Genomic DNA, 53,425 nt, shown 5'->3' with positions numbered 1-53,425 from the left:
AGCGTGGAGGCGCCGCTCGGCGCTCCCGCCGCGCCCTGCGGCGATGAACCGGATCCGCCGATGCTCCCGCCCGCTGCACTCGAACCCGCCCCGACGCCCCGCAGCGCGCCGGACGGCCCGGCCAGCATCGCCCCGCCGGCCGCGCCACCCGCCGCGGCTCCGAGCACCGCCCCGGCGCCGCCCGCTGCGGTCGCGCCGACCATCGGCGCGACGAACTTCATCAACGCCGGCAGCGCCAGGATCGCCAGGCCCATCAGCATCAGGCCGGTGATCACATTAGTTACTGCGCCTGACCCCAGCGACCCGTTTCCCGTCAGGCTGAACGCCGTCGCATACACGATCGCCGCTGCCGGCTTGTAGAGGATGGACGCGACCAGCCAGCCGCCGCTCTTGCGAAACCAGTGCCAGCCCGCCTGCGTCGAGGTGAACGCCGCCGTCGTCGGCAGCACCCCCGCCAAGATCACGAGCATCCCGCCGCGCACGACCATCAGCACCATCTGGATCAGTGACGCGACGATCATCAACAGCCCGAAGACGCACACCAGGATCACCCCGGTCAGCCCGCCGCCGGCGATCACCGTCAGCGTCGTTAGCTTCCCGACCTCCGTCCCGAAGTTCCCGCCGGTCGACGCGCTCACGATCCACGTCGAAAACCGATCCGCCGCCGTCGTCGCCAAGGCGATCACCGTCAACCCTGCGCCCGCGGTCGCGACGAACACCGCCAGGGCGCGCAGCACCTCACGGCCCGCGTCGGCGCGCTGCTCCCACGCCATCCGACCGCATCCGACCAGCACGCCGACGACCGCCGCGGCGGTCATGTACCACCACAGATGCCCCTGGATCAGCGCGACCGGCGCACTCGGCGTCTGGCCCGCCGGCCCGCTCGCCAACTGCGGCGTCGGCGTGCTCATCCAGAACGTCGCCATCGACCTCACCATCCACGCCGCCGCGCCGCCGACAGCGTGACCGATCGCGTCGAAGATCGGATTCACGATCGCCGACCCGACACCACCGACGATCCCGCCCAACACTCCGCCGAGCGTGCTGAGGAGTCCGCCGAGAGCGAGCATCACCCCGCGCTCCATGCAACGAACCCGGCCATGCTCGCAAGCGCCGTCGCAGCGAAGCCCTGACCGCCCGGCGGGACGACGAACCGCCAGTCATCCCCGACCCAGTCCATCACCAGCGGGACCGCTCCCTGTGCGCCGCTCGGCCCTTGGATCGCCAGACTGATTTCCGCCTCCTGCGGCGAGTAGCCCTGAAACGAGAACCCGACCAGCGTCGAGGGACCGCCTGCGATCTGCTCGAGATCCCGGTTGTCGCCGTCGGCTGCCTGCCGAACAGCGAGATCCCGGGCACGGCCGGGCACCGCCAGCGTCGCGATCACCATCGACTGTGGCTGCGCCGAGAACGCCGCAATCACGTTCGCCGCCGCATACAGGGCACCCAGCGGCGAATGCGCGAAACACTCCCCGAACCCATCGACCTGACGCTCGGGACCAATCGTCGCCGGAGCGGTCGGCTCCGCCATATCCCCGACCAACACCCAATGCGTCCCCGCCGGCGTCACCGTCGGAACAGCCTGGGAACCGCCCGGCAACGCGCCGCAACCGCTGGTCCGCGCAGGGCCCGCCGGCGAAACCCGGGCAGGCGCAGAACCCGGAGAGCTCGGCGCCGCACGGCGCGCCCTGACCGTCGGGGCCACCGAGCCGAGGAAATGCGCCACCGTGAGCAGAGCCCCCGCTGCGGCGATCAGCGCCACGAACGACGCGGCCGCCACGAAGCCGCGCTGCCGGCGGAACGACGACGGCTCGATGTCGACTCCGCGCAGCATCACGCCAACGCGCCAACCAGCGCCGACGCCGAGCCAGCCACCACACATGCGGCCAGCACCCAGCCAAGCCGGCTCGCGTGCTCGCCCGCCCCGGCCCCGCGGTGATGCGCCACCGCCATCTGCGCGGCCGCCATCAGAACCCCAACAACACACAGGGCGAACACCGCCCACGCCACATAGCCCACCAGCGTCGTCAGCTGCGCCGCCCCAGGCGGCACCACACCCTGCCCGGGGTTGATGATCGACGAGCCCGACGATCCGCTCGGCTTGCCGCCCGCGAACGCGAGCGCAGGCGTCACAGCCAGGATCACCGCGGTCGCCGCGACGAGCCTTGCCAGAGCCTGCGCCAGTGCGGCCCTCGGCGCGCCCGCGAGCTTCCACGCCATCGCAAGCGGCGACCACCGCCGCGTCCTCACCACGTCGTCACTGAACATCCACCCGCTCCTCTCCACGTTCGATAGCCACCAAATCCGCGAGCAACTCCCCGGCCTCCCGCGGCGCGTTCGCCTGCGACGGGACCTCACCGAGGCGCCAACGCTCAACCCACGGCAGACACCACACCCGCGGCACGCCACCGCTCACCACCGCCTGCAGATCGCGCAACGCCCGCGGCAGACGCCCCGGCGCATCCGCGATCCACACCAGACCCAGCACAGACACCGCCGGCCGCTCCTCGTCCAACTGCCGCATCGCCCGCTGGACAGCGACCAGACCCCGCGCGCTGGTGCGCGCAGCAAGCACGACCCGCGGCGCGGGCTGCCCGAAGCCCGCCACCGGCCAGCTGTGGCCGGCGGCCCGGGACCCCGCAAAGACGGTCTCGAGAGTGTCCTCGCCGGCACCGCCATGAACCCCGACCCACCAGACCGCCACCCGAGGATCGTCAGCCGCAGCGCGCCCCACCGGAAGCCCCGGCGCTCGAGGTCGGCTCGGATCAACGACCAGAAGCGACATCAGGTGGTGAGCAATAGAGAAGTAGTGCAACACATGACAACATAGGTTATCCTACATCATATGAGCGTAACTGATCACCGGGTCGCAGCCGTCGGGGTCAGACTCAGGGCGCGGAAGGCGCCCGACCGGGCGGCAGCGACGTGAGCGACGAGTTCGGCCAGGCACTGCTTCGCGAGTTCATTCGAGCCCTCCCGGCGGCGCTCGACGACGACGCGCTGGAGGAACTCGCCGCGCGACTGGCCCCACACCTGAGTAGGGAGTCGCGGCCGGAGCTCGGTCTGCTGAGTGCCGCTCAGGCCGCCGCGCGAGCCAACGTCCACGTCGAGACGATCCGCCGCGCGATCCGGGCGGGCGAGCTCGATGTGACGTTCTGGAACGGGCGCTCCGCGCGGATCGCGCCAACGGCGCTCGAGGCGTGGCTGTCAGAACCACCCCGGCGCTCGGGTGTCGGTCGACCTCTGCGCTCGCGGCGTTCAACCGCCGGGCGGGAGGTGCGGGAGTATTCGCTCGCAGCGGCATTCAAGGCCACGGCATGATCGCGAGGTGAACGATGGAGATTCAGAAGCGCAACCTCCAAGACGGCTCGGTCCGGTGGCGCGTGAGATGGCACCAGGGTGGTCGAGGCGGGCGCTACCGGGTCAGGACCTTTGACCGCAAGGGCGATGCCCAGAACTTCGCGGCCGAGCTCCGGCGACGGGCGCAGTTGGGCACGCTCGACGCAATCGACTCCGGGCGTCTGACCCTGGCTGAATACGTCGCCGAGACGTGGGCGAAGGCATACCGCGCCCACCTCTCCGAGAACACGAAGCTCCGCTACGGACACCTCTACGACAAGCACGTCCTCCCCGAGCTCGGGCCACTCCGGCTCAACGAGATCAGTCCCGAGGTGATCGGACGCTGGCAGGCGGACCGGCTCGCTGCCGGTGGCGGCCCTGTAGCGGTCAGAGACGCCTTCACGCTGCTCGGCTCGATCCTGCAACGCGCGCTGGAGAGCGGGCACATCCAGACGAACCCGGCGCGGGCGGTTCGCAAGGCGCCGCTTCCCCGCAGGAAGGAGGTTCGTCCCCTCGCTCCCGTGACCGTGGAGCGGATGAGGTCCCAAGCGTCCCCACGCGACGCGACGCTGCTCAGCGTGCTCGCCTACTCAGGGCTCCGGCCCGGTGAGGCGCTCGCGCTGGAATGGCGCGACATCCGGGATCGCACCATCCTCGTGGAGCGCGCGCTCTCGCTCGGCGAGGCGAAGGACACCAAGAACCTCGCCCACCGCACGGTCCGACTGCTTGGGCCGCTGGCCGGCGATCTCCGCGCCTGGCGCCTTCGCAGCGGCCGGCCGGCCGGCAGCGCACTTGTCTTCCCATCGCGCGGCGGCGATCCGTGGACTCTCGCGGCATATCAGTCCTGGCGCCGCAAGGCCTTTCGTCGCGCGCTGACCGGCGCCGGGATCGAGGCCGGGCGCCCCTACGACCTGCGGCATTCCTTCGCATCCCTGCTCCTCCACGAGGGACGCTCGGTGATCTACGTCGCCCGGCAGCTCGGGCATGACGCGCGCATCACGCTGAGCACGTACGGCCACGTGATTGACGAGCTCGACGGAGAGCCGCGGGTCGACGCCGAGGTTGCGATCGCGGCTGCGCGCGAAGGACTCTCGTCATCGCAGGCCTCACCGTCGGTCGCGTCATGAGGCTCCCTCGACCACGCGGCCACGCGCCACAACTCGCCGAGCACGAAGCCGCTTCTGTCCGTCGCCGGCCCTATCGTCAGTTCTCCATGACTCTGGGCCCGAACGCACGCCCGGTTCCGGGGTGCACCAGGGGTGCACCAGAATGACGCAAGTTATCGCGCGCCGTCGACACGGCGGCGCAGATTTATGCGCATTTCCAGGGCAATCGACAACTACACACAACTGCGCGCAACGTCCGGGCTTCTCTGATAAGGAAGAGGTCCCAGGTTCGAATCCTGGATCGCCCATCAGGTGTGGCGCGCGCGACTGCGGGCGTTTTGTGTCTCCGGGGCGGTGCAGTCCGGAGGAGACGACCCGCGGTATGGGAGCGAGATGGAAGCCTCGCGCGACGTCGGTTGCTGTTTGAGGTCTGTGTTCTGGTGGTGGGGTGGTCGTCCCCGGGGCAGCAGACACTCCCGGACGGGGCACGCGCTTGGATGCCCGTGTCACGGCCGGGAGGACCGCGACCCTCGCCTTCGTTGGTCCGCGACCGCCGTCGCGGGCGGTGCGCTCCAAGGTGAGCAGGGACCGGCCGGACGAGACTCTCCGGACGCTGACGGACGAGCGCGACCGTGTCAAAAGGCCGCACGCTCAAGAGCGCTGCGTCAATGCTCGTCGCCGGCGCCATGTGGGGCGGGGTTCGACCTCTTGCGGCACCGAGCTCGTCCGACACGGAAGCGAGCCGCGCTCGTCGCCGGAAGCGCGTCTCGAACCTCGGAGGCGTCGACGCTGGGTTGCATAGGCGCGTAACCGCAATGCGTTTGCGGCGTCCACGATGAGATGGAGACCGAGTTCGGAGGGCGTCAGTCGAGGCGGGCGCGAATCAGCAGTGTCCAAGGTCGCGTGGCTGCTGGGTCTAATTGCGGGAAGCGACCGATCAGTTCGACACCGGGCCGAGGCTCTCTGATCTCCTCGATGACAAAGCCCGCATCAGACAGCGCGCCCGTGTAGTAGCCAAGGGGTCTCGCTCGACCCACGAAGCGCATCGGCAGTCCGTTCTCTTGAACCCTTTCGTCCCACTCGGTCTCGGCGAAGTAGTCCTCGACGGACCTCGCCGGTCGATCCAGCGGGTGGGTGAGCAGTACGCACAGGCGGCCGCCCGGAACGAGGGCCCGGGCAATCTCACGGATCGCCCGGGCCGGATCTGGCATGTCCATCAGGCACATGAACGCAACGGCGAGATCGAACATTTCCGGCGGCCAGGGCAGCTCAGTCGCATCACCGTGGACGACCTCTTCATAACCGCCGGCTGTGCGCGCGGCGTCAGCAAGCGTCTCGGAGCTGTCAAGACCGTGAACACGGTGGCCTCTTTGAGCGAGTACGCGACCGACGCGGCCCTCGCCACAGCCGATGTCCACTGTCCCAATGCCCGGTGAGGGCATCACGTCGAGCATGGCCGGGAGGTTCATTTCCCAGAACGCGACGTCGTGGCCCGGTGTCCTCGCCCACGCCAACCAGTCCTCAGCGTTCTCTTGCCAGATGGCACTCAGGTCATGGCTCTCCACCGGCCGGAGAGTAGAGACGACGGCACGGCTTGCTGCAACCAACGCAAGCAGAAGTGCTGCTGAGGCGATCAGGGGGAGCGTCGCTTGATCCGACGGCCCGAGAATCGTGAATCATCGTCGTCCCCGTAGGCAGGACGGAGTCGCCGTCACGCAAGCAGGCCGCTTCGCGGCCCTCCGTTGTGCATACACACATCCCGCCGCGATGGAAACCATGCCGGAAGCGCCGGCTGCGTGGGAGCGACGATCGAGATGTCGCCAATCCACTCGTTGCCGCGGAACGGTGGCAACTGCAAAAGCGCTCGCGGCGGTTAGCGCGCGCTGGTGTCTCACATGGCGACGGCTCAGACGCCCGAGACGCGTAGGAGGTCCTCGATGATTGTGAAGTCTTTGAGGTTGCGCGTCAGGAGGGTCGCCTCGTGAACGTTTGCTGTTGCTGCGATCGCCAGGTCGGCTGAGCGTTTGCGCGGGTTCGCGTCGCGCGACGCGACGGCTGCTTGGAGGCGCCCCCATTCGCGAGCGACCTTGTCATCGAGCGGTAGCGGGGTGAAGCGGGACTCGATCAGTCCGAGTCGCGCGGCGCGCAACGGGCGCGTGGTCTCGTCGGCGACCAGCAGCCCGAAGTGCAGTTCGGCGATGGAGACCGCGCTGATCGCCGCCTGGGCATCCTCGGGCAGATCGACCGGGTCGATCAGCACCGAGGTGTCAAGAATCAGCCGCTCCACGGATCGGACAAGCCGGCTTTGAAGATGTCGAGGTCGGCCGCCAGGGCTGGATCCGCCGGCAGCTTGAGTAGATCCTGCAGCCGCCTCGTGGGTACCCAGGTGTCGCGCTGCAGCGGTCCGATCTGCGCAACCGGACGCCCGGCGACGGTGACAATGAACTCCTCTCCCGCCTCGGCACGACGAAGCACATCGCCAACCTCGTTACGGAGCTGCTTCTGCTGGATAGTGGTCACGCCACTAATCGTAGCAGAAGTGCTACCAGCTCGCACGACACGATTGCTTCCACGTCGACCGGTCTCCAGAAGAAGCGAGTTGTTTGGCGACCGAGCGGGTGGTGCGGATAGTTCGGCTTAGTCGGGGAGGCCTTCCTGCAGCATGGCGATTTTGAGGCGCAGTACTGGAAGTTCACGTTCGACGACGTCCCAGACCAGGGCGAGGTCAACGCCGAAGTATTCGTGGATGAGCTTGTCGCGCATCCCCGCGATCTGCCGCCAGGGGACTGAGTCATCGTATGCCCGGGTTTGTGTTGAAAGGCCCTTGACGGCCTGGCCGAGGATCTCGACGTTGCGGATGACCGCGTCTTGCGTCTTCCGATCGGCGAAGAACGCGTCGCGGCCGTCTTGGGTGTATTCGATTACGGCGTCGATCGCGTCGAGGGCATGTAGGAGGTAGGCGCGCTGGCTGTTCACAGCGCGATGGCTTCGGACAGGATCTTCTCGCGTAGGTAGGGGCTGATCCCACCCTCACTGACGAGATCAACCTTCCGACCGAGCAGGTCCTCCAGTTCCTGCCATAGCCCAACGAAGTCCAGCATGCTTCGGCCGGGCTCCATCTCGACGAGGAGGTCCACGTCGCTTGCCGGCCCGGTGTCACCGCGAGCGGCGGACCCGAACACGCGAACGTTCCGGGCGCCATGCTCTGAGGCACGGTCCAGGATCTCGCTCCGACGCCGCCGGATTGCATCAAGGTCTGCGACAGCCATCTCGATGGTCACGTTACCGGCAGCGGCGGCATGCATCGAGTGTCACTGCAGCACCGGGCCGGCGCGTGGCCTTGCAGATGCACCTGGGTCGTGCGCCAGCCCGAAGCGGTCGATCAGCGGCGAGGAACCATCAGCGGGTCTGCGGGGACCATTGGCGCGGGCCTCTCGTGAACGGCAGCGATGATCTCGGTGCTATCGATCCCGCGCAGATACCGCGAGGTGATCGCCAGATCCGCATGGCCGAGCTGTCTCTGGATCACGATCAGCGAGATGCCCTCCCGTGACATCTCAACCGCATGCGCATGCCGGAGCTGATGAGGCGCGAACCGACGCCGAACACCCGCCGTCGCAGCAACATGGTGGAGTTGCGCACGGATGCCGGCCGTTGCGCATGGCCGGCCCCGTGTCGGACCCCGCACAACGCAGAATCACCGGCCGACCGGTAAATCTTTCCTGAGTTCCAGCCACGGGTCCATGTGCGACCACGCCCAGCGATCCATTCCGACCTCGCGGCGCTTGTCGCCCTTACCGTGGCGGACGAGCAGCGAGCCGCGTACTGGATCCAAATCGGTCTCGCTGAGCGCCAGCGCCTCGCTGATCCGAAGCCCGGCACGCCACAGCACGACGATGATGCTGCGTAGCCGGACCCCCTCGGCGCTGTCGCCGGCGGCGCGCATGACCGCGACGATCTCTTCGACGGTCGGCGGGTCCGGCGGATACCGCAGGCCCTTGTTCCTGGGTGGCAGCCCCTCGTGGAAGCTGGACGTGGTCGCAGGCGACCTATGCCTACCAGCGCAATCCAACAGTGGTACAGACTCCATGAGGCCCTCCTTGGCACGACGGACGAATACCTGTTGACGGACACGCTGGATGGTGATGACGGCGCCATCGAGGACGATGATCTGGGGAACGAACGACCAAACGACCAAAGGGTCTTCCGGCGGGGCTGGGTCCCGAGGAACGACAGCATCGAGACGGTAAGGGTCATGGGCGTGTCGTTGTGCGTCGCGCGTTGAGACCGCTGCGCTCTGGCTGGTGATGCTCGCCGCGACAGCGGCCGGGGGCTCGCGAGACGTCATTGGTGGGCGGCAGCGGTCTGGCGAGCATGCGACCCACTCGCGCGTAGCGGCCGCGACCCGGTGTCCTCAGAATCCGGGCGGGTCGCGCGGGCGCCCGTGCAACAGGCCCGTCAACGCGACGGCGAGCTCCCACGGCGACGCCGTGATCTCGAGCCGCAGACGGCACGCTCGGGCGGCGCAGCCGAGCGCGTCGACGGCCTGCACGAACGGCGACCCCGCCGTGAATGGGTGATCGGCTGAGGGCTCGAGTGCACGCGTCCAGAGCCGGGCTGTCGCGGCGACTGGTTCGGCGCGACGCGCGAAGGTCCGCAGCCACCCGCGCACCGTCCCGGGTGGTCGCTGCAGCGTGGTCGCGATCGTGCGGTGCCCCTGCCCGTTGGCCCTGGCCAGCAGCGCTCGGCCGATCACCTCCGCACCGTCGCGCCGACGCGCAACCGCCCAAGCCGGCAGCAACACGTGCGTCTGCTCGCAGCGCCGGCAATACACCCGCCGTGGGCGCAGCGAGCGGGTCTCGTGAAGCAGGCGAACCGTGCGCTCGCGCGCGAACCCCCACCGCGACAGCGGCCCGTCGCAGCCCGGGCAGCACAGACGCCCGGCGGCCAGATCGGCCTCGACCACCGCCGATTCCACGGTCATCGCCATCACGCTCACATCGCACCTCGATCATCCCCTGGTCCAGGCTCGCACGACCACCGCGCGGCAGCCAGGGGCAACTCGTGTTGGGAGCAATATCAGACCCCGACCGCACCCGTGAACGGCGCCACCACGATGGTGATCGTCAGCATTCCCGGTGACGCGACAGGCAGCGATCCGCGCACGCAAATTGCGGACGAACACCGCGATTCAGGCGATCATCACTATGACGCTGACGTCCACCGACATCAGCCGGTGACCGCATCACCACGCTCAATGGCGTTCGCGTCTCAAATGGTCACCATCGAACGTGTCGCTCAACACGAATACCTCGCCATCGTCCCGCGCCAACCCCCGCGAGTGAACGGATCTCTGAACGCGGAAAGCAGTCGTCAAGACTCCTGCCGCTAGCCTTGATGGCTCGTCGCCCTTGCGATCGCGCGGTAGCTGTCAGCCGAGCAGTGAAAGGCACTCGTCGTGTGGCCCGGTCGGCGCTGGCCGGAAGCGAAGAATGCGGGCTGGTCAGGGGAGTAGGTCCCAGTACTGCCGGCGGGCCTTCATCGCGTGGATCAGCAACTCGTTGCCGCTGTCGAACTTGAGGACGACGAGTTCGAGCAGGCGGCCGTGCTGGTCAAACCCGAGCCGGAACTCGGGCATCGGGCTATCGTCGTTATGCGGCGCGGCGAAAGAACCAGTTCTCCGCTGCGCAGATCGCGTCGTTCGGATCGATGTCGTGCGCGAGCGCGGATCGGTGGATCTGCACTACGCGGCGTGAGTCCAGGCGCGCACGGCTTCGCGAATCGCTTCAGAGCGGCTCACACCGTCACGGGAGGCCCGCTCGTTGAGCGCCTCGAGTAGTTCTGCGTCCATCCTCACCGGGATGACCGGGCTCTCCCCTGACGTGCCGAGTCGCGGTCGTCCGCGACGGCGCAGGCCATCAACGTCGAGCCCGGCTGCCGCCTGCTGCTGCCATCTCGCGATCTGCTCCTCGCTGACGGGAGCCCCATCCACTGTCTCATCCATCGGCAATATTGTAATACAGCTACAAAGCGGGGGCTCTTGCACGACCGCTTTCCTTCGGGCCGCGTTGAGAACCGCACGAGCGCATTGGGCGACCGAGCAGCCGTGGCTCAGGGTGAGATGAGGTCGGCCCCCGGGATGTAGCGCGCGATGCGGGTCGGGTCTCGTGTAAGCAACGGGCGGCCGGTCACGGCTGCATGAGCTCCGATCAGGAAGTCCGGCAGAATCGCCTGGCGGCTACCGCCGGCGCGGCGGTGCTCGGCGTGAGCATGACCGGCCAGGAAGCTGGCAGCCAGTGGGATCTCTTCGATGACGCACATCGACGGCAGCGCGTCGCGCAGCTGCTCGACACGCGAGAAGCGAGGAGCGATCTCGGCCAGCACGACGGCGTTGAGCACCAGCGCCCCGCGCTCTGCGGCCTCCGTCAATCGGGCTTGTGACCAAGCAATCCAGGTCTCATCCTCGGTGAACACGTCCAGCAGAACGCTGCTGTCCACCACCGTGCCTGCGGTCGCGCTCACCTGCGAGTCAGCGCAAGGATCTCGTCAGTGCTCAGCTCGATGTCGCCGGCGCCGCGGATACGGGCGATTTCTTCTGCGGCTCGTTCACGGTCGGGAACCAGCCTGGCAGTGCCGTTGTCGAGCTCGAAGCGAACCTCGGTCCCCGGTGCGATCCCGAGCGCGCGACGAACCTCAAGCGGGATCGTGACCTGTCCCTTTTGGGTGACTCTCATGCTGGTAAGACTAGCCAGTCTTACCGACTCCCTCTCGGGGACGGCGCCCCTCCGGGCGATTATCGCCTTTGCGAATCCACACCGCTCAGCCACACGAGCGCACTGGCGACGGGGAGCCACCCTGCGGATGAGCGGTATCCGTCCGGGATACTGCTTCGGTCCTCCAGCGTCTGGCGATCAATGGCGAGCCGGTCGTTGTCAAGGTTGAGCGGATTGCTGGCTCGTTGGATCGTGAGCGAGCGGCACTTGGGTGGTTGGGAATGGCGGCTGCGGGTGTGGCACCCGTCCTGATGGCGTTCGGCAAGGCGACGCTCGATGGCGGCCTGGTCGGCTGTCTGGTCACCGAACGCTGCTCAGGTTCGCCACCGTCGACAATCGATGAATGGAGCGGGTGGGAGGTGCGCTCGCCCGGCTTGCTGAGGTCCGTCATTGCGATGGCACTCGGAGACGCGGCTATCTCCCGGCGCTGCAACATCTCGCCGCGCTCGACAGCGAAGATCGGGAAGGGCCGAAGCAGTGACCGGATGGTCACTGAGCGGGGGCCAGGCTTGCATCTGTCCCGGCGTGTTGGACTACATCACGACCGGGGCCAACCGATGAGGCCTACCCGGGAGCACTCCGAGGCGCGGCTGCTGGTGCCCGCCCTGATGTTCATCGCGCTGGTCGTAGCTGCGGTCGCGAGCCTTGGGACGCCGCTGATCACCAGTGTCGCAACTACGTTCCACCTCTCACTCGACAGCGCGCAGTGGACGCTGACCATCGCGCTGTTGAGCGGCGCCCTCGCCACGCCGGTTCTCGGCCGTCTCGAGGCTGGCTCACATCGGCGCGGCACGATTCTGGGCACGCTGGCGGTCGTCGTCGCTGACAGTGCGCTCACGGTGCTACCGCTGCCGTTCGCGTGGCTGCTCGTCGGCCGGACCGCCCAAGGCGTCGGGCTCGGTCTGACAGCGCTGATGATGGGCGTCGCCCGCGACCATCTCTCCGAGGAGCGCAGCGCGGCCACCATCGCCTTGATCCCAGTGGTCTCCATCATCGGTGTCGACGTCGGCTACCCCTCGCCGCCCTGCTCACCGATCTCGGCGGGGTCCGCGCCGCCTACGGCCTTGGCCTGTTCGTCACCACCAGCTTGATCCGCGAGCCGCGTAGAGTCGGCGAGCAACTCCGTCGTGAGCTGGCCGGGATCTGGTCAGCACGCCGCGGTACCTACCGCGTGCTCTACCGGATCCGCGAGGACCCACGCGAGGTCATCGTCCTTCGCGTCGAACATCGCAGCGACGTCTACCGACCACGCTGACCGCGGGGGTGTCGGCCCGACTCCGGCCCCCTTTCGCTCCGGCACAGGCATCGCAATGCTCCCAACGAGATGCACCCTTTGCGCGGATGAGCGGACCCCGTTGATGGAGCCACTGCTGTGAGAGCTGGGACGGGCCTCTCGCCAATCCAGAAGACCAAAAACCTCGCCGCGCGCGACAAGGAAGCTGATGCCATCCACAGCCTTCCTCACTCCGTAGACGACTGATAGGTCTCGAACCTCCAGGTTCCCGCCCGGAACGCTGGGCCCGAAAACACCCGCGCAGCACTCGCTACCTACGCGATCCGGGGATCGAGGGAGACCGCTCGACGGGCCTGGTGGCGCTGCGCGGCACGGGTACCGGACGGCTCCTCGGCGATCGTGGCTTCGGCCGCCGCGGCGATCGCTTTCAGGGCCGCCAGGTGCCCACGCAAGGCGGCCCGCCCCGGCCTGGTGAGCGTGATCTGTCGCCGGGAGCGCGCACCCGCGCGCACCCGGCGAACCTCCACGTACCCGGCCTCGGCGAGCGCGGACAGGTGCTTGCTCAACACCGAATCCGAGACTCCCAGGCTGTCGCGGATCTCGGAGAACGCCAGCCGCTGCACCGGCGAGAGCATCGCGCAGATCCGAAGACGCAACGGCGCGTGGATCAGCTCGTCGAACCGCGCTTCGCTCACCGTCACCACCCGCGATGAGCACGACGCCGGTATGAAGCCTTCGCAGCGAACAGGCAGGACGCAACGATCACAGTCACGGCCGTCGCAAGACCCCAGCTGGCCAGCGGTGCATTGTTGCGGCTGGCGAGCAGGTGCGGCCCGAGCACACCCCCGGCGAGCACCGCGCCACCGATGAGCGTCACCTCAACGACGCCCCACCTCGGCTTCGGCAACGAACGCAACGGACGCCACTGGTTACGAGCCGACAGCCGCAACAGCTCGAGGAGGAACCACACCGCCGTGACGAGGCCCACCACGTCACCCGGGCCCTTGTCGGAAGGCGCGATCGTCTGAACTCCGCAAAAGACGCTCAACGCGAGGATGAACCCCGCCGGGGGCGTCGCACGCCGAACCGATGACTCCTGCGCGTCGCGGGCGGCCCGAAGCTGCTCGCGAGCCAGGCTTGGAGGGACCGAACCCGAAGACCGACTTTCCATGTCGGCAAGTTAGCACACTACTTGCCGCTACGGAAAGTCAGACGCCTCCGCGCCTGTCGTCGCGTCCTGCTTCGATGGCCCATGCCCGGGCTGGTGTGAAAGCGAGCTTGGTGATGGCCGGATCACCAAAGCGATGGCCGGTTTGATTCCAGTTTCCCCCGATCCTGGCGGCGTTGTCTCCGGGTGCGGGTTGTGCCCCGAGCCTGATCGGCGGCGATGCTGAAACGCCAACGGCAGCTGAGGTTGCTCAGGGGCTTTCGCGTAGCTTGACGGTGAACTGTGCCGGTGTGAGGAACCGGCGCTCAGATGGCTGCAAACCCCGGGGAATTGCACCCGGTTAACATCCACGGCATGGACGACCGTGCCCCGAAGCTCGGACTCGGTGAGGAGATCGAGGTCGACGGACGGCGCTATGAGATCGTCGCCGACGCCGACGGCGGAGCGACCCTCGAGCCCGCAATCACCTTGTCCGTCGGGGCGATCCACCGCCTCGCCGGTGGACGGGAGGCGACCGGTGTCGAGGTCGAGGCGTTCTTCGGGGCGATTCTCGCCGACGGAGAGGGTTGAGCTGAGCGTGGGGACCGGCCCGGGTGCGCCGCAGGTGGAGGTCCGGATCCCTGGGCGGGTCTGGGCAGAGGAGGTGGAACGCCTAAGGTCCGGCTCCGCTGCGCGTCAGTCCGCCGAACGTGAGCGACGCCGGCTCGAGCGGGACGGCCTCTCCCTCACCCAGCTGATCGCCTGTGACCCCGCCGGCCCGGGCGGGACGAGGCTCTCCGGCCTGTTCAAGGTCTACGTCCCGATCTCAGACGAGCCGGCCTCACAGCGCCCCTTCGGGTTCATCTTCTCGCCCGGTGTCGAGAACGGTCGCCCCTACCTCGCGCTCGTCGCCTTCGGGGAGCGTCATCCCCGGCCCGGCACCCGGGCGGTCTACGAGCGCGCCCACCGTCACCTCCACGGCCGCTTCCCGAGCCAGGAGCGCACCGGCCTCCAGGGACCGGCTCATACCCCGCGGGTGCAGTCCCCGAGCCTCGGGGGCCGGCGAGCATCGGAACGGGGCGGCCACCAGCGTTGAGTCCCCCGCCGGGGGATCACCCGGTTCGACCGTGACCGTGATTTCGAGTCGAGCGTCGCGTCAGGCGGCCTCGGCGGCCTGACGGAAGCGCTCGAGCGCGGCCGCCCGCGCGTCCCGGCGGTCGACGATCGGCGCTGGGTAGTCCTCCCCGATCACACAGCCGCTGCTGCGCTGCTCCTCCGCGCTCATCGTCCACGGCTCGATCAGGCGCTCGGTGGCGACGCCGGCCAGCTCGGGGACCCAGCGGCGAACGTAGGCGCCGGAGGGGTCAAAACGCTCCTGCTGACGGGTCGGGCTGAGGATCCGCCGGCTCACCGGCTGGGGGTCAACACCGACGGAGGCGATCCACTGCCAGTTGCCGTTGTTGGAGGCGACGTCCCCGTCGAGCAGAAGCTCCATGAAGTGCCGCTCCCCCCACCGCCAGTCGATCCCCAGCTCCTTGGTGAGGAACGAGCCGACGACCAGCCGGGCCCGGTTGTGCATCCACCCCTCGGCCGCGAGTTGGCGCATCCCCGCGTCCACGAGCGGGAAGCCGGTCAGACCCGCCTGCCAGCGGGCGAAGTCCGACTCGTCCCGGCGCCAGGCCACCCGGTCGCGGTAGCGGCTCTGGTGCTCGTGGCGGCGGTTGTCCGGGAAGGCGCGGATCACCTGGGCGTAGAAGTCCCGCCAGGCGAGCTGGCGTCGGAACTCCTCGGGCCCCGTCTCCTCTCCGGCGGCGCCGTCGGATTCGAGCATCCGCGGTGACAGACAGCCGAAGTGGAGGTACGGGGAGAGCCGCGAGCTCGCGTCGGAGCCGAGGTCGTCGCGACCGCGGCCATAACCGTCCAGTCCGTGCTCCCGGAACTGGCGCCAGCGCAGCAGTCCGGCCTGCTCACCCCCGCGCGTCGGGTCGGTGAGCGGGTTGGAGAGCCCGAGCGCCGCCAGCTCCGGTAACGGCTGGGGTGCCACTGCGTCGGGCAGCGCCGGCAGATTCCCCGGGGGCTCGAGGACCTCACGGCGGTCCGCAGCCAGCCACGCTCGGTAGAACGGGGTGAAGACCTGAAAGGGGGCGCCCGCTCCCGTCCGGACCGCGTCGAGGTTGTCCACGGCGAACAGGCCGGGATGGCCCCGCAGCGTCACGCCCACCTCCGCAAGCGCCATCCCCGCCGCGCGATCCCGCCGGCGGGCGAACGGGCCGGCGTCCACGGTCGCGTGCACCGTGTCGGCGCCGACCTGTCGGGCGAGGGAGACGAGTTCGGTCGCCGGATCGCCGACCCGGACGATCAGCCCGCTCCCGCGGGCCGACAGGGAGTCGGAGAGGTCGGCGAGCGCCTCGAGCATGAACTGGGTCCGGGGGCCGGAGGCGAACCGTCCGCCCAGCAGCGCCGGGTCGATGCAGAAGAACGGGACGACCGGCTCAGCGCCGGCAACCGCCGCCATCAGCGCCGGATGGTCGCTGACCCGCAGGTCCCGGCGGTACCAGACGATCGCGGTCACGCGAAGATCTCCTCCACCGCCCGCCGGCGAGAGTCGAAGATGTTGTCGAGGTCCCGCTGCACCTGGGCAATCCGCGCAAGCTCTCCGAATGGGCCGAACCCGATGCCGTAGCGGACCGTGTCACGGATCAGCGTGCCCTCTCCGAGCGCGAGGAACTCATGCGTGTGATGCCAGAGCGCGTAGGGTCCGTGCAGCTGACGGTCGATGAAGCGCACCCCCGGTTCGAAGGTCTCGATCTCCGAGGTCCACTTCAACGGGATGCCGTGCACCCGCAGGCGGTAGTCGATCAACGTGCCCTGGGCGATCTCCGTCGGCGCCGGCTCAAGCACCTCAAAACGCAGCCATGACGGGGTGAGACGCTCGAGGTTGCGCGCCTCGGAGAAGAACGCGAACACCTTCGCGACCGGCTGGCGGAGGTACTGCTCGCGGATGAGGAGGTGCTCCTTCATAGCTGGGCCACCACGTCAGTGAGCGCGGCGTCGAGATCCGGTTGCTCGAAGCGGAAGCCGGCCGCGGTCAGCTGCGCAGGCACCGCCCGCTGCCCGGTCAGCACGATCGTCGCCATCTGCCCGTAGAGAAGCTTCACCGCCGCCCCCGGCACCGGCCAGAACGCCGGACGGTGCAACGCCCGGCCGAGGGCCTGGGAGAGCTCCCGGTTCGTCGCCGGTTCGGGTGCGGTGAGGTTCACCGGACCGTGGAGGGACTCATCGTCGAGGGCGCGCAGGAGCCCGCCGACGACGTCATCAACGTGGATCCACGGGACGTACTGCTTGCCGCTCCCAACCGGGCCGCCGATTCCGAGCCGGAACACCGGCAGCATCTTGTCGAGCGCCCCGCCGGCGGGGGCGAGGACGACCCCGGTACGCGTGCAGACGACGCGCGCGAGCGGCTCGGCGCCGTGGGCCTCCGCCTCCCAGGCGACGACGACATCGGCGAGGAAGTCCTCCCCCGCGGCCGCTGACTCGGTGAGACGCTCGGACCCGCGCGGGCCGTAGTAGCCCGTCGCCGACTGGGAGACGAGCACGCCGGGCCGCTCCTCCGGACCCAATTGCGCCAGCGTGGCGACGAGGTTCCGTGTCCCGAGGACTCGCGAATCGCGGATCGCGGTTCGCGCGCGGTCGGTCCAGCGCTGGGCAACGGGCTCTCCCAGGAGGTGGATCACCCCGTCGGCGCCGGCGAGAGCCGCCGCCGGGGCGGGCGTCCCGAGCGGGTCGGCCCATTCGACGACCTCGATGTCGGCGCCGAGGCGCTCCCGGGCACTCCGCCCGTCGCGAGAAAGCGCGACGACCGTATCGCCACGATCGCGCAGTGCCCGCGAGACCTTCGTTCCGATCAACCCCGTGGCGCCCGTGATGGCTACCCGCATCGACTCACCCACCCTGTTTGAGAACACTCTGTCGCAAAAATCGTTACGAAGTGTAACGTCTCTGCCGTGTCCGACGGCCTCTACAGCTCATCCGCGCTCGCAGAGATCACCGGGATTCCGGTCGGAACGCTGCGGGTGTGGGAGTCCCGCCACGGCTTTCCGGCCGCGGTGAGCCCTCCGGGTCAGCGCAAGCGCTACGACGAGCAGGCGGTCGCCCAAGTGCGGGCGGTGATCGCGCTGCGCGCTCGCGGTCTCTCCCTGGCGGCGGCGATCGCCGAGGCCCGCGGCGAGGCCGGCGCCCCCCCGCCGCCGTCGATCTTCGCGGCGCTGCGGCGGGCCCGCCCCGACCTGCCCGTCCGGGTCTTCCACAAGCCGGCGCTGATCGCCCTCTCCCGGGCGATCGAGGACGAGCACGCGGCGCGCGCGAGCGGTGGCGTCCTCATCGGGGCCTTCCAGCACGAGCGCCACTACCGGGGCAGTGAGCGGCGCTGGCGGGCGCTCGCCCAGACGGCGGCCTTGGCGGTCGTCCTCGCCGACTTCCCGACCGACCCGGGTGCGACGCGAGCCCCGGCCGGCGCTGGCACCGGTCCCTGGGAGGTGTCCCTTGGGCCCGGCCACCCGCTCGAGCGGGAGTGGACCGTCCTCCTTCATGCTCCGGGCGGCGGCGCTGTCCTCGCCGCCTGGGAGATCCCCGAGCTGCGCCCGGGCCCCGAGCCGGCCCGGCGCTTTGAACTCATCTGGTCCTGTGACCCGGCGGCGGTCCAGACCGCCCTCGTCGCCGCCGCGAACATCATCGGTCCCCTCGCGCCCGACCTGCGCCGACGCCTCGACCCCCATCTGCGGGCCGGCCCACCGGGGCTGTCGGGCCCCGGGTTCGGCGACGAGTTGAGCACCCGTGCCTTCGCCTACCTGACGGGAGCGCGATGATCTGTTGTTATCCCGGCGCTCGGCCGGGCCGACCGGAAGGGGCCTGAGATGCCCGTGCTCGTATTCGCCGTGGTGATCCTCGCAGTCATGGTGTCGGCCTGGGTCCTCAGCGTCGTCGCCGCGGACGTGTCGATCGTCGATCCGGTGTGGGGTCCGAGCTTCGGGATCGTCGCGCTCGTGGCCGCGCTCAGCCGTCCCAGCCCCCACCCGGGCCTGTGGGTCCTCGCCGGCCTCACGCTCGTCTGGGGGGTTCGGCTCGGCGTCCACCTCGTCCGGCGCAAGCTCGCCGAACCCGGGGAGGACCGTCGCTACGCGGCGATGCGCGCCAAAGCGCCCCGCACCTTCTGGCTCAAGAGTCTCGGGATCGTGTTCGGCCTCCAAGGGGTGCTGATCGCCCTCGTTGCACTCCCGATCGAAGGTGTCCCCGGAGGCCACCCGGCGCTGAGCTGGCTCGCCGTTCCCGGCGTCGCGATCTGGCTGCTCGGGTTCGGCTTCGAGTCCGTCGGGGACGAGCAGCTGCGCCGGTTCAAGGCCGACCCCGCCAACCGCGGGGCGGTGATGGACCGCGGCCTGTGGCGCTACACGCGCCATCCGAACTACTTCGGTGACGCGTGTGTGTGGTGGGGGCTGTGGCTCGTCGCGCTCGCCGCCGGCACGCCGCTGTGGACGGTGGCCGGCCCGCTTGTGATGACGGGGCTGCTCGCTCGCGGGTCCGGCAAGCCGGTGCTCGAACGTGACATCGCCGAGCGCCGGCCCGGTTACGTCGACTACGTCGAGCGGACCTCCGGGTTCGTTCCGTGGCCACCGCGGGGTGCCAGGCGGTAGTGGCTGACCATCCACCGGTTGCCGTCCCCGGAGGCCCAGATCTCGGCGGTTGAGATGAGAAACAGCCGCCAGCCGCCCAGTAGCGCCCGGGCGCTCGCCCGGCTGTGTCCGGCTCTGACGAGCACGTCGAGCAGTTCGCTGCGGTGGGCATCGAGCCGCTCGAGCCACGCCTCGAGCGTCCGGGCGTAGTGGGTGCCGGGGACCGCCCAGCGTTGCTCGACAAGCAGGTCCTCCGGGAAGTGGTGGATCAGCTCGTGGCTCGGCATCAGCCCGGCGGTGAAGAACCGCTCGGCCGCCCAGGTGCCCTCGAACAGGTACGGCACCTGGCGGTGGGAGAAGACGTGGACGAACAGCCGTCCGTCCGGGGCAAGCCAACCGGCGATCCGGGCGAGCAGCTTCCGCCAGTTCCGCATGTGCTCGAACATCTCGATCGACATCACCCGGTCAAAACCGACCATCGGCGGGACGAAGGTGTTCACATCCGCGGTGATCACCGTCAGGTTGGCGAGGCCGAGCGCGGCCGCCCTCGCCTCGATCGACTCCCGTTGAGGGGCCGAGTTGGAGACGGCGGTGATCTCCGCCTGCGGGTACTGCTCGGCGAGCCACAGCGACAGCGAACCCCACCCGCAGCCGAGATCGAGGATGCGCATGCCGTCGCGCACGCCCGCCCGGGAGCAGCTGAGGGCGAGCATCTCCTCCTCCGCGTCGGCGAGCGTGCCGACGCCCGGCGCCCACAGGCAGCCCGAGTACTTGCGTCGCGGGCCGAGGATGAGTTCGAAGAACCGCGGCGGCAGCTCGTAGTGCTGCTCGTTGGCCTTCTCGGGCACCTCGGCGATCGGTCCGCTGCGCATCCGTTCCAGCAGCGCGGCCAGTCGCTCCTCCTGGGCGTCGACGCCGCCGCGCAGCTCGCGTGCCTCCCGCTGGTCGGCGCCCCAGCGCGACCCGGCCCGCAGGACCGGGTCGGGGATCGCGCCGGCGCCGAGGGCGGCGTCGAGGGCGCGGTAGCGCAGCGCGCTCACCGGTGCGCTCCGACGTACGCTTGACCGGAGGCCGCAGCGGGCACGGTCTGCGTGGCGGGCCGATAGCCCGGCTTGGCGAGCAGCAACTGGAGGTCCTGGATCCGCCGCTCGGCAAAGCCCGCCTCGCAGTAGGCGAGATAGAGCTGCCAGATCCTCCGGAAGCGGACGTCATAACCGAGGCGCTCGAGCTCCGCCTCGGCGGCGTCAAGGTTGATCCGCCAGCGCCGGAGGGTTTCGACGTAATGGACGGTGATGTCGTCGATCCCGGCCACCTGGAGATCGGTGCGGCGGGCGAGAGACCGGGTGAGCACCGACACCGACGGCAGGCAGCCCCCGGGGAAGATGTAGGACTTGATGAACGACTTGGAGGCCTTCTCGACTGCGTAGGCGCGGTCATCGATCGTGATCGCCTGCAACAGCATCACCCCGTCCGGGGTGAGCAGGCTCGCGCACTTGCGCAGGTAGCGGCCGATGTTGCGCCAGCCGACCGCCTCGATCATCTCGACCGAGACGAGCTTGTCGTAGCGGCCCTGAAGGTCACGGTAGTCGCAGAAGACGACTTCCACGAGCCGGTCAAGCCCGAGTTCGGCGACGCGTTCGCGCGCGTAACGGTGCTGTTCCACAGAGATCGTCGCCGTCGTCACCCGGCACCCACGGGTCTGGGCGGCGTAGATGGCCAGCCCGCCCCAGCCAGTGCCGATCTCGAGCAGGTGATCGTCGGGGGTGAGCTGGAGGCGGTCACAGATGTGCTCGAGCTTGGCGATCTGAGCGTCCTCCAGAGTCGCCTCGGGGGTCGCAAAGATCGCACAGCTGTAGCTGAGCGTCGGGTCGAGCATCAGCGCGAACAGGTCGTTGCCGAGGTCGTAGTGGGCGGAGATCTCCCGCCGGTTGCGCTCTCGGGTCAGGGGTCGCGAATACTCGCGGACGAGCTGCATCGGGACGCGCAGAGGCGCAACCAGCCGTCGCGGCCCGTCGAGTCGCGGTCCGTTGAGGGCTGCGACGCGGATCATCTCAACGAGGTGATCGGTCTCGAAGTACCCGTCGGCGTAGGCGTCGGCCAGGCCGATGCTGCCGTGCAGCAGCGCCCGCCAGAAGCGAGGGTCGGTGACGGTGACCGTCGCGTGCGGCTCGCCGCGGCCAAAGCGGTGCTCGAGGCCCGCCTCGCGCACCGTCACCGTGCCCGACCGGGTGAGCCTGAGCATGGCGAGGCCGAGCGCGCGCGCGGCACGGTCGCCGCCGGTCGGGCCGGGTGGGGGTGGCGGCGCGGACGCGCCGGGCGGAGCGGATCGGGGGGTCACGCGACTCCTCGGCTGGGATGGGGGTGGACGGGAACGCCGCGCACCTTCAGCGCCACACCGTGGCGGTAGATGCGCCGCAGGGTTTTCAGCGGACCAAACGGGTCGCGCCGGATCAGTCCGGCCAGGCCGGCCGGGCTCAGCGCCGACCGTGTCAGGCCGAGCGTCGCCTCGAACGCGACCGCCCCGGCCCGTTCACAGCCGATGTGCACCGACAGCGTCTCGGCCGGGGCGGTGAGGCGGATGTCGTAGGTGAGATCCATCGGCAGGAACGGTGAGACGTGCAGTGCCTTGGGGACGACCGTGGCGTGGACGGGTCCGGCCGCCGCCTCCCACGGGCCGAGCGCATACGTGTGCCGTTCACGCCAGGGTGTGTTCGTCACCTCGGCGAGCACTGCCTGCAGGTCGGACCCATCCGGGGTGAAGCAGTAGTAGAGGTTGAGCGGGTTGAAGTGGACCCCGAAGCAGCGCAGCTGGGTGAGCAGGCGGACCGGGCCTTCGGGGCGGACGTCGGTGAGCGCAGCAACCCGATCACGGACGGCGACGGCGAGCGGGAGGTCGGTCGGACCGAGGTAGTCGGAGCGGTGAAAGCGCCATGGTCCCGGCCGCCGGCGCAGCAGCCGCCCACCCAACAGGGTCGGCAGTTCGTCGAGGTCGAGGTAGACGTAGGAGACCGGGTAGCGGAACGCGTTCGCCCGCACGGCCAGGCGACGATGGGCGACGGTCCCTGTGTAGATCGCGCTCGCGCTCACAGCCTGGCTCCGAACCGCTCGGTGACCCGGAGGGCGCTGAGGACGCCGTCCTCATGGAACCCCCAGCCCCAGTAGGCGCCGCAGTAGTGGGTGTGATTGACCCCGCTGATCTCGCCGACGCGCGCCTGGGCGGCGATCCCGGCGGGCGTGTAGATCGGGTGGGCGTAGGAGAACCGGGCGATGACCAGCTCCGGGTCGATCGCGTCACTGTGGTTGAGGGTCACGCAGAACTCGCGGTCGGCGGTCAGTGACTGCAGTCGGTTCATGTGGTAGGTGACCGCCGCTCGTGGGGCCGGTGGGTCGAGGAGATGGTAGTTCCAGCTGGCCCACGCCTGGCGGTGGCGTGGCAGCAGAGACGTGTCGGTGTGCAGGACCGCCTCATTGGGCTGATAGGGCACCGCTGAGAGCAACTCCTGCTCCCGGGGGGTGGGGTCGGCCAAAAGTGCGAGGGCCTGGTCCGAGTGGGTGGCGATGACGACCTCATCAAAGGGTTCGGTCTCGGTGCGCCCGGCGGTGCTCACCGTGACCCCGTCCGGCACGCGCCGGATCGCCGTCACCGGGCTGCGCAGGCGCACGCGGTCCCCGAGCCGTTCACAGATCGCCCGCACGTAGCTGCGGGACCCGCCCCGGACGGTCGACCACTGCGGCCGGTGGGTGAGCGAGAGCATCCCGTGGTTGGCGAAGAACTCAGCGAGGAAGCGGGCCGGGAAGCGATCCATGTCAGCGGGGTCAGCCGACCATACGGCGGCGGCCTGGGGGACGATCAGCCGCGTGATGAAGAAGTCTGAGAACCCCTCGTCGGCGAGGAGGGCGGTCAGCGACCGTCCGGGGTTCGCGCCGGAGGCCAGCAGGCGCCGGCAGACGCGCTGGAAGCGGGGGACCTCGAGGACCATCCGGTGAAAGCGCGGGTCCCGCCGGTTCGCCGGCGTTGCGTAGAGCCCGCGCAGCGAGGTGGAGGAGTACTCGAAGCGCCCGTCCGGGTCGGCGACGCTGAAGCTCATGTCCGAGGGTTGGCTGCCCACCCCGAGCCGCGCGAGCAACCGCTCGAAGTTCGGGTAGTTGCGGTCGTTGAAGACGATGAACCCGGTGTCGACCGCCCAGCGCCCCCGCTCGGTCTCCACCTCGACGGTGTTGGTGTGCCCGCCCGGATGGGCGGCCGCCTCAAACACGGTGACCTCATGGTCCTCGCTCAGCAGCAGGGCGGCGACCAGGCCGGACACGCCGGCTCCGACGACGGCGATGTTCATCGGGGGATCGTTCTCGCGGGACGTGGTTGGGGATCAGGTGAGGGGGACGGCGGCCGTCTCGGCGGCGACGGTCCGGGCCGTCGCCCGGGCGCTGCGACGGTCGATCACCGCGGCGATGAACACGCCGAGCTCGAAGAGAAGGTAGAGCGGGACGGTTTCGAGCAGCATCGTGACCGCGTCTCCGGGAAGGAAGGCGGCGACGGCGGCGCAGGCGGCCACGGCGAACTTGCGTCCACCGCGCAGTTGGGTCGGGGTGACCGCCCCCGACTGGGTGAGCGCGACGATCGCGACCGGAACCTCGAACACGAGGCCCATGGCGAGCAGGACCGTGGCGGCGAAGTGGTAGTACTGGCTCGCCTGCACGAGCACGTTGAACTGGGCGCTGTTGAAGTTCTGAAGAAAGTGGACGGCGGCCGGGAGGACGACGACGTAGCCGAAGACGACACCCGCGACGAACAGCAGCGGGGTCGCGACGAGGACCGGACGCATCCGTCGTCGCTGAGCGCTCTCCAACGCGGGGGTGAAGAAGCCGTACACCTGTAACAGCAGGACCGGCAAGGCGAGGATCAGGGCGAAGATGAGTGACACACCGATCGTCGTGTTGAACGGCTCACCGATACCGAGGGTGACCGGCTTGTTGCCCGACGGCGGGGCCGACAGGCGCCGCACATCACGGCCGAGGGCACGGTCGATCCCGCCAAGGGCGGTGTTGAGCTGTGCATTGTGCAGACCGCTGAGCGCACCGGTGAGGCTGCGGACCTGCACGGCGACGTCGCGCGCGCTGCGCTGCACCGTGTAGGTGGCGCCCAGCGGGCCCTGCCCGGACCGCACCTCCCGCTGGGTCTCGTGGGCGAGCGGTGCGTTGATCAGGTTGAGCAGCGCGTGGTTCTGCCAGAAGCAGAGCCCGAAGGCGACCCCGAGGACGGCGAGGGAGACGATCAGGCGGGTGCGCAGCTCGTCGAGATGGTCGACGACGCTCAGGGTTTGGTCGTGGGCGACGCTCGAGAGCGCCGTCCTGACTGTGGTCCGGACCGGCATGGTGAGGTGGTGTCAGTCCGTCAGCGAGCGGAGCGCGAAACCGCTACTCGGCGGGCTGGGAGACGATGACGGGGGCGATGGTCGCCGGTTCGGGGGTGACCATGTCAGCGGCGGTGAGGGTGTGAGCGGGGGCCTGGCCACTGACGGCTTCCTTGAAGCCGCGCAGGCCGTCGCCGAGTGAGCGACCCATCTCAGGCAGGCGCTTGGCGCCGAAGACGAGCAGCAGAACCATCAGCAAGAGGGCGAGGTGAATCGGGTTTTCAAGTCCCATGGTGTACTCCGTTCGTTGATTGACCTTCACTGTTCTGTTCGCACTCCCGGCCCGGACGGATCAGTGACCCCGACCGACCGGACACGGATTGCGTTCATCTGCGTGGCCGTGCGGGCACGGCTCGGTTGACCTCCGCACCCCGACGGGCTGCACAGCCGCGAGGGTCACCACACCGGGACCGGACACGCGGACCCGCCCGCGGCGGGTCAGCTGAGGTGGGTGATGAGGACCGGCTGGGAGGTCGGCCGGGCGGTGCCGCCCGCCGGCTCCTGGGTGACCATCACCTCAGTGACGCCACCGAGCCCGCTCGGCAGGTCGACCGCGCCGTCCCCGGAAGCCGAAACGTTGAAGAGGACGCTCGTCGGCTGCGGGCTGCCGGTGGCCCGCTTGAGCCACACCTCATAGGTCCGGCCCGGCCCGAGGGGCGCGAGATGGTGGACGACGAGTTGGTTGTCGCTGCGGCTGAGGATCACCTCACCGGACCCGACCGAGGCGGCGTACATCCGTGCGCCGATGTGCCGGGTGCCCCCGGCCGTCAGTCCGACGGTGATGACCGCGAGGACGAGCACGACGGCGACGGCCGCCCCGACCCACCCGGCGCGGAAGCCCGGGAGGCTCGGGCGCGTGAGCGGAGTGCGCGCCGTCACCGGCGGGCGTGCCGCAGCCCGGCGGGTGCGTGCGTCGGCGCGCACCTCAGCCATCACGGCGCGACGCAGCCCCCGGGGCGCCTGGTACTGGGGCACGGACATCGGGAGGACGTGGACGAGCGCCTCGAAGCTCTCGACCTCCTCACGGCAGACGCTGCAGGCGCGGAGATGGCGGGTGAAGGCCGCGAGCTCGGCGTCATCGAGCGCGCCGAGCGCGTAGGCGGGGGCGTCCCCGGGGCACGAAAATGTCTCTGACATCTCAATCGATCCCTAACACGATTATAGGCTCACGGGATCGGTGAGAGCGACCTTGAGCTTGGCGAGCCCGAGCCGCATCCGCCCCTTGACGGTGCCTGCGGGGAGGCCGAGAAGTTCGGCGATCTCGGAGTGGCTGAAGCCACCGAAGTAGGCGAGCTCGATCACCTTGCGCTGGTCTCCCGGCAGGGCGCCGAGCGCTTCGCGCACCCGGCGGGCCTCGTCGCGGCGCTCGACCTCCTCCGCGGTCCGGGTCGGCCCTTCCAGCCGCTCGGTGAGACCGTCGTCGGGCACGTTCTTGCCCTCCCGGATCGAGTCGCGCCGGAACGCGTCGATCGCCCGGTTGTGGACGGCCGAGAGAACCCAGGACCGCACGCTGCCGCGCGTCCGGTCATAGCGGGCGCCGCTGCGCCACAGGGAGGTGAACGCCTCCTGGACGATGTCCTCGGCAAGGGCCCGGCGTCCGCACATCCGGTAGGCGAGGGAGAAGGCGACGTTGCCGTGCCGGTCGAAGATCACCTCGAACGCGCGGGTGTCACCGTCGCGCACGAGGTCCATCAGTTCCTCGTCCGGCATTTGGGTGTGTCGGGGACGGCGTCCCCGCGGGCCAGCGATGAACATTGATACGCCTAAGGTGGGCTTTGTCGGCAGCGAACCGTCCACCGGCGTCGAGGAGTCTGGCACCGGCCAAGTGTGCCTGAACCCGCCGCCGGTTGATCCGAACCGTTGATCTCAGGCCCTATACGCGGGTGGGCGTCCACCGGATCAGTTCTCTGTGACGCTCATCTCACCGGCTGGCCACACCCGATTGCTAAGGTTCCTAATCAAATGGCGACCACCGCTGATGAGACGACTCTGGCTCCCGACGCCGGCCGTCCGGAGGGATTCCTGAACGACGGTCGGATCGACCGGGCGCTCCTCACCGTCGCCGGGGTCGTCGTGCTCGGCACGGTGATGTCGATCCTCGACACCACCGTCGTCAACGTCGCGATCAACACCCTCGCTCAGACGTTCCACACGACCCTTCCGACGATCCAGTGGGTGGCGACGGGCTACACCCTCGCGCTCGCCACGGTGATCCCGCTCAGCGGCTGGATCGCGGACCGCTTCGGCACCAAACGGCTGTACATGAGTTCGATTGCCCTGTTCGTGATCGGCTCGGCCCTGTCGGGACTCGCCCAGTCCTCGACCGAGATCATCGTCTTCCGGGTGCTTCAGGGTCTCGGCGGCGGGATGATCATGCCCGCCGGGATGACGATCCTCACGCGCGCGGCCGGCCCGCACCGGATCGGCCGGGTGATGGCGATCATCGGCGTCCCGATGCTGCTCGGCCCGATCCTCGGGCCCGTCATCGGCGGCTGGCTCGTCTCCGACGTCTCCTGGCGCTGGATCTTCTTCATCAACGCACCGCTCGGCGTGATCGCCCTCATCGCCGCCTTCCGCGTCCTGCCCCGTGACGTCGCCGCGCTTGAGGAGCGCCTCGACCTGATCGACCTTCTCCTCGCCTCACCCGGGCTCGCGTTGCTCATCTACGGCCTGGCCAAATCCGATCCCGGCGGGTTCGGCCAGGCCAAGGTCCTCATCCCGATCGGGGTCGGCGTCCTGCTCCTGATCGCCTTCGTCGCCCACGCGCTCCGGGCCACAAACCCGCTCATCGATCTGCGTCTGTTCCGCAACCGGGTGTTCTCGGCCTCGAGCGTCGCGCTCGCGCTGATGGTCGTCAGCGTGTTCGGCTCCTTCCTCCTGCTGCCCCTCTACCTCCAGGAGGTGCGGGGCGAGTCGGCGCTCCACAGCGGCCTGCTCCTGATCCCCCAGGGCCTCGGCTCGATGCTGATGATGCCGATCGCCGGCATCCTCTCCGACAAGACCGGATCGGGGCGGATCGTTCCCTTCGGCCTCATCCTGATCGGGGCGTCGGTCCTCTGGCTCACCGGGGTCGGTGCCCACACCGCCTACTGGAAGCTCGAGATCGACCTGTTCATCAACGGGATCGGGATGGGGCTGACGATGATGCCGATCTTCACCGGCGCGATCCAGACGATCACTGCCGCCGCCGCCGCCCGGGCCTCGGCCCTGCTCAACATCATCCAGCAGGCGGGCGCCTCGATCGGCACCGCCATCCTCACCGTCCTGCTCGCCGCCGCGATCACCCACCGGCTCGGCGGCCACGCCACCGGCGCGGGCGAGCAGCTCAGCGCCGCCGTGCGGGCACGGGTTGCTGCCCCGATGGCGGCCGCGTTCGGCTCGACGTTCTGGTGGGCGCTCGCCCTGATCGGCGCGGCCTTCATCGCAAGCCTGTTCCTGCCAAAACACCGGCCCGAGAACGCCGCCTCCGGTCCACCGGTGATGATGTAGGCTCCCGCCGCCGCGGTGACCCCACGGCGACCGAAGGGAAGATCCGAGATGTCCGATCACGCTGGAGACGCCGCCCGGGTGGCCGGGTTCATCGACTCCCTCGACGCCGAGGTGAGCGCCCCCGCGCCGGGAGAGTGGGGGATCCGGCTCGAGGCGGCCGGCTACCCGCTCCATCTCGGGGTGGCGCTCCGCGGCGCGTTGCTGCGCGCCCAGGCGGCCGTCCTGCCGGCCGGCGTCATCGATCCCCACCAGCTCCTCTACTGGAACCGCCAGGCGCCGTTCGTGTGCTTCTGTGAGAACCTCGCCGGTGAGGTGTTCGTCAGCGGCGAGCTGCCCCTCGCCCAGCTTGACGCGGAGACGCTCGACCGGTTCCTCGGTCTCCTGCTCGCGAGCGCGACCCGCGCGCGGGAGTTCGCCCTCGCCCACCCCTGAGGTGGCCGCCGCCTCGACACCGCAGGCCGTCGGCAGCGACGGCGCCGACCCGCGCGAGCTGCGCCGGCTCGTCCTCCTCGTCGGGGCGGCCGTGCTGATCGACACGACCTTCTACGCGGTCGTCGCCCCCCTCCTGCCCCAGCTCAGCCACGCGCTCCACCTCTCCAAGCTCGGCGCCGGCGTGCTCACCGCCTGTTATGCGGCGGGGATGCTGCTCGCCTCGCTGCCGGGCGGATATCTTGCCGTCGCCCTCGGTCCGCGCGTCGCCCTCAGCATCGGGCTCGGGCTGCTGTTCGCCTCGACCGTCGCCTTCGCCCTGCTGCACTCGACCCTCGGACTTGACACCGCTCGCTTCTGCGAGGGGGTCGGCGGCGCGTTCTCCTGGGACGGCGGCGTCGCCTGGCTCGTCCTCGCCGCCCCGGCCGCGCGCCGGGGTACGGTGATCGGCCAGGCCGTGTCGGCGGCGATCGCCGGCAGCGTCGCGGGCCCGGCCGTCGGCGCCCTCGCTTCGGCCACCGGCCGCGCGGCGCTGTTCATCGCCCTCGCCACCCTCGCCCTCGTCCTGGTCCTCGCGACCTGGCTCGTCCGCGCTCCCGCACGCCGGCTCGAGCCCGACCCCTCTGATCCGATCGTGTCGCCCCGCCGGGCGATCGGCTCCCTCCTGGGCCGGCCGCTCGGCCGGGGCGCCCTGTGGATGATGGCGCTCCCGGCGATGGCGGCCGGCTCCCTGACCGTCCTCGGCTCCCTGCGGCTCCATGCTCTCGGGGCCGGCGCCGGCGTGATCGGCGCGACGTTCATCGGCGCCTCGATCCTCGAGACGGCGACGTCCAGTGGCGTCGGGGTCGTCTCGGATCGCCGCGGGCGCCTCGCGCCGCTGATCGTCGCCTTCAGCGTCGCCGGGGCCGCGATCGCCTGCTTCAGCGCCGCGCCGAGCGCGGTGGCGCTGGTCGCCGTGATCGCCCTGAGCACCGCCGGCCTCGGCGGTGCCTGGACGCCGGTGATGGCCCTGCTCGCCGACCTCTCCGAGGGCGTCGGTCTCGACCAGGCCCTCGGCGCCGGGCTGATGAACGTCGCCTGGGCCACCGGGCAGATCCTCGGCTCAGGGGGCGGCGGGGCGCTCGCCCGGCTCGCCGGGGACGCGACGGTCACCCTGCTGCTCGGGGCCTGCCTGCTCCTCACCGCCGCCGTGCTGACCCGCCACCGCGGCGCGGTCCTCACCGCCTCCCCAGGCTGACGCCCTCCCCTCCGATCCCGGCCCTCCCCGCTCGCCACGGGCAGGCTGGGGTCGCGGCCCGATCAGCGGGCGAGCCCGTGCGTATACGCTCCCCCCAGGTGGAGGGCTCCCCTCAACCGCTGTGGCTGAGTGCCTCCCCGAGGGCGATCGCGAGCTGCTCGGCGCGCCGGACGAGCTTGACCCGCGGGCGTCCGTGCGGCTCGCCGAGGGCCCGCTCGTGGGCGTCGATCGCCGCCCAGCCGTGGTATTCCACGATCTTCACGCCGGTGTCGCGGAGCTGCCCGATGAGGGCGTCCGGGGTCGAGCTCGGGGCTGGCAGCGCGCCGGCGGCGGCGTCGCTGAGGACGTGGGCGACCGTCTCATTCGCGCACTTCTTGTTGGTCCCGATCACCCCGGAGGGGCCGCGCTTGACCCACCCGGCCGTGTAGACGCCGGGGAGCGGCTCGCCGCTGACGGGATCGAGCACGCGCCCGTCCCGGTTGAGGATCCGCATGTGGTCGTGATCGAAGGGGACGCCCGGCAGCGGCGTGCCGATGTAGCCGACCGAGCGCAGGACGATACCGGCCTCGATCCGTTCGTGGCTGTCGGTGCTGCGGGCGCGGACGCTCCCGTCCGGTCCGGCCTCGAGCACGTTACGGGCGAGTCTCACCGCCTCCACCCGGCCGTCGCCCTCGATCGCGACCGGGGAGGTGAGGAAGCGCAGGATCACCCGGCGGGGCTTGCCCGCCGGGGTGCGGGCGGCGTACTCGGCGATCGTCTTGACGTTCGCGCGCACCGTTTGGTCGGCGGCTTCGAGCCCGGCGGCGGACACCGGGTCGAGCTCCGCCTCCGCCGGGTCGACGATCACGTCGGCGAGCTCGAGTTCCCCGAGTTCGCGCAGCTCCGGGTTGGTGAAGGCTGCCTGGGCCGGGCCACGGCGGCCGAGGACGACGATCTCGGAGATCTCCGAGGCGGCGAGCGCGGCGATCGCATGGTCGGCGGTGTCGGTGACCGCGAGCTCGTGCGGGGAGAGCGCGAGCATCCGGGCGACGTCGAGGGCGACGTTGCCGTTGCCGATGACGATGGCGCGCTCCGCGCTGAGGTCGAAGTCAAGGTCGGCGTAGTCGGGGTGGCCGTTGTACCAGGCGACGAACTCGGTCGCGGCGACCGACCCGGGGAGATCCTCCCCGGGGATCCCGAGCCGGCGGTCCGCCGGTGTGCCGACCGCGTAGAGGACCGCGTCATAGGCGGCGGCGAGCTGGTCATGGGAGACATCGACGCCGATCTCGACGTTGCCGAGGAAGCGGAAACCGGGCTTCAGCGCGGTCTTCTCGAACACCCGCGTGACCGACTTGATCTTCGGGTGGTCGGGGGCGACCCCGAAGCGCACGAGCCCCCACGGGGTCGCGAGCCGGTCATAGACGTCGACGGTCACCTCCGGGGCGGCGCTGGCGAGCAGTTGTCCGGCCGCGTAGAAGCCGGCCGGCCCCGAGCCGACGATCGCGACCGCGAACGGGCGGCCACTGGAGGCGGACATCTTGCTCATCGTCTCGGAAGGATATTGGACCGCCGGGCCGGCACCGTCTCTCGAGGGAAGGACCGCAACGGTCCAGGCGGGGTACCCCGTCGTCTAGAGGATGTTGACCGCCCGGGAGATGACGAGCCCGATCACGACGAGGGAGACGAGCGACTGGAGGCCCATGATCAGCTTCGCGGGGACGCTGAGGGGCATCGTGTCGGTCGGTGAGAAGGCTGTCGCGTTGGTGAGCGAGACGTACAGGTAGTCGGCGAACTGGGGCCGCCACAGCGGGGCCGGGCTGTCGGAGGCCATCTGGGGGAAGAGGAAGTCGGGCGGGCCGTCGGCGCCCTCCGCGCGGACGCCCGGCCCACCGCGGTCGAGCTCCCAGTACCAGAGCGCGAAGATGAGCACGTTGGTGAGCCAGATGAGCGCCCCGGCGATGATCAGCTGGTGGCCGTTGTTGACCTGGTGGTGGAGGAGGAGCTGGGCGAGGAGGACGAGCGCGACCGCGTTGGCGGCCGAGACGAAGCCGACGAGGACGAGCGACACCCGCCGCCGCCGCACGTTGTGTCCGGTGATGCGGGACGGGGAGGCGGCGAGGAGGCCGATCAGGACGACCCCCTCGAGGGCGGGGAGCAACCACCTGGGCCCGGCGTCGAGCCGGTCGGGGAGGAGGAACTGGAGGATGATCGCAGCCGCCACCGTCACCAGCGGCGGCCACTGGGGCTCGACGCGGCCGGGCGGCGGGTAGCGCGAGGCCGGCGGCTCGGGGTCAGATCCGCTCACCGAGCCGAGACTACGGTCGGGGGCGGCGGCCGGCCGCCGCCCCACGCAGCGTCGATCGCTCAGGGGCGCCCGCGCAGGCGACGGTGGATGATCGCCGGGTCGTTGCGGTGGGGGTCCGGCTGGGCCTCGGGCGGGTCCATGTCCTCGTGGTGGAACCACGCCCCGGTCCGTCCGAGGCTCTCGGCGACCGAGAACGGCCAGGCGAGGCGGGTCATCGACACGCCGACTCCGATGACCGCGATCACGATGATGATGGGGAGGAATGCCTCAGTCATATACATACCTACACTGCCGTGACATTTGGTTGCGTCGCCTGTGAGGCGCCTCACAGTGGTCGCGGTCGTGCGGCGGGTCGCCCGGCCGTCGCGTCAGTGCCCGGTGAGCAGCCGGATGAGCAGCGGCGCGCCGTAGGTCTCCCAGGAGGCGGCGGCGACGAGGATCGGCACGGCGATCACCGTCGTCACGAGCGCGGCCGCCAGGAGCTGATCCCACTCGCCGCGGCGGCTGGCGAGCACCCACGCGGCGAGCGGAAGGAACAGCGCGAGCAGCTCCGGGGCGGCGTGGGGCAGCAGGGCGAGCAACAGCAGGGCGGGGCTCGTGTGCAGCTCGTGGGCGACCCCGGCGGCTGAGCTGCCGAGATCGACGACCTGGTTGGCGAGGGAGAACAGCGTGGCGAGGGCGACGAACCCGATGGCCAGCCGGCCCCCGTACTCGTGCACGACGCGCTCGAGACCACGGAGGCACTGCGCGGTCGCGGGGACGCTCGACCCGGCGATGAACCCGGCGACACAGGCGAAGACGTGGAGGGCGAGGACGAGCAGGTTGTGCCCGAGGATGGTGAGCACATACCCGGTTCCTCCGGTGCTCACCGGTGGGACCGACAGGTCGATCGCCCGGGTCCCCGGCGAGACCTCGGCGACGATCAGGGTTCCCACGAGCAGGAGGCCGGCGGCGAGGCTCGCCCCGGCACACCAGCGTCCGATCACCCGGCCCGGGGTGCGCGACCAGTCGCGCAGGGCGTCGCGAGTCGCGACGAGCCCGAGGGTGAAGGTGTCCGAAGCCTCTGAACGCACGGTGGTCCAAACGTATACTGGCCGAACCTAAGTCAGGAGCCACACGTGCAGGAGATGGTGATCTACGGCGTCAGTTTCGACATGGTCGGCAAGCAGCCGATCGTGCTGCTCAAGGCGGTCGATTCCAACAAGTTCCTGCCGATCTGGATCGGCCACCCGGAGGCGGCGGCAATCCTGATGAAACTGCAGGGGGCCTCGACCCCGCGCCCGATGACCCATGACCTGCTCGCAGAGGTACTCGGGGAGCTGGAGGTCGAGTGCACGCGCGTGTCGGTGACCGAGCTGCGCGAGAACACCTTCTACGCCTCCATCTCGCTGCGGACGGCCGGCCGCGACGTGGAGATCGACTCACGGCCCTCGGATGCCCTCGCGCTCGCGGTTCGCTCCGGTGCCCCGATCTTCGCCGCAGACGAGGTGATCGCCGAGTCGGCGATCGAGTTCGAACACGACGTCGAGGACACCGAGGAGGTCGTCGAGAAGTTCAAGGACTTCCTCGACAGCGTCAAGCCCGACGACTTCCTCGGGGAGTGAGTCCGGTGGCGCCGGCCCCCTCCCCCCGCCGGCCCGTCGACGCCAACCGCTCGCTGATGCCGGCCTGGCTGCCGGCCTTCAACCTCCGGGTCACCAACCGGGTGCAGGGGATCTACGCCCCCTACCTGCCGCCGCTCGCCGTCGTCGTCCACGTCGGACGCCGCAGCCGCCGCGTGTTCACCACGCCGGTGATCGCCCAGCTCTACGACGGCAAGGTCGCGATCCCGCTCCCGTACTCGGCGACTGCGCAGTGGGTCAAGAATCTGCAGGCGGCCGGGGGCGGGGAGATGATCCGGCGCGGCCGCCGGTTCGGGTTCGCCAACCCGCGGATCCTCACCGAGGCGACCGAGACCCTGCCGCCGATCGCCGTGCGGGCGCTCGCCCGGATGCCGGTGCTCGTCGCCGACCTCGCCTGAGCCGGTCACGCCGTCACCTGAGGCCCGTCCCGGCGGGTCCGGCTTCGCGTCAGGCGGGCGCCCACACCGCGGCGAGGATCGTTTCGACGAGCTCGTCAAAGCCGACCCCGGCCGCGTCCGCGGCGATCGGAAGCAGGCTCGTCTCCGTGAGGCCCGGGATCGGGTTGAGCTCGAGCACCGCCAGCTCCCCGGTTGCCTCCTCGAGCATCAGGTCGACGCGGCCGAAGCCCCCGCAGCCGAGTTCGCGGTACACCGCCAGGGCGATCTCCTGGGCCCGCTCGGCCAGCGCGTCGGGCAGCTCCGCCGGGCAGCAGAAGCGGGTACGGCCGATCTCGTACCGCGACTCGTAGTCATAGGCGGTCCCCGGCCGGTCCGGTCCGGCCTCCGGGAGCGCTTCGACGACCGGCAGCGCCTGACCGCCGTCGGCTCCGTCGATGATCCCGACGGCAAGGTCCCGCCCGGCGATGAACCGCTCGAGCAGGACGGTGCGGTCGTAGGAGAAGGCAGCGATCAGGGCGGTCGGCAGCTCGGCCGCGGAGTGCGCGAAGCGAATGCCGAGCGCGGACCCCTGGGCGGCCGGCTTGACGACGATCGGGAACCCGAGGTGGCGCTCGAGCGCGCCGAGGGCCTGACCGGCTCCGAGCGCCTGGAACGCCCCCTCGGTGAAGGCGAAGAACGCCGGCGTCGGGAGGCCGGCTCGGCGGAGCGCCCGCTTGGCCGCCACCTTGTCCCCGGCGACCGCGCACGCCGACGCGCGCGAGCCGGTGTAGGGGACGCCGAGGACGTCGAGCAGCTCCTGGACGGTCCCGTCCTCGCCGTCGCGGCCGTGCAGGACGATGAAGGCGAGATCCGGGGCGGATGCGGTCAGCTGCGTGACGAGATCGGCGCCGACGTCGATCGCGCTCACACGGTGGCCGAGGCGGCGCAGGGACTCCTCGACCCGGGCAGCGGACTTCAGCGACACCTGGCGCTCGAGTGAGCGTCCCCCCTTGAGGACGGCGACGTGGCTCACGCCCGTGTGCGCCGGAGCGAGACGACGGGGGCGAGGGCGGCCTCCGCCGGAGCACCTGGCGCTCCCGGGGAGGCGGCCGAGCCGGTCAGCCGGCCGCCGAGCGACCCCGCCGGGGCCGGAGCGCTCTGGGAGGCCGGCACCGCCGGGACGCCCGTGAGGGTGCCATACAGGGCGACCTGTTCACGGACGACCTCGCCGATCCGCCGGACCCCCTCGCGGATCTCCTCCTCGCCGACCCCGGAGAAGTTGAGTCGCAGCTCCGATCCGCCGCGGCCGTCGAGGTAGGCGGCGCGGCCGGGGACGAAGGCGACCCGCTCCTCGAGAGCACGGGCGAGCAGGTCGGTCGTGTCGATGTAGTCGGGCAGGGTCACCCAGATGAACAGGCCGCCCCGGGGGTGGGTCCACGCCGCCTCCCGGGGCAGGTGCTCGGCGAGCGCGTCGAGCATCACGTCGCGGCGCAGGCGGTAGATCCCGACGAGCGAGCGGACGTAGTCCTCCCATGGCCCGGAGTCGAAGTAGGCGGAGACGAAGTACTGGGAGATGCTCGAGGAGCACAGGTCCGAGGCCTGCTTGCCGATGTTGAGCTTCGCCATCACCGGGGCCGGGGCGACCGTCCAGCCGAGACGGACACCTGGCGAGAGGATCTTCGAGAACGTCGAGGCGTAGATGACGAAGTCGCGCTCGAGGCTGAACAGGGTCGGCAGCGCGTCTCCTTCGTAACGGAGCAGGCCGTAGGGGTTGTCCTCGAGGATGAGGATCTCCCGCTCGGCGGCGAGAGCGACGAGCGCGTGGCGGCGCTCGAGCGACAGGGTGACCCCGGCGGGATTATGGAAGTTCGGGATCGTGTAGATGAACTTCGGCCGGCGCCCGTGCGCGTCGAGGCGGTCGAGCGTCTCGGTGAGCAGATCGGTGCGCATCCCGTCCCGGTCGAGGGGGATCTGGATCACCTCGGCCTCATAGGAGCAGAACGTCGGGACCGCGCCCGGGTAGGTCGGCGCCTCGGCGATGACGATGTCCCCCGGGTCCAGCAGGGTCTTGCAGACGAGGTCGATCACCTGCTGGCCGCCGGTCGTGATGAGCACCTCGCCGGGGTCGACGATCGCCCCCTCCGCGGCCATCACCGCCGCGACGCAGCGCTTCACCGCCGCGAGCCCCTCCGTCGGCCCGTACTGGAGGGCCCGCGCACAGGACTGGGCGGCGACGGTTCCCATCAGGGAGGCGTAGGAGTCGGCCGGAAAGGTCGTCGTGTCGGGAAGGCCCCCGGCGAGGGAGATGACGTCGGCCCGTTCGGTGAGGGCCATCAGGTCGCGCATCGCCGAGGACCGCATCACCTTCGTCCGCTCGGCGAACAGGGCGCCGTAGCGCTCGAGTTCCCGGGCGGTCGAGCGGGGGCGCGACCGAAGCGGACCTCGGTTACCGTCCTCAGATATCGTCACCTCCCCGACGGTACAGGACCGTGCATCTGCTCTTCGACATCTTCTCCGGCATCGGGATCGCCGCCGCGGCGGGGATCCGCCCGTTCCTCCCCGGCCTCGTCGCCGGGCTGCTCGGTCTCGCCGACTTCGGAGTCCACTTCAACCACTCGAGCTTCGCGTTCGTCGGGAAGGCCCCGTTCCTGATCGTCGTCGCCCTCGCCGCGGTCGTCCTGATCGCGCTCGAGGCCTCGCGGCGCGGCGCCCTCCTCGACGAGGGGCGCGGGGTGTGGCTGAGCGGGCTGTTCGGGGCGGCGGTCGGCGCGATCGTGTTCGGTGGGCTGCTCGCCCACCAGCATGACGCGGTCTGGCCGGGCCTCGTCGGCGGCGTGCTGTGCGCTGGTGCCGGGGTGCTCGCCGCCCGCCCGTTCCTGCGTCGGCTGCGCGGGCGCCTCGACGCCGAGGCGGCCGCCCTCGGGGTGCCACTGATCGCCGAGGGGGCCGCGCTGCTTGCCGCGCTCCTCTCCGCCGTCGCCCCGCCGGCCGGGATCGTCGTGCTGCTCGGCCTCGCCGGGATCTGGTTCACCGGGCGGGGCCGCGAGGCCCAGAAGTACGCAGGCCTGCGCATCCTCAGATGAGCGGTTCCGGCCCTCTCGCATGAGCCGGCCCGTCGCAGGGGGCCTCAAGAAGCTCGTCCTCGTCGTCGTTGACGCGATGGTCCCGGCGATGCTCGAGGAGGCGATCGCCCAGGGGCAGGCTCCGGCGCTCGGGCGGATCCTCGCCGAGGGGACCTACATCCCCGAGTGCGTCGCTCCGTTCCCGTCGGTCACCCCCGTCTGCGCGGCGACGATCACGACCGGCGCCGGTCCGGCCGAGCACGGGATCCCGGCGATGAACTGGTTTCACCGGGGCGAGCACCGCTACGTCGAATACGGCTCCTCCTTCACCGCCTCCCGGCGCCACGGCGTCCTGCGCTCGCTCACCGACACCGTCTACCGGATGAACGCCGAGCACCTCTCCCGGGAGGTGGCGACCGTGTTCGAGCGCCTCGACGACGCGGGCGTGCGGACGGCCGGCACGACCTACCTCATCTACCGGGGCCGGCACACCCACCAGGTCTCCGATGAGGGCGCCCTCGCCAAGATCGTCGGCTCGACCGTGTTCACCAAGCCGGTGCAGGGCCCGCGCGAGCTGTTCTACGCCGACCTGTACGCGAGCCGCCGGACGGGCTGTCGCAGCCAGCTCGGGATGCCGGGAATCCGTGACCAGCACACCGGCTGTGTCGGGGCCTACCTCGCCGCCCACGACCTGTACGACTTCCTCCTCTTCAGCCTGCCCGACAACGACGCGGTCTCCCACCGGGACGGTCCCGCCGCGCAGGTGAGCTCGATCGCCGCCGCCGACCGCCAGCTCCAGCGGCTGATGGACGCCGCCGGCGGGACGGACCGGTTCCTCGCCACCAACGCGGTGATCGTCTGCTCCGATCACGCCCAGACGGAGATCACGGCGAGCATCCCGATCCTCGAGGCGTTCGCCGGGTTCTCGGTCGCCACCCCACGACGGTTGCGCGACTCGGTGCTCGACACCGTCCGCGAGCCCGGCCTGCGCTGGGAGAGCGGGCCCCTGGCCACCCCCGGCGAGCTCGCGGTCTGTCCCTCGATGCGCTCGGCCCAGGTCTACGTCCTCGACGAGCCGCGGCGCGAGGAGCTGATCGCCGCGAGCGTGGAGACGCTCGCCGGCCTTGACGGGGTCGACCTGATCATGTGGCAGGAGGGTGAGGAGGCGGTCATCGCCGGCGCCGGCGAGGGCGGCGCGGGTGGGCGGCTCGCCTTCGCGCCCGGGAGCGGTGTCGTCGACCGCCACGGCCGCGGCTGGCGGGTGAGCGGCGACCTCGCCGTGCTCGGGGCCACCATCGACGCGGGCACGCTCGTGACGCCCGACTATCCCGACGCCCTCGGACGCGTCTGGTCGGCGCTGCACTGCGCCCACGCCGGAGACGTCCTCGCCTCCGCCGGCCCGGGCCGGGAGTTCGCCGACTGGGGTGGACAGGATCACATCGGCGGGGGCAGCCACGGCTCCCTGCACCGCTGCGACTCGTTCGCGACGCTCGCCTTCTGCGGCCTCGCCGGGCAGCCGCCGGCGGCTGGACGACCGTGGAGGCTTCAGGACATCACCGCGCTCGTGTGCGATCATTTCTCCTCACAGGACCGGCTCGGCGCGGATTAGTGCTGGGTTAGTGTGTGCGCTTCCTTATTTCAGGCTGAGATCCCGCAACTAGATTCCGTCCTGTGTCCGACGAAATGACCAGCACCCTCGACTTCCCCGCCGTCAGCGCCGTGCCGGCCGTCGAGGCGGCCGCCGAGGCGACGATCTCCCGCGTCGACCTGATCGTCGATGCGCTCCGGCATCCGAACAACCACCGCCAGGCGTTCCGGTTCCTCTGCGTCGGCGGCTCCGGCTACGTCGTCAACAACATCGCCTTCGCCCTCCTCCTGCACGTGCTCGGGATCGAGCACACCGTCGCCTTCTGGATCGCCTCCCTGTTCGGCACGGCGAACAACTTCTGGTGGAACCGCAACTGGACCTTCGACGCCAAGCACCACCACATCGGCAAGCAGGGGGTCCGCTTCCTGCTCGTGTCGCTGCTCGTCGCCGGACTCGCCTACTGCATCTACCTCGGCCTCGTCGCGAGCACCGGGCTGGACAAGGTTCCGGCCAACGCGCTCGCCTACGTGATCGCGACGCCGTTCTCGTTCGTCGCCCAGAAGCTGTGGAGCTTCAAGGCCTGAACCGGCCGCTCCCCGCGCGGACCGGTCATCTCAGGCGGCCCGCGCGCCGCCCGCGCGTCCTCGCCCTCCTGCTCGGGGGCGTCCTCGTCCTCGTCCTCGCGCTCGCGCTGCCGGCCGGGGCGTCGGCGTGGGCGCCGCCGGGGGAGACCCCCCAGTCAGCCCCGCCGGGCACGCCGACACTCGTCGCCTCGATGTCCGTCCCGCCCCCGGGCTACCGGCTCACCGGGAACCAGGTGCTCGCGATCGCCCGGGCGAACCCGTACGTCCACTCGCAGCTGGCGAAGATGCCCAAGACCCTCGTCCCCTACGTCTACACCCGCGGGGGTGGGGTCTGGCAGGTGAGCTGGTTCACCTCCCCGAAGATCCGCTCCCACCCCCAGTGGGAGGAGATCCAGGTCTACGTCGTCGACGCGACGGGTCAGGTCTCCCAGGCCTGGACGGGCTACCAGGTCGCCTGGACGATGGCCCGCGGCTACCCGGGCGCGTTCGGTCGCGTCGTCAACCATCCGTGGATCTGGCTGCCGATCTGCCTGTTCTTCGTCCTTCCGTTCATCCCGTGGCGGCGGCGGCCGACCCTGTGGCACCTCGACCTCCTCGTCCTGCTCGGCTTCTCGATCTCCCTCGCCTTCTTCAACCACGCCGACCTCGGGCTGTCGGTCCCGACCGTCTACCCGTTCATGGCGTACCTGATGGTCCGCCTCGGGCTGCTCGGGTTCGGCATCGGGCGGCCCCGCGAGCCGCTCCGGGTGCTCATCCCGACCCCGTGGCTGGCGGTGCTGATCGTCTTCCTCGTCGGTTTCCGGGTCGGGCTCAACGTCACCGACTCGAACGTGATCGACGTCGGCTATGCGGGGACGATCGGCGGCTACAAGCTCCTGCACGGCCAGAAGCTCTACGGCGATCCGAGCAGCGCGACCTGTGGCGCGGTGACCGTCGCGACGAACGACTGCTGGCCCAACAGCAACGGGGCGGGCGACACCTACGGTCCGGTCAACTACCTCAGCTACGTGCCGGCGGTCGCCGCGCTCGGCTGGAGCGGCGTGTGGGACGGTCTGCCGGCCTCCCACGCGGCGGCGATCGCCTTTGACCTGTTGACGATGGTCGGCCTGTTCCTGCTCGGCCGCCGCGTTCGCGGGCCGGGCTTCGGGGTGGTGCTCGCCTACCTGTGGGCGGCCTACCCGTTCACGCTGTACGTCCTCTCCTCCAACTCCAACGACTCGCTCGTCGCGCTGGGGATCGTCGCCACCCTGCTCGTGGTCACCTCCGCGCCGGCGCGCGGGATCATGCTCGCCCTCGCCGGGCTGACGAAGTTCGCCCCGCTCGTGCTCGGGCCGCTGATGCTCCGCGGCACCGGGGAGTGGGGCAGCTGGCGGGGCCGGGCCGGTCTGCGCCGCGGCGCGCTCTACCTCGCCGGCTTTGTCATCACCCTCGCGGTGGCGATGGCCCCGGTCCTGCTCAACCACGACCTCAGCTACTTCTGGACCGACACGATCACCTACCAGACGTCCCGCCCGGCACCGTTCTCGGTGTGGGGCCTGTGGGGCGACACCTTCGGCGGGGTCACCTCGAAGCTGATCGTCGAGCAGCGGATCTGGCAGGGCCTCACCGTGCTCGCCGCCTTCCTCGTGATGGTGTTCCCGCGCGGGCGACGCAGCCTCGTGCAGGTCGCCGCCCTCGGCGGCGCGCTGATGATCGCCGTCGAGTGCAGCCTCACCTACTGGTTCTACCTGTACATCGTCTGGTTCTTCCCGCTCGTCATCGTCGCCCTCGTGCTCGTCCACCCGACGATCGAGAGCGTGATCGGCTCCGAGCGCGTCAGCGGCCGGTCACCGAGGCGGGCGCGGGCTCCAGCACCGGTGTGATCGCGGCCGCCCGGTGGGGCTCAGACCCCGTCTCGATCACCACGCCGTTGAGCCACGGATCGACCTCTGAGGTGACAAAGCGCGCGGGCATCCGCGTCTGCATCGACTGGATCGCGAGCTCCTTGACGACCCCGAGAACGCCGCCGCGCGGGCCGGTCATGCCGACGTCGGTGATGTAGGCGGTGCCGCCGGGCAGGACCCGGAAGTCGTTGGTCGGCACGTGGGTGTGGGTGCCGACGACGGCGGTGACCCGGCCGTCGAGATGCCAGCCGAGGCCGATCTTCTCCGACGTCGCCTCTCCGTGCACGTCGACGAGGATGTGGTCGGTCTTCTCCCGCATGGCATAGAGCGCCGCGTCGGCCTCCGCGAACATCGGCAGCGCGAGGTCCATGTACAGGTTCGTCGAGATGTTGAGCACCCCGAGGCGGACCCCGTCCCGCTCGACGACGGTGAACCCGTGCCCGGGCTGGCTGCGCAGGAAGTTGACCGGGCGCAGGATCCGCGGCTCCTCATCGAGGTAGGGGTAGATCTCACGCTGGTGGTAGGTGTGGTTGCCGAGGGTGATCACGTCGACTCCGGCGGCGAGGAACTCCCGTGCGATCTTCGGCGTGATCCCGACCCCGCCGGCGCTGTTCTCGCCGTTGACGACGGTGAAGGTGATGCCGTGGCGCTCGCGCAGTGCGGGCAGGAGCGCGTGCAGCGTCCGGCGTCCGATCCCGCCGACGACGTCACCGATGAAGAGAATTCGCAGACCGGGAAGGCATTCGCTGGCCACGCGGGGATACTTCCAGGTTCGTGGCGACAAGGCTTCCCGACCCCTCTCTCACCGGCCCGCCTGCCGGGCGAGCCGGTGAACCGGCCGCGCCGGAGCGCGATTCGGCGGACCCGACCGCCGCCGTGGGCGACCCGGTCGCGGCCGCGGACGATCCGGCCGGGCTCGTGCCCCATCCCGCGCCGGGGGTCGAGCGGGTCATCGTCCCCCGCTGGATCCAGGCGGTGCTGCTGCCCCTCGCGCTGCTCGGGCTCTACGCGCTCGCCCGGGCCTCCGGGCCGGTCGTGCCGATCATCGTCATCGCGGCGGTGATCGCGCTCATCCTCAACCCGCTCGTGAAACGGTTCTCCCGGCGGATGCCGCGCGGCCTCGCGATCGCCGCCGCCTACCTGAGCGTGCTCGTGCTGTTCGCCGTCATCGCGGTGATCATCTTCAACCCGGTGGCCGGGGAGATCAACCACTTCGCCAACAACGTCCCCGCCCTCACCAAGAAGGCGAACCGCGAACTCAACGCGATCCAGACCTGGCTCGACCACCGCGGGATCAAGGTGCACCTGCGTCGCCAGGGCCAGACCGCCCTCGACACCCTGCAGAAACAGGTGCTCAAGCAGTCCAACTCGATCGTCTCCTTTTCCAAATCCGTTCTCACCACCCTTTTCACGCTGTCGATCGACGGGCTGCTCACCCTCGTCCTGTCGATCTACCTGCTTGTCTACGCCCGCCCGATCGGGGAGCTCGTGCGCCGGGTGATGCCCCCCGGCAGCGGCACGGCCGCCGACGACTTCCCGCTGCTCGTCCAGCGGGCGCTCACCGGCTACGTCCGCGGCCAGCTCCTGTTCACGCTGATCATGGGAGCCTCCGTCGCGGCGGTGATGTGGTTGTTCGGCACGCTCGGCATCTTCCCCGACGGTGCCCGCTTTGCCCTCTTCTTCGGCGCCTTCTACGGGCTGATGGAGTTCGTCCCCTACGTCGGGCCGATCATCGGGGCGATCCCGCCGCTCGCGGTCGCCCTGTTCAGCGACCCGCTGTCGGCCCTCTGGGTGCTGATCGTCTTCATCGTCCTCCAGCAGCTCGAGGGGCACCTCGTCGCCCCCCAGGTGTTCCGGATCTCCCTGCGGATCAACCCGATCCTCGTCATCGTCGCCCTGCTCGTCGGTGACCAGCTGTGGGGGATCGCCGGAGCGCTCGTCGCCCTCCCGGTTGCGACGGTGATCCGCCAGACCGCGCTGTACCTACGTGACCACCTCGCCCTCGAGCCCTGGGCCCGACTCCCCCCGGCGCCGCCGCGCTGATGCCCGTCATCACCGCCATCGACCTCGTCTACGACTACGGCGCGCGCCGGGCGGTGGACGGCGTCTCCCTCGCCCTCGAGCGGGGCGAGCTCGTCGCGCTGATCGGCCCCAACGGCGCGGGTAAGACGACGTTGTTGTCGATGCTCGCCGGCGTGCTGGCGCCGACCACCGGTGCGGCGGTGACGCACGGGCGGGTCGGCTGGGTCCCCCAAATCGGGGCGGTCTACAGCCGCCTGTCGGTCGCCGAGAACCTCCGCTTCTTCGCTCGGCTCGAGGCGGTGCCCGACGCGGAGGCGGCCGTCGCCGCGATGATCGAGCAGATGGAGCTCGGCGAGCGCCGCGCCGAGCCGGTCGGGCGACTCTCAGGTGGCAACCGCCAGCGGGTCAACGTCGGCATCGGGCTGCTCGGTGCTCCGGCGGCGCTTCTCCTCGACGAGCCGACGGCCGCGCTTGACCCGCTTCAGCGCGAGCGCCTGTGGGGCTTCATCCACCGGTTCGTCGCGACGGGGACGGCGGTGCTGTTCTCCACCCACGACATGGAGGAGGCCGGCCAGCGCCCCGACCGGGTGCTCGAGATGGTCGACGGGCGGCTGGTATGAGGTCGCGCGGTCGTGTGCTCGGCTGGGTGATGATCAAGGATCTTGCGATCCTGCGCCGTTCCCCGCTGCTGGTGGGGATCCTCGTCCTCTACCCGGTCGCGCTCGCACTGATCATCGGCCTCGCCCTCGGCGCCCCCACCCCCCGGGCCCGGGTCGCCGTCTACACCGGCGTCCCGGCCGGCCACGGCCGGGTGCAGCTCGGCGGCACCGCAATCGACATCGGCGCCTACACCCGTGAGTTGTCCGGCTCGATCACACCCGTCCGGGTCCCGTCCGTCGCCGCGGCGACCGCTGATGTCCGCAACGGAGTGACGGAGGCGGCGATCATCGTGCCGGCCGACATCGTCGCCCAGGTCGAGAGCCTCGTCCGCAACGGGGTCGGCACCCCGACGGTCCGGCTGATCCTCGACAACGCCAACCCGATCGAGCGGGATCTCGTCAGCGCCCAGATCCAGACCCGGATCGATCAGGTGCAGGCGGCGATCGCCAAGGCGCTGCTCGCCACAGCCCTCACCGACCTGCACACCGTCGTCGCGGGCGGCCAGCTCAGCTTCGCCGGCGCGAACGTCGATCTGCTCGGCCTCTCGCGGGCGCGCAGGATCGTCGCCGGAGCGATTCCGCAGTTGAGCCGGACCGCGCTTGGCGGGCGCCTCGGGCCGCCGCTGCGCCGGGTCGTCAGCTTCGCCGACATCGCGATCGAGGGGCTGAGCTTCGCCTCCCCCGTGCTCGGACAGCTGCAGAACCCGCTCACGGTGGCGCGCACCTCGCTGACGGCGGTCCGCACCCCGACGGCCGCCTACGCGGTCGCGATCGCCGTCACCGTCTCCGAACTGTTCCTCGCGATGCTCCTCGCCGCCTCCCTGCTTGCGCTCGAGCGCAGCGAGCAGGTGTACGCGCGGCTCGTCCGCGGGCCGGCCGGACCTGTCCTGCTGCTGGTGGCCAAGCTGCTGCTCGCCGCCGCCGCCGCCGCCGCCGTGACGTTCGTGATGAGCGCGGTGGTGTCGGTGTTCGTGCCCCTCAGCTGGGGCCGCGTCGAGCTGTGGGTGCTCGTCCTGCTCGTCGCCGGGCTCGCCTTCGCGGCCCTCGGCGTCGCCCTCGGCGCCGTCGCCCGGGAGGTGGCTGCCGCCTCCCTACTGGCGATCCTCGTCGGCCTGCCCGTCGCCTTCCTCGCTCTCATCCCGCCGAGTGCGATCTCCACCGGGCTCGGGAACGCCGTCGCCGTCATCTCGTTCCTGTTCCCGTTCAAGGCCGCGCTCGGCGCGACCGCGGCCGCGCTCACCGGCGGCGGGAGCGGCCTCGCCCTCACCCTCGTCCACCTGCTCGGTCTCGCGCTCGCCTTCGGTGGGCTCGCCCGGGTCGCGCTGCGCCGTTTCGCCGCGGCCGCCTGAGGGCGGCGGCGGATCGGTCAGCGGGACGGCCGGCGCCCGAGCCCGGTGAGGCGGCGGAACCGCACGGCGAGGATCACCGTGAGGATGAGCAGCAGGATCGCCGGGCTGTCCCCGATCGCTCCGAGGATCGCGAGCACGGTCGTGACGATGAATCCGGTTCCGGTGATCGCCCCGAGCTGCAGGGTCCGGAACGCCTTGGCCTCCCGTACGTGGCGGGGTGTGCGTCGCTGCAGGTCGTTGGGCATCCCTGGAGCCTACCGGCGCGGAGGTCGCCGAACCGCCGGCGTCTCTACCATCAACGGTGATGGGCTTTCCTCAGACCCGGATGCGTCGGCTGCGGGCGACCCCCGCCCTCCGGGCGCTCGTCGCCGAAACCCGGGTGCAGCCCGGCGACCTGATCGCCCCGCTGTTCATCTCCGAGGTTCTCTCGGGCGCCGGGGCGGTCATCCGCGAGCCGATCGCGACGATGCCGGGGATCGACCGGCTGTCCGTGGAGGCCGCGGTGGAGGAGGCGGCGGAGATCGCCCGCCTCGGCATCGGCGCGGTGCTCCTGTTCGGCATCCCCGCCGAGAAGGACCCCGAGGGCAGTGGCGCCTATGACCCCGACGGGATCGTCCAGGTCGCCACCCGCGCGATCAAGGCGACCCTGCCGGATCTCACCGTCGTCTGTGACCTGTGTCTGTGCGAGTACACCGACCACGGCCACTGCGGGGTGCTGCGCCGGGGTGGGGACGCCACCGTCACCGTCGACAACGACGCGACGCTCGAGCTGCTCGCCCGGGCGGCGATCGCCCAGGCCGCCGCCGGGGTCGACATCGTCGCCCCGTCGGACATGATGGACGGGCGGGTCGGTCACCTCCGTCGCGCCCTCGACGAGGAGGGTTTCTCGGCCACCCCGATCATGGCGTACTCCTCCAAGTTCGCCTCGGCCTTCTACGGACCGTTCCGGGAGGCGGCCGGTTCGGCGCCGAGCGTCGGGGACCGCCGCGGCTACCAGCTCGACCCCGCCAACGGTGCCGAGGCGCTGCGCGAGTCCGAACTGGACATGGCCGAGGGGGCGGACCTGCTGATGGTCAAGCCGGCGCTCGCCTACCTCGACGTGATCAGCGCGGTGAAGGCGCGAACCGGGATGCCGCTGGTGGCCTACAGCGTCGGCGGCGAGTACGCGATGCTCAAGGCCGCCGCCGCGGCCGGGTTCCTGGACGAGCGCGCCGCGGTGCTCGAGACGCTCACCGCGATCCGGCGTGCCGGTGCGGACATCATCATCACCTACTACGCGAAGGAAGCGGCGAGATGGCTGTAGACGACGGAATCAGAACCCCGACCGGCGATTCGTCCAATTTCGCCCCGAAGCTGCGCGAGCGCAGCGGAGGAGCCGCCGTCCCCCTCGACGACACGGACCGGCGCCTGCTCAACCTGATGCAGGGGAAGTTCCCGATCGCCGCGCGCCCCTACCAGCACGTCGCGACCCTCGCCGAGATCTCAGAGGCGGAGGTCCTCAGCCGGGTCAGCCGGCTGCTCGATGAGCGGATCATCCGTCAGGTCACCCCGATCTTCGACACGCGCGCGCTCGGGTTCTCCTCGATGCTCGTGGCGGCCAAGGTCGAGCCCGAGAACCCGTGGCGGGCGGCGAACATCATCAACGCCCACCCTGGCGTCTCCCACAACTACCTGCGCAACCACGAGTTCAACATCTGGTTCACGATCGCGACCGAGCCGGACTCCCCGCTCGGTCTCGAGGGCACCCTCGAGCGGCTTGGGGAGCTCGCCGGAGCCGAATCGATCCGGCAGCTGCCGACCCTGAAGCTGTTCAAGATCCGGATGGACCTGGAGATGGAGGCGAGCACGGCGACGCTTGCCGCTCCGGTCGGTGAGGCGGTCGCCCCCGCCGACGTCGACCCCCAACCCTACGACGAGTTCGACCGAGCGGTGATCCGGGCCACCCAGGGGGACCTGCCGGTCATCTCCGAGCCCTACGGGCCCGCCGCGGCCGCGCTCGGCATCAGCCAGGAGGCGTTGCTGACCCACCTCGAGGGGATGGTGCAGCGCCGCCTGCTGCGCCGGGTCGCGGCGATCCTCTTCCACCGCCGCGCCGGGTTCTCCGCCAACGGCATGGGCGTCTGGAAGGTGCCGGCTGACCGCACCCTCGAGCTCGGCCTGCAGATGGCCTCCTTCCGCGGGATCAGCCACTGCTATGAGCGGCCGACCTACGCCGACTGGCCCTACAGCGTCTTCACGATGGCTCACGGACGTTCCAAGGAGGAGTGCGACGCGATCCTCGACTCGATCGCGGAGGCGACCGGCATCACCGAGCGGGCGACGCTGTACTCCTCCACCGAGTTCAAGAAGATCCGCCTGCAGTACTTCACCGACGAGTTCCGGGCGTGGGAACGGACCCACGCCGGCGTGTGAGCCGCTCTCGGCTCCGCCCCGCGGCAGATGGGGGTGCCCGTGAGCGCCTCTGCTGAGTGGCAGGCGCGGGCGCTTGCGGTCCTGCCCGGCGGGGTCAACTCGCCCGTGCGGGCGATGCGCTCGATCGGCCGCGACCCGGTGTTCATCGCCTCCGCGGAGGGGTCCCACATCCGGGACGTCGACGGCAACGAGTACATCGACTGGGTGTGCTCGTGGGGGCCGCTGATCCTCGGCCACGCCGACCCGGAGCTCGTCGCCGCCGTCAGCGAGGCGGCCCGGCGCGGGACGAGCTACGGCGCGCCGACCCCCGGGGAGGTGCTGCTCGCCGAGGCGATCGTCGCGGCGATGCCCGGCGTCGAGATGGTCCGGATGACGTCATCGGGCACCGAAGCGGCGATGTCGGCGATCCGCCTCGCCCGCGCGGTCACCGGTCGCGAGACGCTGCTGAAGTTCGCCGGCTGCTACCACGGACACGTCGACGGCCTCCTCGCCGACGCCGGCTCGGGCCTTGCCACGCAGGGGATTCCCGCCAGCCCGGGTGTCCCGGCCGGCGTCGCGGCGGCGACGATCACGATCCCCTTCAACGACCCCGCGGCGCTGACCCAGGCGCTCGCCCGTCACCGCTTTGCCGCCGTGCTCGTCGAGCCGATCCCGGCGAACATGGGGCTCGTCCCGGCCGCCCCCGGGTTCCTCGAGTTACTCGCTGACGGGATCCGCGCCAACGGCGGGCTGCTCGTCTTCGACGAGGTGATCTCCGGCTTCCGCGTCGCCCGCGGCGGGGCCCAGGCCCGGCTCGGGATCACGCCCGACCTGACGATCATGGGCAAGGTGATCGGCGGCGGACTGCCCGCCGCCGCCTACGGGGGCTCGCGCGAGCACATGGAACGGATCGCTCCGGCCGGGGACGTGTACCAGGCCGGGACGCTGTCGGGAAACCCGCTCGCGGTCGCCGCAGGCCTCGCGACGCTGGCGCGTCTGGACCGGGCCGCCTATGACCGGCTCGCCGCGCTCACCGACCGCCTCGCGGCCGGGCTCCGGGAGGTGGCGGCCCAGGTGGGCCGCCACCCGCTCAGCGTTCGCGCCGTCCCCGGCCTGCTCACCCCGTTCTTCCGGGCCGATGCGCCCGAGGACTACGCTCAGGCGCGCGAGTCCAACCTCGAGACCTACGGCGCCTTCTGCCGGGAACTGCTCGCCCGCGGGGTCTACCCGCCCCCGTCCCAGTTCGAGGCGTGGTTCCCGTCCCTGGCCCACACCGACGCCGATGTCGATGCGACGATCGCCGCGGCGGGCGCCGCCCTGGCGGCGATCTGATGGGCCCCGCCGGGGATCGGGCCGCCTATGAGGCGCTGCTCGCCGACATCAGCGCGGGTGTGCGCCTCCACTACGAGAGCGACGGCTCGGCCGACCCCGACCTCGACCTCCTGCGCGGTGACGAGCGCTACGCCGCCGGACTCGGCGCGCTCGCCCAGCTCGGGGATCTGCGGGCGACGGTGATCCTCGGGGACGCGATCTCGACGGTCGCCAGCGCCTACGCGCGCGGTGACCGCGAGCACGCGAAATCCGCATGGGAGCAGGCACTCCATACCGTCCGGGGCGGACGGTATTGGACCGGCACGCACCCGCCGGACGATTCTCGGTAGGCTTTGCGCGGCAACGGACGCCGACCGTCCCCGGAGCAGGATTTGAGATGCCAGCAGATCGTCACGCACAGTCCTCCAAATACACCGAAGAACGCGGGATGCCGGGCGCCTTTGAGGGCGAGACCGTCAACCGCCGCCGCTTCATGAACCTCACCGCCCAGGGGGCGGGTGGAATCGCCGTCGCCGCCTTCGCGCTGCCCGCACTGGGCTTCGCCCTCGGCCCGGTGTTCAAGACCCTCCCGCTGGGTTGGCAGATCGTCGGCACCCCCGCCGACTTCACCGAGACCAACTACGTCACCAAGGTCATCGACATCGTCGAGGGCATCGGGGACGCGGGTAAGTCGATCGCCTACGTTCGCAAGCGGGACCCGCAGATCGACACCGAGCCGCACACGAAGTACAACAACTACATCGCGCTCTCGAGCCGGTGCATGCACCTCGGTTGCCCGGTCCGCTACGTCCAGGCCGCAGAGCGGTTCATCTGCCCCTGCCACGGCGGGGTCTACAACTTCCGCGGCCAGGTCGCCGGGGGTCCTCCGGTCCGCCCGCTCGACCGCTTCTACACCTACGAGCACAACGGCTACGTCTACCTCGGTCCCCGCTACAGCGTCAACGACCAGCTGAAGATCTTCTCCCCGCGTGACCCAGGCGAGCCGCTCAACGGCATCGGCCAGTACCTGTACCCGCCGCGGATGAGCACGGCCGTCCTCCCCCCCGTCACCAATCTTCCCGCTCCACCTCCGATCCCCGGGACCTGATCCATGGCCTCAGTACCCAAGACACCGCTCGTTCCCGAGCCGCTGCAGCCGACCGAGCCGGACGGCAGCCCGATGCACCCGGCGGACGCCCTCGCCGAGGGTGGGCTGACGGTCGTCGACTGGCTGGACGAGCGCACCCAGATCTCCCCCGGTCTGCGCTGGATGATGTACCGGAAGGTGCCCAAGGGGATCAACTGGGCCTACACCCTCGGTTCCGCGACGCTGTTCGCCTTCCTCAACCAGGCGGTGACCGGCGTGTTCCTGGCGATGTACTACCAGCCGAACGTCAACGGCGGCGCGTACGAGTCGATCCGCAACATCAACGACAACGTCTTCCTCGGCCAGTTCGTCCACGGCATGCACAAGTGGGGCGCGTCGGTGATGATCGTCCTCATCTTCCTGCACATGGGCCGCGTGTTCTTCTTCGGCGCCTACAAGTATCCGCGAGAGCTCACGTGGATCATCGGCGTCGTTCTGCTCATCCTCACCCTCGCGATGGGCTTCACCGGCTACCTGCTGCCCTTTGACAACCGCAGCTACTGGGCGACGATCGTCGGCGTCAACATCAACAACACGGCGCCGTTCCTCGGGCCATACATCGGGGACTTCCTCCGGGCCGGTCCCGAGTTCGGGGCGACGACGCTCAGTCGCTTCTACGCGATCCACATGATGCTGATCCCCGGGATCATGGCGGCCCTGATCGGCTTCCACCTGTACCTGGTGGCCAAGCTCGGGATCTCCGCCCCCCCGTGGCTCAAGGCGCAGGAACCCGAGGCCGCGATCACCACCGTGGAGGTCTGAGGACATGAACCAGTCCGAGAAGGAGCAGTACCTCCGCGAGTACTCGATCCTCAAGAACGAGGGAAAGCCGTTCTTCCCCTACGCCGTGGCCAAGGACTCGATCATGGCGGTCATCGTCATGCTCGTGATCATGTTCCTGTCCATGGAGTTCGGGGCGGAACTCGGTCCCAAGGCCAACCCGACGACGACGACGTACGTCCCGCGGCCGGACTGGTATTTCTTCTTCCTGTTCGAGGTCTTCCGGGTGATGAAGGAGGTGCCGAAGTACACGCCGTTCGCGGCGATCGGCATCCCGACGCTGTGTATGCTCGGCCTGTTCCTGCTGCCGATCTACGATCGCAGCCCCGAGCGGCTCATCACCAAGCGGCCGCTCGCCCTCGCCGCCGGCCTGATGACGATCGTGACGATCGCCTTCCTCACCGTCGAGGGGTCGAGCACCGGGTCCCCGAATGAGGTGCAGGTGACCCCGCCCTCCGGGCTCACCGCCTCCGAGCGCACCGCGTTCTACGCCGGTGAGATCGTCGTCGGTGAGTCCGGCTGCCTCGGCTGTCACCTGATCGGTGACTACGGCAACAACGGGCCCGGTCCGCCGCTCACCCACATCGCCAAGATCCTCGAGCCCGGCGGGATCGCTGCGACGTTGCGCAATCCGACCGCGCCGATGCCGTCCTTTGCCGGCCTCGCCCAGCAGTCCCCGAAGAAGTTCAAGTACCTCGTCGAGTTCCTGTCGCTGCTGCACTAGCGGCGACGACAGGTTCCTTTCCTGATGGCTGCCCCGGGCACACTCGAGGAGCCGCAGGTCCAGGCGATGTTCGACCGCATCGCCGGGGTCTACGACACTCTCAACTCGGTGATGACCGCGGGCCTGCACCACCGCTGGCGGACGCGTGCGGTTGAGCTGTCCGGGGTGCGGGAGGGTGACCGCGTCCTTGACGTCGCCACCGGGACGGGTGATCTCGCGCTCGCGCTGGCGCGCGTGGTCGGACCCGCGGGCGTCGTCGTCGGCGTCGACTTCTCTCCGGGCATGCTCTCCCTCGCTGAGGCCAAGGACGCCACCGGTGCGGTGACCTGGCTGCAGGGCAACGCGCTCGAGCTCGAGTTCGCCGATGACGGGTTCGCTGCGGCGACCGTCGGCTTTGGGGCGCGGAACTTCTCCGACCTCGACCGCGGACTGAGTGAGATGGTCCGGGTCGTCCGGCCCGGCGGCCGGGTCGTCGTGCTCGAGATCACCACCCCGCAGAAGCCGCCGCTGTCGACCTTCTTTGCGCTCTGGTTCGACCGGCTCGTCCCGATCCTCGGGCGGGTGCTCGGAGATGCCTCGGGCGCGTATTCGTACCTCCCCTCCTCAGTGCGCCGCTTCCCGGGCCCGGGCGTGCTCGCACAGCGGATGGTGACGGCCGGGCTCGTCGACGTCCGCTACATCCTCACCGCCGGCGGGATCATCGCCCTGCACGTGGGGACCGTGCCCGGATGAGCGCCGACCCCGCCGTGGTGGTCGGCCGGGTGACCGAAAGCGGGGGGGATGGGGCCGCCTCGGTCCTCGCCGCGGCTGAGACGCGGATGCTCGCGCTCACCGCCCAGTTCGGCCCAACGCTCGGCCGCCACGGGGCCGAGACGATCCGGGCGGGCGGCAAGCGCCTGCGCCCGCTGCTCGTCTGCCTCGCCAGCGGGGTCCCAGTCCGGGAGTCCGACGCCCTCGTCCGGGCCGCCTGCGCGGTCGAGCTGATCCACTCGGCCACCCTCGTCCACGATGACGTGCTCGACGGGGCCGATCTCCGCCGCGGGCGGCCGACCGTCGTCTCCAGTGGCGGCCGGCTCGCGGCGACCGCGACCGGTGACCTGCTGTTCTCCCGTGCCTTTGCCGACCTCGCCGCCGGCGGATCGGTCGCCGCTGTCCGCAGCCTCGCCGACGCCGCCCGTGCCCTCGCCGCCGGCGAGTTGCTCCAGCGCGCCGACGCCTGGGACCTGACCGTCACGGTCGAGCGCTACCTCGAGCGCTGCCGGCTCAAGACCGCCAAGCTGTTCCGGGCCGCCTGTGAGCTCGGCGGCCTTGCCGTCGACGCCCGCGCGGACCGGATCGCCGCGCTCGGGCTGTTCGGGGAGTCGATCGGTCTCGCGTTCCAGCTCTTTGACGACGTGCTCGACGTCACCGGCCCCCCCGAGCGCACCGGCAAGCCCCGTGGCGCCGATCTCCTTGACGGGACCGTGACGCTGCCGCTGATCCTCGCCCGGGAGCGGGCGGGGGGCCTGGGTGAGCTCGATCTTCGCGGCGTCAGCACCGCGGAGGCGGCCGCGCGGGTGTGTGACGAGATCATCGCCACCGGTGTTCTCGACGCGGTCCGCACTGACGCGCTTGGGCTCGTCCGCACCGCCAAGGCGCAGCTGCCCGTCCTGCCGCGAGCGCAACGGGACGCGCTCGAGCTCGTCGCCGATCAGGTCGTCGAGCGCTACCGCTGAGGCGACGGCCGGCCGGCGCTTTCGGCTCAGGGTACGCCGCGTCACGGCGGCGTACCGTCCGGAACGGCTGATCAGCTCAGAAGTCTTCCGGGA

General features: G+C 70.3%; 64 protein-coding genes and 3 pseudogenes (2 of these 67 cut by a window edge). 30 read left to right on the top strand and 37 right to left on the bottom strand.

What is annotated here, in order from left to right; all coding sequences use genetic code 11:
- The 4 genes in view from M3M55_RS02180 to M3M55_RS02165 are tightly spaced (each overlapping or abutting the next) and all read right to left on the bottom strand, a layout consistent with a single transcriptional unit that may run on beyond the window.
- Positions 1–1,085 carry the 5' portion of a hypothetical protein gene (locus M3M55_RS02180; RefSeq protein WP_249011185.1) on the bottom strand. 403 nt of this gene lie to the left of the window's left edge, so 1,085 of the gene's 1,488 nt are visible here — the first part of the coding sequence; it begins with the start codon at positions 1,083–1,085; the stop codon falls past the left edge of the window.
- Entirely contained in the window at positions 1,070–1,834 is a 765-nt protein-coding gene (locus M3M55_RS02175) for a hypothetical protein (protein ID WP_249011184.1), read from the bottom strand. Before M3M55_RS02175 ends, M3M55_RS02180 begins: the two co-directional genes overlap by 16 nt.
- Complete coding sequence (locus M3M55_RS02170) at positions 1,834–2,268, bottom strand: hypothetical protein (protein WP_249011183.1); 435 nt, start codon at positions 2,266–2,268, stop codon at positions 1,834–1,836. Before M3M55_RS02170 ends, M3M55_RS02175 begins: the two co-directional genes overlap by 1 nt.
- Positions 2,258–2,818 (bottom strand): DUF6668 family protein, encoded by a 561-nt coding sequence (locus M3M55_RS02165; RefSeq protein ID WP_249011182.1) that lies wholly within the window; start codon positions 2,816–2,818, stop codon positions 2,258–2,260. The genes M3M55_RS02170 and M3M55_RS02165 overlap by 11 nt, the downstream gene beginning before the upstream one ends.
- 107 nt (positions 2,819–2,925) lie before the next feature.
- Here M3M55_RS02165 and M3M55_RS02160 point away from each other — a divergent pair, with 107 nt between their 5' ends.
- Both M3M55_RS02160 and M3M55_RS02155 read left to right on the top strand, forming a co-directional pair.
- A complete protein-coding gene (locus M3M55_RS02160; RefSeq protein WP_249011181.1) occupies positions 2,926–3,321 on the top strand; it encodes a helix-turn-helix domain-containing protein in 396 nt (131 codons plus the stop codon).
- Between the two features lie 14 nt (positions 3,322–3,335).
- The gene (locus tag M3M55_RS02155; protein WP_249011180.1) at positions 3,336–4,466 is read left to right on the top strand and encodes a site-specific integrase; all 1,131 of its coding nucleotides are present in this window, start codon (positions 3,336–3,338) and stop codon (positions 4,464–4,466) included.
- A gap of 842 nt (positions 4,467–5,308) precedes the next feature.
- Here the strand turns inward: M3M55_RS02155 and M3M55_RS02150 are convergent.
- The 7 genes and pseudogenes from M3M55_RS02150 to M3M55_RS02120 all read right to left on the bottom strand — a co-directional run bounded on the left by M3M55_RS02150 (position 5,309) and on the right by M3M55_RS02120 (position 9,429).
- Positions 5,309–6,010, bottom strand: a complete 702-nt coding sequence (locus M3M55_RS02150) for a bifunctional 2-polyprenyl-6-hydroxyphenol methylase/3-demethylubiquinol 3-O-methyltransferase UbiG (RefSeq protein WP_249011179.1) — start codon at positions 6,008–6,010, stop codon at positions 5,309–5,311.
- Between the two features lie 341 nt (positions 6,011–6,351).
- A complete protein-coding gene (locus tag M3M55_RS02145) occupies positions 6,352–6,732 on the bottom strand; it encodes a PIN domain-containing protein (protein ID WP_256469032.1) in 381 nt (126 codons plus the stop codon).
- Positions 6,720–6,965, bottom strand: coding sequence for a type II toxin-antitoxin system Phd/YefM family antitoxin (locus M3M55_RS02140; protein ID WP_249011177.1), 246 nt, complete (start codon positions 6,963–6,965; stop codon positions 6,720–6,722). Before M3M55_RS02140 ends, M3M55_RS02145 begins: the two co-directional genes overlap by 13 nt.
- Positions 6,966–7,082: 117 nt before the next feature.
- Positions 7,083–7,421 carry a DUF86 domain-containing protein gene (locus M3M55_RS02135; RefSeq protein ID WP_249011176.1) on the bottom strand — a complete coding sequence of 113 codons (339 nt, stop codon included), beginning with the start codon at positions 7,419–7,421 and terminating at the stop codon, positions 7,083–7,085.
- Complete coding sequence (locus M3M55_RS02130; RefSeq protein ID WP_249011175.1) at positions 7,418–7,726, bottom strand: nucleotidyltransferase family protein; 309 nt, start codon at positions 7,724–7,726, stop codon at positions 7,418–7,420. Before M3M55_RS02130 ends, M3M55_RS02135 begins: the two co-directional genes overlap by 4 nt.
- 101 nt (positions 7,727–7,827) lie before the next feature.
- Positions 7,828–8,535: pseudogene (locus M3M55_RS02125) on the bottom strand (tyrosine-type recombinase/integrase).
- Positions 8,536–8,859: 324 nt separating this feature from the next.
- Complete coding sequence (locus M3M55_RS02120) at positions 8,860–9,429, bottom strand: DUF6431 domain-containing protein (RefSeq protein ID WP_249011119.1); 570 nt, start codon at positions 9,427–9,429, stop codon at positions 8,860–8,862.
- 132 nt (positions 9,430–9,561) lie between these two features.
- On the opposite strand from M3M55_RS02120, the gene M3M55_RS02115 reads away from it, so the two are divergent.
- Positions 9,562–9,837 carry a hypothetical protein gene (locus M3M55_RS02115; RefSeq protein WP_249011174.1) on the top strand — a complete coding sequence of 92 codons (276 nt, stop codon included), beginning with the start codon at positions 9,562–9,564 and terminating at the stop codon, positions 9,835–9,837.
- A gap of 111 nt (positions 9,838–9,948) precedes the next feature.
- On the opposite strand, the pseudogene M3M55_RS17505 reads toward M3M55_RS02115, so the two are convergent.
- The 4 genes and pseudogenes from M3M55_RS17505 to M3M55_RS02100 all read right to left on the bottom strand — a co-directional run bounded on the left by M3M55_RS17505 (position 9,949) and on the right by M3M55_RS02100 (position 11,179).
- Positions 9,949–10,189 (bottom strand): annotated as a pseudogene (locus tag M3M55_RS17505) (toxin).
- Positions 10,189–10,449 carry a ribbon-helix-helix domain-containing protein gene (locus M3M55_RS02110; protein ID WP_249011173.1) on the bottom strand — a complete coding sequence of 87 codons (261 nt, stop codon included), beginning with the start codon at positions 10,447–10,449 and terminating at the stop codon, positions 10,189–10,191. The pseudogene M3M55_RS17505 and the gene M3M55_RS02110 overlap by 1 nt, the downstream one beginning before the upstream one ends.
- Before the next feature lie 107 nt (positions 10,450–10,556).
- The gene (locus tag M3M55_RS02105) at positions 10,557–10,967 is read right to left on the bottom strand and encodes a type II toxin-antitoxin system VapC family toxin (protein WP_249011172.1); all 411 of its coding nucleotides are present in this window, start codon (positions 10,965–10,967) and stop codon (positions 10,557–10,559) included.
- A complete protein-coding gene (locus tag M3M55_RS02100) occupies positions 10,964–11,179 on the bottom strand; it encodes an AbrB/MazE/SpoVT family DNA-binding domain-containing protein (RefSeq protein ID WP_249011171.1) in 216 nt (71 codons plus the stop codon). The genes M3M55_RS02105 and M3M55_RS02100 overlap by 4 nt, the downstream gene beginning before the upstream one ends.
- 596 nt (positions 11,180–11,775) lie before the next feature.
- On the opposite strand from M3M55_RS02100, the pseudogene M3M55_RS17500 reads away from it, so the two are divergent.
- Positions 11,776–12,311: pseudogene (locus M3M55_RS17500) on the top strand (MFS transporter); the annotation flags it as partial.
- Positions 12,306–12,473, top strand: coding sequence for a type II toxin-antitoxin system RelE/ParE family toxin (locus tag M3M55_RS17495; RefSeq protein ID WP_371878790.1), 168 nt, complete (start codon positions 12,306–12,308; stop codon positions 12,471–12,473). The pseudogene M3M55_RS17500 and the gene M3M55_RS17495, both read left to right, overlap by 6 nt.
- 293 nt (positions 12,474–12,766) lie before the next feature.
- On the opposite strand, the gene M3M55_RS02090 is transcribed toward M3M55_RS17495, so the two are convergent.
- Together M3M55_RS02090 and M3M55_RS02085 are read right to left on the bottom strand one after the other, a co-directional pair.
- The gene (locus M3M55_RS02090) at positions 12,767–13,153 is read right to left on the bottom strand and encodes a transcriptional regulator (RefSeq protein WP_249011169.1); all 387 of its coding nucleotides are present in this window, start codon (positions 13,151–13,153) and stop codon (positions 12,767–12,769) included.
- Positions 13,150–13,440, bottom strand: a complete 291-nt coding sequence (locus M3M55_RS02085) for a hypothetical protein (RefSeq protein WP_249011168.1) — start codon at positions 13,438–13,440, stop codon at positions 13,150–13,152. Before M3M55_RS02085 ends, M3M55_RS02090 begins: the two co-directional genes overlap by 4 nt.
- Before the next feature lie 534 nt (positions 13,441–13,974).
- Between M3M55_RS02085 and M3M55_RS02080 the strand changes: the two genes are divergently transcribed.
- Together M3M55_RS02080 and M3M55_RS02075 are read left to right on the top strand one after the other, a co-directional pair.
- A complete protein-coding gene (locus tag M3M55_RS02080) occupies positions 13,975–14,190 on the top strand; it encodes a hypothetical protein (RefSeq protein WP_249011167.1) in 216 nt (71 codons plus the stop codon).
- A 73-nt stretch (positions 14,191–14,263) separates the two neighbouring features.
- On the top strand, positions 14,264–14,695 hold the full coding sequence (locus tag M3M55_RS02075; protein WP_249011166.1) for a hypothetical protein: 432 nt from the start codon (positions 14,264–14,266) through the stop codon (positions 14,693–14,695).
- A gap of 60 nt (positions 14,696–14,755) precedes the next feature.
- Here the strand turns inward: M3M55_RS02075 and M3M55_RS02070 are convergent, their stop codons facing one another.
- The 3 genes from M3M55_RS02070 to M3M55_RS02060 are packed head-to-tail and all read right to left on the bottom strand — an operon-like array spanning position 14,756 to position 17,537.
- On the bottom strand, positions 14,756–16,171 hold the full coding sequence (locus M3M55_RS02070) for a deoxyribodipyrimidine photo-lyase (RefSeq protein WP_249011165.1): 1,416 nt from the start codon (positions 16,169–16,171) through the stop codon (positions 14,756–14,758).
- On the bottom strand, positions 16,168–16,620 hold the full coding sequence (locus M3M55_RS02065) for an SRPBCC family protein (RefSeq protein ID WP_249011164.1): 453 nt from the start codon (positions 16,618–16,620) through the stop codon (positions 16,168–16,170). Before M3M55_RS02065 ends, M3M55_RS02070 begins: the two co-directional genes overlap by 4 nt.
- The gene (locus tag M3M55_RS02060; protein ID WP_249011163.1) at positions 16,617–17,537 is read right to left on the bottom strand and encodes a TIGR01777 family oxidoreductase; all 921 of its coding nucleotides are present in this window, start codon (positions 17,535–17,537) and stop codon (positions 16,617–16,619) included. Before M3M55_RS02060 ends, M3M55_RS02065 begins: the two co-directional genes overlap by 4 nt.
- Before the next feature lie 66 nt (positions 17,538–17,603).
- Between M3M55_RS02060 and M3M55_RS02055 the strand changes: the two genes are divergently transcribed.
- Positions 17,604–18,464 carry a DICT sensory domain-containing protein gene (locus tag M3M55_RS02055; RefSeq protein WP_249011162.1) on the top strand — a complete coding sequence of 287 codons (861 nt, stop codon included), beginning with the start codon at positions 17,604–17,606 and terminating at the stop codon, positions 18,462–18,464.
- Positions 18,465–18,512: 48 nt separating this feature from the next.
- The gene (locus M3M55_RS02050) at positions 18,513–19,289 is read left to right on the top strand and encodes a DUF1295 domain-containing protein (protein WP_249011161.1); all 777 of its coding nucleotides are present in this window, start codon (positions 18,513–18,515) and stop codon (positions 19,287–19,289) included.
- On the opposite strand, the gene M3M55_RS02045 is transcribed toward M3M55_RS02050, so the two are convergent.
- From M3M55_RS02045 to M3M55_RS02010, 8 genes are all read right to left on the bottom strand, one after another.
- On the bottom strand, positions 19,232–20,308 hold the full coding sequence (locus M3M55_RS02045; RefSeq protein WP_249011160.1) for a cyclopropane-fatty-acyl-phospholipid synthase family protein: 1,077 nt from the start codon (positions 20,306–20,308) through the stop codon (positions 19,232–19,234). The genes M3M55_RS02050 and M3M55_RS02045 overlap by 58 nt on opposite strands.
- The gene (locus M3M55_RS02040) at positions 20,305–21,510 is read right to left on the bottom strand and encodes a cyclopropane-fatty-acyl-phospholipid synthase family protein (RefSeq protein ID WP_249011159.1); all 1,206 of its coding nucleotides are present in this window, start codon (positions 21,508–21,510) and stop codon (positions 20,305–20,307) included. Before M3M55_RS02040 ends, M3M55_RS02045 begins: the two co-directional genes overlap by 4 nt.
- Before the next feature lie 92 nt (positions 21,511–21,602).
- On the bottom strand, positions 21,603–22,355 hold the full coding sequence (locus M3M55_RS02035; protein WP_249011158.1) for a DUF1365 domain-containing protein: 753 nt from the start codon (positions 22,353–22,355) through the stop codon (positions 21,603–21,605).
- A complete protein-coding gene (locus M3M55_RS02030) occupies positions 22,352–23,602 on the bottom strand; it encodes an NAD(P)/FAD-dependent oxidoreductase (RefSeq protein WP_249011157.1) in 1,251 nt (416 codons plus the stop codon). The genes M3M55_RS02035 and M3M55_RS02030 overlap by 4 nt, the downstream gene beginning before the upstream one ends.
- A 33-nt stretch (positions 23,603–23,635) precedes the next feature.
- On the bottom strand, positions 23,636–24,640 hold the full coding sequence (tatC, locus tag M3M55_RS02025; protein WP_249011156.1) for a twin-arginine translocase subunit TatC: 1,005 nt from the start codon (positions 24,638–24,640) through the stop codon (positions 23,636–23,638).
- A gap of 43 nt (positions 24,641–24,683) precedes the next feature.
- Entirely contained in the window at positions 24,684–24,911 is a 228-nt protein-coding gene (gene tatA, locus M3M55_RS02020) for a twin-arginine translocase TatA/TatE family subunit (RefSeq protein ID WP_249011155.1), read from the bottom strand.
- A 206-nt stretch (positions 24,912–25,117) separates the two neighbouring features.
- A complete protein-coding gene (locus M3M55_RS02015; RefSeq protein ID WP_249011154.1) occupies positions 25,118–25,816 on the bottom strand; it encodes an anti-sigma factor domain-containing protein in 699 nt (232 codons plus the stop codon).
- A 21-nt stretch (positions 25,817–25,837) separates the two neighbouring features.
- Positions 25,838–26,389, bottom strand: coding sequence for an RNA polymerase sigma factor (locus M3M55_RS02010; protein WP_249011153.1), 552 nt, complete (start codon positions 26,387–26,389; stop codon positions 25,838–25,840).
- 252 nt (positions 26,390–26,641) lie between these two features.
- Here M3M55_RS02010 and M3M55_RS02005 point away from each other — a divergent pair, with 252 nt between their 5' ends.
- From M3M55_RS02005 to M3M55_RS01995, 3 genes are read left to right on the top strand one after another with little or no spacing between them, the layout of a single operon-like run.
- Entirely contained in the window at positions 26,642–28,168 is a 1,527-nt protein-coding gene (locus tag M3M55_RS02005; RefSeq protein ID WP_249011152.1) for a DHA2 family efflux MFS transporter permease subunit, read from the top strand.
- A 48-nt stretch (positions 28,169–28,216) separates the two neighbouring features.
- Positions 28,217–28,600 carry a hypothetical protein gene (locus tag M3M55_RS02000; protein ID WP_249011151.1) on the top strand — a complete coding sequence of 128 codons (384 nt, stop codon included), beginning with the start codon at positions 28,217–28,219 and terminating at the stop codon, positions 28,598–28,600.
- A gap of 1 nt (position 28,601) precedes the next feature.
- Entirely contained in the window at positions 28,602–29,834 is a 1,233-nt protein-coding gene (locus M3M55_RS01995) for an MFS transporter (protein WP_249011150.1), read from the top strand.
- Positions 29,835–29,946: 112 nt separating this feature from the next.
- Here the strand turns inward: M3M55_RS01995 and M3M55_RS01990 are convergent, their stop codons facing one another.
- The 4 genes from M3M55_RS01990 to M3M55_RS01975 form a co-directional block, all read right to left on the bottom strand.
- The gene (locus tag M3M55_RS01990) at positions 29,947–31,359 is read right to left on the bottom strand and encodes an FAD-dependent oxidoreductase (protein ID WP_249011149.1); all 1,413 of its coding nucleotides are present in this window, start codon (positions 31,357–31,359) and stop codon (positions 29,947–29,949) included.
- 84 nt (positions 31,360–31,443) lie between these two features.
- Positions 31,444–32,118 carry a hypothetical protein gene (locus M3M55_RS01985; protein WP_249011148.1) on the bottom strand — a complete coding sequence of 225 codons (675 nt, stop codon included), beginning with the start codon at positions 32,116–32,118 and terminating at the stop codon, positions 31,444–31,446.
- A 59-nt stretch (positions 32,119–32,177) separates the two neighbouring features.
- Complete coding sequence (locus M3M55_RS01980; protein ID WP_249011147.1) at positions 32,178–32,393, bottom strand: hypothetical protein; 216 nt, start codon at positions 32,391–32,393, stop codon at positions 32,178–32,180.
- 93 nt (positions 32,394–32,486) lie between these two features.
- Positions 32,487–33,191 (bottom strand): stage II sporulation protein M, encoded by a 705-nt coding sequence (locus tag M3M55_RS01975; protein WP_249011146.1) that lies wholly within the window; start codon positions 33,189–33,191, stop codon positions 32,487–32,489.
- Positions 33,192–33,245: 54 nt separating this feature from the next.
- Between M3M55_RS01975 and M3M55_RS01970 the strand changes: the two genes are divergently transcribed.
- Positions 33,246–33,722: a bifunctional nuclease family protein gene (locus M3M55_RS01970; protein WP_249012437.1), complete on the top strand. Its 477-nt coding sequence runs from the start codon at positions 33,246–33,248 to the stop codon at positions 33,720–33,722.
- 5 nt (positions 33,723–33,727) lie between these two features.
- Entirely contained in the window at positions 33,728–34,138 is a 411-nt protein-coding gene (locus tag M3M55_RS01965) for a hypothetical protein (protein WP_249011145.1), read from the top strand.
- Positions 34,139–34,187: 49 nt separating this feature from the next.
- Here M3M55_RS01965 and M3M55_RS01960 read toward each other — a convergent pair whose 3' ends face one another.
- Together M3M55_RS01960 and M3M55_RS01955 are read right to left on the bottom strand one after the other, a co-directional pair.
- Positions 34,188–35,150: a D-alanine--D-alanine ligase gene (locus M3M55_RS01960; protein WP_249011144.1), complete on the bottom strand. Its 963-nt coding sequence runs from the start codon at positions 35,148–35,150 to the stop codon at positions 34,188–34,190.
- Positions 35,147–36,586, bottom strand: coding sequence for a PLP-dependent aminotransferase family protein (locus M3M55_RS01955; RefSeq protein WP_249011143.1), 1,440 nt, complete (start codon positions 36,584–36,586; stop codon positions 35,147–35,149). Before M3M55_RS01955 ends, M3M55_RS01960 begins: the two co-directional genes overlap by 4 nt.
- 20 nt (positions 36,587–36,606) lie before the next feature.
- Here M3M55_RS01955 and M3M55_RS01950 point away from each other — a divergent pair, with 20 nt between their 5' ends.
- From M3M55_RS01950 to M3M55_RS01935, 4 genes are all read left to right on the top strand, one after another.
- Positions 36,607–37,200, top strand: a complete 594-nt coding sequence (locus M3M55_RS01950) for a DUF4126 family protein (RefSeq protein ID WP_249011142.1) — start codon at positions 36,607–36,609, stop codon at positions 37,198–37,200.
- A 19-nt stretch (positions 37,201–37,219) separates the two neighbouring features.
- The gene (locus M3M55_RS01945; protein ID WP_249011141.1) at positions 37,220–38,788 is read left to right on the top strand and encodes an alkaline phosphatase family protein; all 1,569 of its coding nucleotides are present in this window, start codon (positions 37,220–37,222) and stop codon (positions 38,786–38,788) included.
- A 62-nt stretch (positions 38,789–38,850) separates the two neighbouring features.
- Complete coding sequence (locus M3M55_RS01940; protein WP_249011140.1) at positions 38,851–39,351, top strand: GtrA family protein; 501 nt, start codon at positions 38,851–38,853, stop codon at positions 39,349–39,351.
- A complete protein-coding gene (locus M3M55_RS01935) occupies positions 39,333–41,213 on the top strand; it encodes a glycosyltransferase family 87 protein (RefSeq protein WP_249011139.1) in 1,881 nt (626 codons plus the stop codon). Before M3M55_RS01940 ends, M3M55_RS01935 begins: the two co-directional genes overlap by 19 nt.
- Here the strand turns inward: M3M55_RS01935 and M3M55_RS01930 are convergent.
- On the bottom strand, positions 41,167–41,988 hold the full coding sequence (locus tag M3M55_RS01930) for a TIGR00282 family metallophosphoesterase (RefSeq protein WP_249011138.1): 822 nt from the start codon (positions 41,986–41,988) through the stop codon (positions 41,167–41,169). The two genes, M3M55_RS01935 and M3M55_RS01930, sit on opposite strands and share 47 nt — an antisense overlap.
- A 20-nt stretch (positions 41,989–42,008) precedes the next feature.
- Between M3M55_RS01930 and M3M55_RS01925 the strand changes: the two genes are divergently transcribed.
- The 3 genes from M3M55_RS01925 to M3M55_RS01915 are packed head-to-tail and all read left to right on the top strand — an operon-like array spanning position 42,009 to position 45,264.
- Complete coding sequence (locus M3M55_RS01925; protein WP_249011137.1) at positions 42,009–43,277, top strand: AI-2E family transporter; 1,269 nt, start codon at positions 42,009–42,011, stop codon at positions 43,275–43,277.
- The gene (locus M3M55_RS01920; RefSeq protein ID WP_249011136.1) at positions 43,277–43,876 is read left to right on the top strand and encodes an ABC transporter ATP-binding protein; all 600 of its coding nucleotides are present in this window, start codon (positions 43,277–43,279) and stop codon (positions 43,874–43,876) included. Before M3M55_RS01925 ends, M3M55_RS01920 begins: the two co-directional genes overlap by 1 nt.
- A complete protein-coding gene (locus M3M55_RS01915) occupies positions 43,873–45,264 on the top strand; it encodes an ABC transporter permease (protein ID WP_249011135.1) in 1,392 nt (463 codons plus the stop codon). The genes M3M55_RS01920 and M3M55_RS01915 overlap by 4 nt, the downstream gene beginning before the upstream one ends.
- A gap of 17 nt (positions 45,265–45,281) precedes the next feature.
- Here M3M55_RS01915 and M3M55_RS01910 read toward each other — a convergent pair whose 3' ends face one another.
- Positions 45,282–45,509: a hypothetical protein gene (locus M3M55_RS01910; RefSeq protein ID WP_249011134.1), complete on the bottom strand. Its 228-nt coding sequence runs from the start codon at positions 45,507–45,509 to the stop codon at positions 45,282–45,284.
- 59 nt (positions 45,510–45,568) lie between these two features.
- Between M3M55_RS01910 and hemB the strand changes: the two genes are divergently transcribed.
- Genes hemB through M3M55_RS01865 form a run of 9 tightly spaced genes read left to right on the top strand, consistent with a single transcriptional unit; the run spans position 45,569 to position 53,332 of the window.
- Positions 45,569–46,567 carry a porphobilinogen synthase gene (gene hemB, locus M3M55_RS01905; RefSeq protein ID WP_249011133.1) on the top strand — a complete coding sequence of 333 codons (999 nt, stop codon included), beginning with the start codon at positions 45,569–45,571 and terminating at the stop codon, positions 46,565–46,567.
- Complete coding sequence (locus tag M3M55_RS01900) at positions 46,558–47,676, top strand: AsnC family transcriptional regulator (RefSeq protein WP_249011132.1); 1,119 nt, start codon at positions 46,558–46,560, stop codon at positions 47,674–47,676. Before hemB ends, M3M55_RS01900 begins: the two co-directional genes overlap by 10 nt.
- 27 nt (positions 47,677–47,703) lie before the next feature.
- Entirely contained in the window at positions 47,704–48,987 is a 1,284-nt protein-coding gene (gene hemL, locus M3M55_RS01895) for a glutamate-1-semialdehyde 2,1-aminomutase (RefSeq protein WP_371878720.1), read from the top strand.
- Positions 48,987–49,316: a hypothetical protein gene (locus M3M55_RS01890; protein ID WP_249011130.1), complete on the top strand. Its 330-nt coding sequence runs from the start codon at positions 48,987–48,989 to the stop codon at positions 49,314–49,316. Before hemL ends, M3M55_RS01890 begins: the two co-directional genes overlap by 1 nt.
- Positions 49,317–49,363: 47 nt before the next feature.
- Positions 49,364–50,074, top strand: coding sequence for a ubiquinol-cytochrome c reductase iron-sulfur subunit (locus M3M55_RS01885; RefSeq protein ID WP_249011129.1), 711 nt, complete (start codon positions 49,364–49,366; stop codon positions 50,072–50,074).
- A 3-nt stretch (positions 50,075–50,077) separates the two neighbouring features.
- Positions 50,078–50,875: a cytochrome b N-terminal domain-containing protein gene (locus M3M55_RS01880; RefSeq protein ID WP_249011128.1), complete on the top strand. Its 798-nt coding sequence runs from the start codon at positions 50,078–50,080 to the stop codon at positions 50,873–50,875.
- Positions 50,876–50,879: 4 nt separating this feature from the next.
- Positions 50,880–51,617, top strand: coding sequence for a cytochrome B (locus tag M3M55_RS01875; protein WP_249011127.1), 738 nt, complete (start codon positions 50,880–50,882; stop codon positions 51,615–51,617).
- Between the two features lie 24 nt (positions 51,618–51,641).
- Positions 51,642–52,349 carry a bifunctional demethylmenaquinone methyltransferase/2-methoxy-6-polyprenyl-1,4-benzoquinol methylase UbiE gene (ubiE, locus tag M3M55_RS01870; RefSeq protein ID WP_249011126.1) on the top strand — a complete coding sequence of 236 codons (708 nt, stop codon included), beginning with the start codon at positions 51,642–51,644 and terminating at the stop codon, positions 52,347–52,349.
- A complete protein-coding gene (locus M3M55_RS01865; protein WP_249011125.1) occupies positions 52,346–53,332 on the top strand; it encodes a polyprenyl synthetase family protein in 987 nt (328 codons plus the stop codon). The genes ubiE and M3M55_RS01865 overlap by 4 nt, the downstream gene beginning before the upstream one ends.
- Before the next feature lie 76 nt (positions 53,333–53,408).
- On the opposite strand, the gene M3M55_RS01860 is transcribed toward M3M55_RS01865, so the two are convergent.
- Positions 53,409–53,425, bottom strand: partial view of a hypothetical protein gene (locus tag M3M55_RS01860; RefSeq protein WP_249011124.1) — the end only. Its footprint extends 385 nt past the window's final position; only the last 17 of its 402 coding nucleotides appear in the window; its start codon lies beyond the right edge, outside the window; the stop codon is at positions 53,409–53,411.

This window comes from Conexibacter sp. DBS9H8 (assembly GCF_023330685.1).
Classification (GTDB): Bacteria; Actinomycetota; Thermoleophilia; order Solirubrobacterales; family Solirubrobacteraceae; genus Palsa-465.
Note: the sequence above shows the minus strand (reverse complement) of the source record. Positions and strands in the feature narration are given on the sequence as shown.

Coding starts and splice junctions, on each gene's coding strand:
- ubiE (WP_249011126.1), top strand. CDS start 51,642: ATGGCTGCCCCGGGCACACTCGAGGAGCCGCAGGTCCAGGCGATGTTC.
- tatA (WP_249011155.1), bottom strand. CDS start 24,911: ATGGGACTTGAAAACCCGATTCACCTCGCCCTCTTGCTGATGGTTCTG.
- M3M55_RS02155 (WP_249011180.1), top strand. CDS start 3,336: ATGGAGATTCAGAAGCGCAACCTCCAAGACGGCTCGGTCCGGTGGCGC.
- M3M55_RS02115 (WP_249011174.1), top strand. CDS start 9,562: ATGGTGATCGTCAGCATTCCCGGTGACGCGACAGGCAGCGATCCGCGC.
- M3M55_RS02010 (WP_249011153.1), bottom strand. CDS start 26,389: ATGCCGGACGAGGAACTGATGGACCTCGTGCGCGACGGTGACACCCGC.
- M3M55_RS02120 (WP_249011119.1), bottom strand. CDS start 9,429: ATGACCGTGGAATCGGCGGTGGTCGAGGCCGATCTGGCCGCCGGGCGT.
- M3M55_RS01990 (WP_249011149.1), bottom strand. CDS start 31,359: ATGAGCAAGATGTCCGCCTCCAGTGGCCGCCCGTTCGCGGTCGCGATC.
- M3M55_RS01875 (WP_249011127.1), top strand. CDS start 50,880: ATGAACCAGTCCGAGAAGGAGCAGTACCTCCGCGAGTACTCGATCCTC.
- M3M55_RS01890 (WP_249011130.1), top strand. CDS start 48,987: ATGGGCCCCGCCGGGGATCGGGCCGCCTATGAGGCGCTGCTCGCCGAC.
- M3M55_RS01980 (WP_249011147.1), bottom strand. CDS start 32,393: ATGACTGAGGCATTCCTCCCCATCATCATCGTGATCGCGGTCATCGGA.
- M3M55_RS02080 (WP_249011167.1), top strand. CDS start 13,975: ATGGACGACCGTGCCCCGAAGCTCGGACTCGGTGAGGAGATCGAGGTC.
- tatC (WP_249011156.1), bottom strand. CDS start 24,640: ATGCCGGTCCGGACCACAGTCAGGACGGCGCTCTCGAGCGTCGCCCAC.
- M3M55_RS02060 (WP_249011163.1), bottom strand. CDS start 17,537: ATGCGGGTAGCCATCACGGGCGCCACGGGGTTGATCGGAACGAAGGTC.
- M3M55_RS02030 (WP_249011157.1), bottom strand. CDS start 23,602: ATGAACATCGCCGTCGTCGGAGCCGGCGTGTCCGGCCTGGTCGCCGCC.
- M3M55_RS01885 (WP_249011129.1), top strand. CDS start 49,364: ATGCCAGCAGATCGTCACGCACAGTCCTCCAAATACACCGAAGAACGC.
- hemB (WP_249011133.1), top strand. CDS start 45,569: ATGGGCTTTCCTCAGACCCGGATGCGTCGGCTGCGGGCGACCCCCGCC.
- M3M55_RS01910 (WP_249011134.1), bottom strand. CDS start 45,509: ATGCCCAACGACCTGCAGCGACGCACACCCCGCCACGTACGGGAGGCC.
- M3M55_RS02005 (WP_249011152.1), top strand. CDS start 26,642: ATGGCGACCACCGCTGATGAGACGACTCTGGCTCCCGACGCCGGCCGT.
- M3M55_RS01915 (WP_249011135.1), top strand. CDS start 43,873: ATGAGGTCGCGCGGTCGTGTGCTCGGCTGGGTGATGATCAAGGATCTT.
- M3M55_RS01865 (WP_249011125.1), top strand. CDS start 52,346: ATGAGCGCCGACCCCGCCGTGGTGGTCGGCCGGGTGACCGAAAGCGGG.
- M3M55_RS02015 (WP_249011154.1), bottom strand. CDS start 25,816: ATGTCAGAGACATTTTCGTGCCCCGGGGACGCCCCCGCCTACGCGCTC.
- M3M55_RS02050 (WP_249011161.1), top strand. CDS start 18,513: ATGCCCGTGCTCGTATTCGCCGTGGTGATCCTCGCAGTCATGGTGTCG.
- M3M55_RS02175 (WP_249011184.1), bottom strand. CDS start 1,834: ATGCTGCGCGGAGTCGACATCGAGCCGTCGTCGTTCCGCCGGCAGCGC.
- M3M55_RS01970 (WP_249012437.1), top strand. CDS start 33,246: ATGGTGATCTACGGCGTCAGTTTCGACATGGTCGGCAAGCAGCCGATC.
- hemL (WP_371878720.1), top strand. CDS start 47,704: ATGGGGGTGCCCGTGAGCGCCTCTGCTGAGTGGCAGGCGCGGGCGCTT.
- M3M55_RS02065 (WP_249011164.1), bottom strand. CDS start 16,620: ATGAAGGAGCACCTCCTCATCCGCGAGCAGTACCTCCGCCAGCCGGTC.
- M3M55_RS02000 (WP_249011151.1), top strand. CDS start 28,217: ATGTCCGATCACGCTGGAGACGCCGCCCGGGTGGCCGGGTTCATCGAC.
- M3M55_RS02100 (WP_249011171.1), bottom strand. CDS start 11,179: ATGAGAGTCACCCAAAAGGGACAGGTCACGATCCCGCTTGAGGTTCGT.
- M3M55_RS02110 (WP_249011173.1), bottom strand. CDS start 10,449: ATGGATGAGACAGTGGATGGGGCTCCCGTCAGCGAGGAGCAGATCGCG.
- M3M55_RS01900 (WP_249011132.1), top strand. CDS start 46,558: ATGGCTGTAGACGACGGAATCAGAACCCCGACCGGCGATTCGTCCAAT.
- M3M55_RS01920 (WP_249011136.1), top strand. CDS start 43,277: ATGCCCGTCATCACCGCCATCGACCTCGTCTACGACTACGGCGCGCGC.
- M3M55_RS02040 (WP_249011159.1), bottom strand. CDS start 21,510: ATGCTCAGGCTCACCCGGTCGGGCACGGTGACGGTGCGCGAGGCGGGC.
- M3M55_RS01945 (WP_249011141.1), top strand. CDS start 37,220: ATGAGCCGGCCCGTCGCAGGGGGCCTCAAGAAGCTCGTCCTCGTCGTC.
- M3M55_RS02170 (WP_249011183.1), bottom strand. CDS start 2,268: ATGTTCAGTGACGACGTGGTGAGGACGCGGCGGTGGTCGCCGCTTGCG.
- M3M55_RS01880 (WP_249011128.1), top strand. CDS start 50,078: ATGGCCTCAGTACCCAAGACACCGCTCGTTCCCGAGCCGCTGCAGCCG.